The organism is Chitinophaga sp. 10T418 (assembly GCF_056394125.1).
This window is the reverse complement of record NZ_JBFTHG010000011.1, coordinates 173,015-230,685: the sequence shown is the minus strand read 5'-3', so window position 1 is coordinate 230,685 and position 57,671 is coordinate 173,015. Positions and strand designations below refer to the sequence as shown.

The window sequence follows — 57,671 nt, the reverse complement described above, 5'->3', positions numbered from 1 at the left end:
CCAAACGACAAAAAAACAACTGATCAATAACACAAATTAAAAAACTGAGAGCAAAATGCTAACCAAGAAAAATCGCGTATGGGCCGCAGCAGCCCTGTTGACCGTAGTTGCCGGACTGACATCCTGCTTGAAAAATGATAACAATGTTACGCCTCAGCGGCAAACGGCCAAAGTCCTCGTTATTAACGTATCTAACAACACCGTTCCTGCCAGTTTTTACGACAATGGCCAGAAAATAAGCAAAGACGGTGCTAGTATTGGCTTCAACTTCATAGCCCCATATAACGCTTTGGGCGGTTCGCATACCTTTGAACTGAAGAAACTGACTGGGGATAGTGTAATTGCCACCAGCAGTGCCACTTTGGATTCTAACCTTTACTATACACATGTTATATTTAACAACCCAGTAAAGTCTATCACAGTACTGAACGACCTGGCCTCTGCAAGTCAAACGAAAATCAACATCCGTTGCTTTAACCTGTCTCCGGCTCCAGCCGCTGATCCTGGCCAAAAAGTAGATTTTTATATCGGTAGTGAGAAAGTAGACAGTAACCGTGCGTATATGTCTATAGGTGAATTGGCGTCTTCTACTACATTTAAGCAGTTCAGCAACTTCAGTGTGAATAACACCGTTACCATTAAGAAAGCAGGTACTAATGAAACATTGGCAACCAATAACAAACTAACTATCAGTGCTTTTAGTACCGGTCTCGTATATACCCTCTACTTTGCAGGTACTCCAGGCAGCACTGGTACAGATAAACTGATGACGGATGCTATCCCCAGCTACTATTAATAAATAATAAATTATAATCCATACAAATGCAGAAGGGGCCGTGATTGCGGCCCCTTCTGCATTGCGATAGCAGCCGGGTATCATCTTTCCATGTATTATCTACTTTTTTTCTGTAGGTTTGTTCCGGTACAATGTTAAGATATGAATCAACTAGCAGAAAGGCTGTCACGGATTTCCGAGCCTCAAACAATTAAAATGGCTAAACTCGGCCGTGAGTTGAAAGCCCAGGGTATAGACATCGTAGACCTTAGTATCGGAGAACCGGATTTTGACACCCCGGCACATATCCGGGAAGCCGCCAAAAAGGCGATTGACGAAGGGTTTACACACTATACACCCGTGGCTGGCTATGCAGACGTAAGACAGGCTGTAGTACACAAACTTAAAAGAGATAACGGTCTTGACTATACGCCGGAACAGATTGTTGTATCCACCGGCGCCAAGCAGTGCCTGGCCAATGCAGTGCTCAGCATTGTAAACCCGGGCGATGAAGTCATCATACCAACTCCTTACTGGGTTACCTATTCAGAACAGGTGAGTCTTTGCCAGGGAGTAGTCGTATTTGTTCCCTGCAGCATTGAAAACAATTATAAAATTACGCCGGAACAGCTGGAAGCGGCTATCACGCCTAAAAGCAGGCTGTTCATGTTTTCCTCTCCCTGCAACCCTACCGGATCAGTATATTCAAAAGAAGAGCTGGCAGGACTGGCAGCGGTATTTGCCAAACATCCGGAGATCTTTATCATCTCTGATGAAATATATGAGTATATCAATTACGTTGGTAACCACGAAAGTATCGCGCAGTTTGGTGATCTGATCAACCGCACGATCATTATCAATGGATTGAGCAAAGGCTTTGCCATGACAGGCTGGCGTTTGGGCTATATGGCGGCACCGCTGGATATAGCCAAAGCATGTGATAAAATCCAGAGCCAGTTTACTTCCGCTACCTGCTCCATCACGCAGCGGGCGGCTATTACCGCCCTTACCGGCGAGCTGACTACTGCTGTGGAAATGGTAGCCGAATTCAAAAAACGCCGTGCTTATATACATGAAGCCCTGAAAACCATTCCCGGCTTAAAGGTGAATGATCCGGAAGGCGCCTTCTATATGTTTCCTGATGTAAGCGCATTTCTGAATAAATCATTTGAAGATTCATATATCAAGGATGCAGATGACCTCTGTATGTATCTTCTTCATAAAGCCAACGTGTCTACCGTTACTGGTGGTGCGTTCCAACAGCCTAACTGTATCCGCTTGTCTTATGCCACCAGCATGGATAAGCTGGAAAAAGGGGTGGAAAGAATGAGAACCTGGCTGGGGAAACTGGCATAAGAACCGGGAATTAAGAATTACGAATTACGGCGTATTGCATGATCTTCGGATATATCCACCACACCGTAATTCGTAATTCTTAATTCGTAATTATATATAATATTATTATATATTTGTGCGTATAAAGTATAAAGATGGATGTGAATCTGACTAATTTCCTGTATGTGGCCCTTGCAGTAGGCGCAGTAGTTATCGTATATCCGACCATAAAAGATCTTTTCAAAAAAAACAAGCCGGAAGATGCGGCTGCAGAAGAGAAACAGCCCACGACAAACGCAGCAGTACTGCCTTTGCAGTTGCAGGCGTATGAGCGGATGGCATTGTATGTAGACCGGATTACGCCGCAAAGCCTGATCGGGCGTATCTATCAGCCGGGCTTACTGGCGGTGGACATGCAGATAGCAATGGTGCAAAATATCAAAGCAGAATACGAACATAATGTAACGCAGCAGATCTATGTATCTGCCATGACCTGGGAAGCGGTAAAAACATTAAAGGAACAAACCATTTCCGTCATCAACCAGGTGGCGGTACAATTAGCACCGGATGCACCAGCCATGGAGCTGAACAAGCAGATACTGGAAGTCTTTTTACAAGCCGGTGAATCTCCTGCTGAGCTTACCTCCCAGATCATCAATGCAGAAGCAAAACGACTGATGCGATAATCATTTTGTCCGGATCACTTCATCCAGCAAATAACCTTTTCCGTTAAACAGTATATAAAGTGGTTTTCCCTGGTACCAGGGAATGCCGGCTGTTTTGGCATGTACCTGGATATGCAGATGGGGTTCGGTACTAAAGCCCGAATTACCTACACAGCCCAGTGGATCGCCCTGTTTTACATACTGACCTTCCTTCACGGTAACACTGCCCATTTTAAGATGGCCCATAAACACGTAATAGCCGGGCGTTTCCAGTAATACCTGGTTGGTATTCTTTGGGCCACGGTCCATCGCCGGCGGAATATTGTCGGGATTATTACTGTAAGCCCTTATAACGAGGCCATCACAGGGTGCATATACGGTATCGCCGAAGATGGTATAATCTTCCAGACGACGGGAAAATATTTTATTGGCGCGGCCACCTGTGCTGTTCAGTTTCACAATATCCATCGCGTATACAGCACCACGTAAACTAAAGTGAAATACATTGGTGGGCAATCCTTTACCTCCCTGTAACACATAGTATTTACCTGATTTAAATGGCAGCGATAATTTTACGGTATCCGGTTTACCGGTAGTGCCGGTAAAGTAAAGCACACTAAGTAAGATGAATACAGCAGACAGTACAACGTTGCTCCGCTTCTTCCAGCGGGGTGTAGGTTTGGCAGCATGATCATGCTTACGCAGCACGTAAGCTGCGCAACAGGCCAGTAATAAACCGCCGAAAACGTAACCGGTATAAATGGACAGGTATACCCAGGTACCATACAAATACAGAAACAATGCCATTGAAAGGCCCAGCAACAAATAAGTGTAAGTTGCTGACAATGGCCTGCTGCCAGCTTTCCATACCAGGTATAAACTATACAGCGCCAACGCGAGGGTAATGCCTAATAAACAGTAAATGATCATAATAGCCAGCCAACTTTCACACAAATTATCAATATTTTTCTCAGCGGCGAAGTACCATAATAATTATGTAACATTGCAACGCTAGTTTTAGATACTATGGAAAAGACCATTCAAACCGATTCGGGCATCGTTATAGCACCGCTGTATACCCAGCCGGTGGCTATGGAAGAACAACCCGGCAGCTTTCCTTATACCCGGGGCATACACGCTACCATGTACCGCGATAAGCTGTGGACCATGCGCCAATATGCCGGATTCAGTACTGCGGAGGAATCGAATAAACGTTATCATTACCTGTTAAGTCAGGGTGTAATGGGACTGAGTGTGGCATTTGATCTGCCTACTCAGATAGGCTATGATTCTGATCATCCCATGTCTGAGGGAGAAGTAGGTAAAGTGGGGGTAGCTATAGATTCGCTGGAGGATATGGAAATATTGTTTAAAGATATTTCTCTCGAACAGATATCTACCTCCATGACCATCAACGCCACCGGGTTTATACTGCTGGCCTTTTATATTGCGCTGGCCAAAAGGCAGGGAGCGGATCTGAAAAAAATTTCCGGCACCATACAAAATGATATCCTGAAGGAATATGCAGCCAGAGGCACTTTCATTTATCCGCCCAAACCCTCTATGCGGTTGATCACGGATATTTTTGCCTATTGCAGCAAAGAAGTCCCGAAATGGAATACCATCTCCATTTCCGGTTATCATATCCGGGAAGCAGGCGCTAACGCCGTGCAGGAACTGGCCTTTACGCTGGCTAACGGTAAAGCCTATCTGAAAGCAGCCCTGGAAGTAGGACTCGACATCAACGTTTTTGCAAAGAGGTTATCCTTCTTTTTCAATGCACATAATCATCTTTTTGAAGAAGTAGCTAAATTCCGTGCAGCCAGGCGCATGTGGGCGCATATCACCCAATCACTGGGTGCTACAGATCCCAAAGCACAGATGTTGCGTTTCCATACACAAACAGGCGGCAGCACACTGACTGCACAACAGCCGCAGAATAATATTGTGCGGGTAGCCATCCAGACACTGGCAGCTACCATGGGAGGAACCCAGTCGCTGCATACCAACGGCTACGATGAGGCGTTGTCGTTACCTACAGAAGCCGCTGCCCGTATTGCTCTCCGCACACAGCAGATAGTTGGCTACGAAAGTGGTGTAGCTGATACGGTAGATCCACTGGCCGGCTCTTTTTATGTAGAAGCGCTGACTAATGAAGTAGAAAGCAAGGCCTGGGAGCTGATTAATAAAATTGATGCCATGGGGGGCGCTGTCAGTGCCATTGAACAAGGCTTTGTGCAGGATGAAATTGCCCGCAGCGCATACAGATACCAACAGGAAATTGAGAATAATGAAAAAATTATCATCGGTGTCAATAAATTTACAGCCACCGACCAGGTAGCGCCGGAAGTTTTCCGCATCGATGACAGCATCCGTATAATGCAATCAGAACGTCTGCAGTCATTACGGGCACGCCGCGACAATGCAGCAGTACAAAGTGCCCTGACACGGATCAAAAACGCTGCCGGCACCAGTGAAAACCTGATGCCGCTGGTTGTGGAAGCAGTGGAACATTTGGCCACACTAGGCGAAATAGCAGATGTACTGAGAGAAGTATGGGGAGAGTATAAATAATTATATAAGCGTATTCAACAATCAAATGAGTTTAATCTATCACAACAACTGCCCGCTTTGTGGTTCATCACAAATACATGAAGCGCTTACTGCCAAAGACTATACTGTATCAAAAGAAACATTCAATATCTTCCATTGCGGAGGCTGTGGTGGCCGGTTTACACAAAACGTACCTGATAGCGCGCACATAGGCCGCTATTACCAGTCGCAGGAATATATTTCTCATTCTGAAACGAAACAGGGACTCATTAACCGTTTATACCACAGCGTCAGAAAGATTACGCTGCGCTCCAAGCAAAACTGGGTGCGCAATGCCGCTGGTATCAAACAGGGTACTTTGCTGGACATAGGTAGTGGCACCGGCGCCTTTCTGCATTATATGCAGGTAGGCGGGTGGACAGTAACCGGTTTGGAGCCAGATGAAAATGCCCGCCGGAACGCCAAAGAAATTTACAATATTACGGCGCTCCCTATTGAGGAGTTATATACTTTACCTGCGCAGCAATTTGATGCGATTACCATGTGGCACGTACTGGAACATGTACATGAACTGCACCGCTACCTGGATCATATCCGCACATTGCTGAAACCCGGTGGCTCCCTGCTCATTGCAGTTCCCAACTACACCTCTTCCGATGCTGGTTACTACAAAGAATACTGGGCGGCCTATGATGTCCCCAGACATCTGTATCATTTTTCACCAGGATCTATGGAGAAATTATTAACACAACACCAGATAAAGCTGGTAAAAAAACACCCGATGGTGTTTGATGGCTTCTATGTAAGCTTACTCAGCGAAAAATACAAAACTGGTAAAAGCCGCCTGTTCCAGGGATTTTTCCATGGTTTCCGTTCTTACAGAAAAGGATTAAAAATAGTAGACCAGTGCAGCTCCATTGTGTACGAATGCAAGATTTAGCTTTTAGCCATTAGCTTTTAGCTTTTAGTAAAAATGCAGCGAGGATCAACAGATGATCGTCTTCGCTGCATTTTTACTAAAAGCTAAAAGCTAATGGCTAAAAGCTTATATCAACTTCATCTCCTCTACCAACCTGGTACATCCGGCATATTTATCGATAATAAACAACACATAACGGATGTCTACCATGATATTACGGCAGATAGTAGGATCGTAGTTAATATCGCTCATAGTACCTTCCCAGGTACGGTCAAAATTGAGACCGATCAGATGTCCGTAAGCATCCAGTGCAGGGCTGCCTGAGTTACCGCCGGTAGTATGATTGGAAGCAATAAAGCAAACCKGCATTTTACCATTTACGCCATAACGGCCATAGTCTTTTTTCTTGTAGAGTTCAATCAGTCGGGCCGGCACATCAAATTCATAATCACCGGGAACATATTTCTCCATCACACCATCGAGGTAGGTATAAAAATCGTAGTGAATAGCGTCACGTGGATTATAGCCATCTACCTTACCATATGTTATGCGGAGGGTGCTGTTGGCATCCGGATAAAAGCTTTTTTTGCTGCCCATCACATCCATCTGCGCCTGCATATAGGTGCGTTGCAGGTTATTGATATTGGATTGAATATCGGCCAGAGGCTTGCTTACATTATCCACAAATCCTTTGCGCATGGCCATTACCAGGCGGGTTGCAGGATCTTTCCACATTTGCGCCACTACCGTATTGTAGGGTTGCTGCACAAATGTTTTCAGTTTTTCGAGAGATGTTAAACCGGATAAAGCATACAGCTTATCCGCCATTGCGCGGCCGTCTTTATTATTCTCCTGCCAGATCTGTGCAAATTCGCTGCCGGCATATTGTGACGGTACACCTTTGGCGTAGAGGTTCGTGAGACTGGCACAAATATCATGATCTACTTTTGCATTGTAGTTCTGGTAAAACGGCTGCATCGTTGCCAGGAATTGTTCGCGCATGGTTTCGTATTGCCCCTCCCCTTTTTCATGTACATCATTCAGGAAAGTGATCAGGCGATCCCCTACCGTAAACAGTTCCACATTTTTCACCAGTTCACTATAGTAGTCACGGGTTTGTGCGTAGGGTTGTATCTGCAGGTAATAAGCATTCAGGGAATCCAGTACGCCGCTGTATTTTTGTTTCCATAGCGGATTGGCCTCCATCAGCTGACGATAACCGGCTTCATACTGCAGTTTTTTACCGATGCCATTGGTTTGTTTCACGCCCTGCATTTCCCCCATCCATTTTTTCCAGTAGTTGGCTGTACCGGCATACTTGGCAGCATATTGAATTTTGATCTGTTGATCTTTGCGCATGTAGCTATCCATAATTTTGAGGGCAGCATCCCGCATCTCTACTTTGGCAGCATCTACCACTTCCACTGTTTGTTTTACTGCTTCAGAAGGCAGGTATTCCGTGGTACGACCCGGGAAGCCCATCACCATGGTAAAGTCGTTTTGCTTTACCCCTTTCAGGGAAATGGTCAATGCATATTTAGGCTTTAAAGGCACATTATCAGCCGAGTAAGGAGCTGGTCGGCCATCTTTGCCCGCATAGATACGAAACATCGAGAAATCGCCTGTATGACGCGGCCATACCCAATTATCTGTATCTGACCCAAACTTACCGATAGAAGAAGGCGGTGCTCCTACCAGTCTCACATCGCGGTAAGTTTCTGTTACAAACAGAAAATACTGATTGCCTTCATAAAATGGTTTTATCATCGCATCCTGCCAGCTTTCTTTGCGGGCAGCCTGTTTAATTTCGTTTAAACGCTTGTCTATCGCAGATTGCCGTTCTCTTTCACTCATGCCGGGTTTTACATCCTGCAGGGCGGCTTTGGTAACATCATCGATACGTACAATAAAGGTGGCAAAGAGGCCGGGATTAGGTAGTTCTTCCACGGCAGTTTTTGCCCAGAAACCATTTTCAAGGAAGTTATTCTGCAGGGAGGAATGCTTTTGAATAGCATCGTAGCCACAATGGTGATTGGTGAGCAGTAATCCCTGTTCAGAGATCACTTCTGCCGTACAAAAGCCACCAAAGCTGACAATGGCATCTTTGAGGCTACCTTTATTGATGCTATAAATATCCGAGGCATTGATTTTCATGCCCATTCCTTTCATCTCTTTCTCATTGAGACCGGATAGCAGCTGTGGCAGCCACATTCCTTCTGTAGCATAAGCTTGCCGCGCAAGTACGAGGAGTACTAATAACAGCACAGGTTTCGCGATTCGTTGCAACATATCTGATATTCTTTTTATAAAACAGGCAATTTACTATAATTCGGGGAGGGAGGAAAAGATAACCCGGTGTTTCCTATCATTCATCGACATAAAGCAGGTATTTACAGAGATCCCGTAGATTATCTGGACAGATTACCAGAATTTCATCCCTATATCTATCTGTCGAAAATGTTCCGGTTAAAATCCTCGGTAGTAATAGCACACATTACAGGGTGGCTGATATGCCTGAGTTTACCCCTGCTGTTTATCAGCGGGCAAACGGGCGACCATAAGGCACTCTCCATTTTATTTTCAACAGATTACCTGGTGTTCCTGGTAACCTATATTGCATTATTCTACTTCCATACCACTTTCCTGTTTCCCCGGCTGTACTTCCGGAAACAATATCTGTTATACTTTCTGGCTGTTTTCCTGCTGCTGATCATGGTCAATTATATGCGGCCCTTCGATCATCTGTTTACCCGGTTGCCACGTCCTCCTCATGAAATGCGCTGGCACCCGCCCATGCCACCCGATCATAGAGAAGCTGGCATGCAACCACCTGGTAAACCGCCGGTGAGAGTAGATATGGTCAGCGACTTTCTTTTCCTGCTCACCATTTCACTCAGTATTGCCACCGAAACTACCCGCCGCTGGCGGCAAACCGAGAAAAGAGCCCTATACGCAGAAACCCGCAAAACTCAGGCAGAACTATCCTTCCTAAAAGCCCAGATCAATCCACACTTCCTGTTTAACACCCTTAATAATATTTATTCTCTTGCCATGACCCGTAATGAAAATACGGCCATGAGCATTATGAAGTTATCCAACATGCTCCGCTATGTGACGGAAGATACCCGGCACGACTATGTATTGCTGGAAAGTGAAATTGATTGCTTACGTGATTATATAGATCTTCAGAAACTCCGGCTCACCACCAAAACAAAGGTCAACTTTTCTGTGACTGGTAGCCCGGGTATCAAATGTATTGCACCACTGGTACTACTCCCTTTCCTGGAAAATGCTTTCAAATACGGGGTGAGTAACCATGAGCCCTCTGAAATTAATATACAGCTGAATACCTCTGAAAATCACATTCACTTCTTCTGCAGCAATAAACTGTTCAGAATTACACCGGATACAAGCCGCACCGGTATTGGTATTTCCAACACCCGGCAAAGACTGGATCATTTATATCCTGACAAATATGAATTGCAGATCAGTGAAGACAATGGCGCTTATGCGATTACATTACAATTACAGGTGTAACTGATGGAGATAAAATTTATAGTGATAGATGATGAACCACCCGCCCTGCAGGTGATAAAGACCTACGCACAGGAATTTCCCTGGCTGAAGTTGCTGCATACTTTTGAAGATGCCATATCAGCGTCCGAATATCTGCGCCAGGTACCGGTAGATCTTATCTTTCTCGATATCCACATGCCGGATGTAAACGGGCTGGATCTGGCCAGGGGCCTTACCTGCAACCCTATGATCATTTTCACCACCGCTTACCGGCAATATGCTTACGAAGGTTTTGAGCTGGATGCCATCGATTATTTGCTGAAACCTATTCCGTTTCAACGCTTTGAAAAAGCCGTGCAAAAAGCGCAAACCTATCTTCTGCAACAGCTGCAGTCCCCGGCTATGGAAAGCCTGTTGGTGCATTCTTCCTACCACATGGTGAAAATACCGTTACATGAAATTGTATACATAGAGAGTATGGAGGACTATATCCGGATACATCTTACCCAACGGGCGCCGGTACTCACCCTGATGACCTTGAAAAAGATGATGGAAAAGCTGCCGGCAGGCAGGTTCCGGAGAATCCACCGCAGTTATATTGTGGCAGTAGATAAAGTACGTGCCGTTGTTAACAGGAAAGTGAAACTCTCTTCCGCAGCGGAACTACCGGTCAGTGACAGTTACAGTGACTTTATCCGTGACTGGAAACAACAGTAAATAGCTGGTTTAAGTATTCTCCTCATAATTACAAATCGAAATATGCTCACTTAACTTTAGTGTAAACGTATCTGTGGTATCATGAAATCCCAACAGCAGGTAATCTCCTATTATACTGTGGAGCAGCAGTGGTGCCGTATAATACAGGATCGCTACTTTATGCGCCTGCCGGTCCTGCGTATCAGACGCTATTATTTTAAACTGGTGGCGGTCGAAAGACAACTGGATATTCCCCAGAGTATCCCAGGTATCAGGCACCAGTTTGTTCAATGACTGAATATACAGGCCCACAGCAAACCCTGTTTTATAGTGCAGGGAATTTGCTTTGGGTTGCTGTGCCACTATTTCCGCAAAAGTCCGGTGTTGTGCGGCCTGGTTATATACCTGTGACTGCAGCAGGAATTCTTCATAGGAATCGTGGAATACCTGCTTTGCAAAAGGGGTAGTACCTGTAGCATCAATCAACTGGCGGATGACCAGTCTGATCATTATTTTGCCCATATCATCCTGCTATATAAATAGAGTGAACGAGATCATATCCTCCGCTGCTGTTGGCTGTTACAGTGGCCAGTTCGCTGGATAAAGAATCGCTAAAAACCATGTCCGCGCTGTTTTTAGCAATGCTGGTATTTTGCCCGTGTGCTGCATATAGAGTTGTTTTATACACCGCAGTATTGATATCATCCGGGAAGGCGATTTGTGTAGTGCATTTCAGTTTATTATCCACATATATCTGTGCATGAATGTGTGTGACCCTGCCTTCATACCAGCCGGGATAGACAGACGTAAACTTCACTTGCCCAGCAGCATCAGTGTACTGTAGTCCCCTGCAAAACACCAGTGCTGTATTATCCTGGTTGCCCAGGTAGCCCCTGTTGCTATAACCCGAGTAATAGCCATCCTTATCACAATGCCAGATATCTACTCTTGCATTTGCTAATGGTTTACAGTTATTGTTTGTGTTCAGCACATCGAGAACGATAGACAGTGGTATGCCATCCTTACCATCGGTGATATCCACGCGTTGTATAGATGATCCACGGCTGGTGTACAGGGGATAAGGGCCGTCTGTTTCTTCCGGAGACACGGTACAACCACCATCATTTTTTGCGGGATCTGTTGTGTTACTTTTTTTACAGGCTTCTATCAGCACAGGCACTGCAGTGGCACTGATGAACAGTTGTTTGAGGAATTTCTTACGGGTGTTTTCCATCGCATCAATTTTTGATCTGTCCTAAAGATTTCGATTATGCGGTGGAAAGACAAAAATTATAGATGAACAGGCGGGATGTACCGGAGAATAAATAAGAGGGAGTGTAAAAACAGTATTTCCGGCCTGAAATCTTTTGATAACAGTATTAATTCCGGGAGAGAGATCCCGTAATAATGCTGCTCCAGCATCAAAAAATTTCAGGAGCCGGAAATACTTTAACAGATTAGCTCATGCAACGATTAGTGATACAGATAGTTCAGTGCAATGATATCATTTGCGTTGAATGTACGGTTGCCGCCATTAGAGCAGGCCAGCATCCAGGAGTTAGCATCTGGTCCGGTAGGTGTACCTGGAATCCATATGGCTCCTACTCCTCCATCACCTTCGTTTACAGCACTACCACCGCAGCTGTAGGAACGATCCATGTAATCGGTATGACGCATACCAATACAGTGACCAATTTCATGCTGAATCACAGAACCCACGTACAGTACGTTAGGATTGGATCCATAGGCATACTGATTGGTGTTCATTTTAATGGTGCCATAAGGATTACCACCGCTGGTAGGGAAGCCGGAAGAGCCCAGTGTGATGTAGCCACCACTTGGTCCCTGGTTGAATCCCTTGATAGTAATGTTGGGGGTACCTGTTGTAATACGTTGGAAAGTAAAACGTAAACCCAGTCTGTTATACCGGGCAATAGCCGTATCCGTTCCCGCAATAAATGCAGTACCCAGATTAGATACTTTGATGGTAATCACGCGAGGCAAAGCGGTTACCAGATAATTGGTGCGGTACTGTTCTGTTTTTGCGATCCTGAGAACAGGGCTCACTACTTTTTCTTTCAGTTGTGCTGCGGTCAGCAGGATGTCGCCTTCTACCAGGTAACCATCTTCTGTTTTCACCACGTTGTCGGTACTGAAGCCGTTGTCTTTAATCTGGGCTAACACCTCTGCTGATACAGGGTCTGGCTTCACTTCTTCTTTTTGTGCACCGTTTTTTGAACAGGACGCAAACAGGAAAGTTGCTGCCACACAGCAGAGAACAGGAATTGTTTGTTTTTTCATAGATTCAAATTTTGGTTTTGGTTTAAAAAAAAGATATCCCGATCGCTTGTTCCTGCAAACAAGCAACTGTTAACAATACCAAATGTGTGCAGTGATCTGTGGCGGAATAAAGCACGAAAAGAGATTTACAAGTGCATAAAATACACTTGTAACACTATCGGCTTATTGCCTCAAATGCAACTGCTCCAGCTTTGTTTATCTTTCCAAAAAACCACGGTTTAGGTGTGCTCTCGTTTTTGGATGCATACAATAGCTAAATGCCTGTATTACACGGCATTTTATTTCTAATGGCTTGGCGATGATTCAGTAATACCGGCTCTTTCCGGCTACAAAGACTTGCTCAACTGTTTAACTTACTAGTAAAATGGTTTTCCAGCTCGTTGTTTAKATTTGTTCAGATTTTGTTGAAATTTACGCTCAGGATTTCCCCTTTCAATATTACAACTTTCGTTTTACTTAAAAAAAATATTTTGTTTTTATCCTTATAAAATTGTGTCGAAAAAGTAAATACAGTAGCTTTAAGCAGCAACACAAAACCAAAATCCTTGAACTGTTGTCATCATCCTGCATGAAGTCAAATACCCTGAAAATATGGACCCTGCTAACTTTGGTGCTATGCTACTGTTATAGCACTGCTGCACAGCAAAAAATTTCAACCGATAGCATTCGTCAACGGTATGCGGCGGATACATTTTCGGATGCACACCCCATCTCTCCTTTCCTTGTAAAATTTAAAAAGGTACCCGCGTCATCCGTGCTGCGGCAATGTGGACTGATACAGCCTATTACCCGCTACCACTATATAATACAACAGCTACCCAAAGACAGTAGTATTGTATACGCTTATCAAGCCAATGCTAATTACAAAGCGAGTGTTGCTTTACTGCAACAACTGGAAAAGGCCAATAACACGGACAGTATAACGCTCCAGGTATCTTTCAAGCGGGACGAACAACTGGCGCATGCCAGTATACGTATGTATTCCGACAGATTTTCTGTAGCCGTAGTACGGGTTCAAAAACAACACTGGCAGGAATTTATCAGTCAGCCTGCTATCCTATTTGCTGATATGGTAAGGCATCCTAAACCGGAAATCATCATTAATACCAGCAATCTTACTATCAATAGCATCCGTATTGCACAACAACAGTTTCCACTTGTACGTGGAAAACGTGTAGCCGTTTCCGTTAAAGAAGATCGTTTTGATACCACAGACATTGATTTACAGGGCCGGTATCTCCCCTCTACCTATACTTCTGCATCAAGTAGTTCGCATGCACTGATTATGGCTACACTGATTGGCGGTGCAGCTAACAGCGGTATGAACGGACAAGGTGTAGCATCGGAAGTAAAACTGAGTTCGGCTGATTACAACAGCAGTTTATTTCCGGACGATAATAATTATTACACACAATCCGGTATCACGATTCAAAATCATTCCTACGGCACCGGCATAGAAAATTATTACGGAGCAGAAGCTGTTGCCTATGATCAGCATATCCGGGAAGCCGATACAATTGTACATGTATATTCATCCGGCAATATAGGGAACAACACTTCCTCTTCCGGACGCTACCAGGGCATTGCTAATTACGCCAATCTATCCGGTAATTTTAAACAGGCTAAAAATATCATTTCAGTAGGTGGCACAGATGGTGTTTCACAGGTAATTGCCCTGAGTTCCAGGGGGCCAGCCTATGATGGCCGTATCAAACCGGAAATTGCGGCCTATGGAGAAGACGGTACTTCCGGTGCGGCTGCACTTACCTCCGGGGTAGCCGCCCTGCTGCAGGATGCATGGCGCCAACAACATAGCAGCCCGGTATCTTCTGCGCTGATTAAAGCCGTCATCCTCAATAGCGCCACTCGTCCGGCTGGCATACTTCCCTCCTATGAGCATGGCTATGGCTACCTGCAGGCATTGGGCGCCCTGAAAACATTACAGGAAAACCGTATCCTCTCAGGGGAAGCAGGCAATGGTAAAGTAACCAACTTCGATATCAACATACCGGCAGGCATGCAGCAGGTAAAAGTTACGCTGTGCTGGAATGATCCCGCGGCGCCTGTAAATGCCGTTAAAGCGCTTGTAAACGACCTGGACCTGACAGCTACCACGGCAGATAACAACACCTGGCTCCCATGGGTGCTCAACGCCTACCCGGCGGCAGATTCACTGAAGGCCCCTGCTAAACGAGGCAGGGACAGCATCAATAATACAGAACAGATCAGCATTGACCGCCCCATTGCGGGCAAACTGCATCTCAGTGTAAAAGGCACACAGTTATCCACTGCGACACAATCATTTTACCTTGCCTATGAATTTACACCGATGCAACGTTTTCAATGGCAAAATCCTGCACCGGAAAACATCCTGCCTGCGGCACAAAATACACCCCTGCAATGGCAAACTACGTATAGTGGTAACGGCGATATTTCGTATAGCACTGACAGCGGCCGCACCTGGCTGCCAATAGCACAAAACGTTCCGGTAGCGCAGGGTGTATATAACTGGTTGACGCCTGATATTTTCCAACAGGTGTTGCTGAAACTAACGTTAACGGATACCTCCTTTATAAGTGCGCCTTGTTATGTCTCGCCGCAACTGACCATTCATACCGGTTTTAACTGTACGGATACCGTAATGCTTTACTGGAATGCGCAACCCGATGCAGCCGGTTATCAACTATATACTATGGGCAGCACCACTTTAATCCCGTATAGCCACCCCCGTGATACTTTTACTTTCATTCCAAAATCAATGGCGTCTTCCCTGTATTTTGCCGTCAGTCCCATTGCTAAGGCCGGCTGGACGGGCATGCGCAGCTATACCGCTGATTACTCACAGCAGGGCGTGGGCTGTTATGTACAAAACCTGCTGGCAGATAAAACAACTGATAATAAAGTATTGCTTTCTCTTACACTCGGCAGTACCTGGCACCTTACAAACCTGTACTGGGAACGGTATTCCCCCAAAGGCTGGATCGGCCTGGATTCGCTGACAATTGGGGAGACCATGAATTTTAATTTCTTAGACAACCAACCGACAGAAGGATTCGTTCATTATCGCGTACGACTGCAAACTACAGATGGTCGTGTTATCTATTCCGATATTGCTACCGTAAGTATATTCCTCAATAACAGCATCCTCTTATTCCCCAACCCTGTAAGTACCCAGCTATACATCTTAGATGTACAAATGCGCAGCCGGAAAATGGTGATTACAGATATGAGCGGGCGGATAATGATGCAGCGTGACCTGGAAAATAACCAGGAAGTCATTCCTGTGCAGCAGCTGCCCAACGGCGTTTTTAACTGCAGTATTTATGTAGATGGAAAACGCATCTATGCGAAACAGTTTGTAAAGCAGAAGTAGTTCCCTTCCCGGCTACAGGGTAAAATTCATCAATAACCGGTTAAGATCATAGCGGAAATAATCCTGCTGAACCATTAACTTTAAGTGTCAATAAGACAATTAAATATTTCTTATTAAAGTCTGACACTTTCCACCGTATTTATAATACGATGTATGAAAATCCGATAGCCAAAAGAACCGACAGCCCTGTTATTAATTTATTTACGCTGGTCATTCAGTATGCCTKACCGGTTTACTCACCTGTGCTGATAGTCCCCGTGCATCCCTTTCCACTAATGCAGATAGCTACGGCGCCTTGCCATGGCTGGTTCCCACGTGTGCCTGATTTCTCTGAACCATACATTTTCAACCAACACAAATCAATTATTTATGAAAAAAGCTTTATCTCTTTTCGTCTTTCTGCTAATGACCGTACTCGTATCGGCGCAAAAAACGGTATACATACCACCCGAGTTCAGTACGGATCCCTATTTATCTACCTGGTCATACAGTCGCAGTTATCAATCGGCCAACTTTGTGGTATTCTGGGGGTCGGTAGTAGGCACCAATCCGGCCACTTACAGCGATCCTAACCTGGCATTTAATCCACAGGCTATATGTGATACGCTGGAAAAAATCTATACAAAATATATAACAGAAATCGGTTTCTGCTCAGATGCTGCCACCAAAAACCTGGGCAAATACAAACTCATTATCGTGATGAATGATACCTGGGGAACGGGAGGGCCCAGCGGATGGGCCTTTGGCGGCACCTATGGTAATACCATCGGGGCCATGTGGGTACATCCCAATGCTACCAGGGACGGCGGCGTTACCAGCCATGAACTCACGCATAGCCTACAGGGCATGATTGCCATCCAGGAAAATGCCAACTGTGGCTTTAACAATTATGATCCTGCGGGCTTCTTCTGGGAAACACATGCTAACTTCATGCGTACACAAATGTATCCCCGTTTTGCCAATGATGACCTTCCCCGGTGGATGGCTACCAGCATGTTCCATTTTAGCTCCACCCGACACCATTACGATGCTTTTAAAATGCTGTGGTATATGCAACAGGTGGATGGCATTACAATGGTAAACAGGTTGTGGAAAGAGTCGATCCGCACCAGTTCTACCGCAGGAGAACATCCGCTGATGACCTACAGACGTCTTAAAAGCTGGACCCAGGCACAGCTCAATACTTTTATGTACGACTATGTTAAAAGGGAAGTAGCCTGCGACTATACCGTAAACGGATTTGGGGCTATTTACAAAGCAGAACGCGATCGCTTAAAAGTACAGGAACCACATTATATCTGGCGGCTATATACTATGCTGCAACAGGTGAATGCCAGTACCGGAAGATATAAAATAGATAATGCCAGCGCACCACAGGATTATGGCTACAATATTATTCCGTTATATACCACCTGCAGTGCCAGGAATGTAACCGTAAAATTTAAAGGTCATACAGAAGTTAACAGCACTGCCGGCTGGCGTTACGGCTTTGTGACCACACTGTCGAATGGTAATATATCCCGCTATGGTACTACCGCTACTGCGAATGAAAGTGAAATCAGCTTCACTATGAACAGCAATGAAACTCAGTTGTACCTGGTAGTGATGGGTGCTCCCACCACCCACACCAGTTATGTATGGGAACCGGGCTGGCCTAAGATAAAACGCTATCCCTATGAACTACGTATAGCCAATGCCGTACCTGAAGGTTATCAGAGTACTTTCCGCTCCGCGTACAAAACTAACGGTCATACCCATACGAATGGCGGCGGCTGGGTAGCCAACAGTGCTACTGTTGCTTCTACTGCCTATGTAGGCCCCAAAGCTATTGTACTGGGCAATTCCGTTATCACCGGCACGTCACAGATTACGGGCAATGCCTGGGTGGAAAATGCCACGGTGGGCAATACGGTGACCATTAGCGGTAATGCCAGCGTATATGGCGGCAGTTACACCGGCAGCGCAGTGGTAACAGATAACGCCGTGCTCACCGATTGTACGGTTTCCGGCAGTGCCAATATAAAGGGCGATGCGCTTGAATGGGGCGTTACCTTTGGCAATGCCGTGGTAGTAGGTGGCGATGCCGAAATAGGCAGCTGTGCCACCAATGGCACCTATCTGCAGATACCACACCCGAACAATGGCCGGGCAGACTGTGATGGCAAAAGTGCAGGCGATGCCTCTAACACAGATGTAAACACCGCCTGGACCCAGTTCACCGATGCACAGATGGCCTGGAGTACCACTCCTACCTGCAGTGGCACCATTACGTCTGCCGCCATAACAGATAGCAGCCTGCTGCTGAAAACTACCGGCAACGCAGCTGTGGTATCCGCCATACGGGTGTATCCTAACCCGGCTGTTAACCAGTTTACCGTTACCCTGCAGGGATTCCGGAACACGAGCAATGTGCAGCTGATCATTTATAACAGCCAGGGATTGCCGGTACATATGAAAGAGATGCAGAAAGCGAGAACGACCACTTTAAAGGTGAAAGACTGGAGTACGGCTCCTGGCATCTATTACCTTAGGGCCAGCGATGGAAATAAAGCGGCTACGGAAAAGCTGATTGTAACGAACTGACACAGTTACGTACCAATTAACAACAAAACAGCCGTTCTGATCAGATCAGAACGGCTGTTTGCTGTATTTACAATGATATGTGATTACAGGTGAATGGCTTCGCCGTAAGCTACTTCTATGGCGTCTTTTACAGATTCGCTCATAGTTGGATGCGGGTGGATAGAATCCAGCACTTCCTGGTAAGTAGTTTCCAGTTTACGCGCTACTACTGTTTCTGCAATGATCTCCGTAACGTTGGCACCGATCATGTGGGTACCTAACCATTCGCCGTATTTAGCGTCAAAGATCACTTTTACGAAACCTTCAGTAGCACCGGCTGCAGAAGCTTTACCGGAAGCAGAGAATGGGAATTTACCCACTTTAACTTCGTAACCGGCTTCTTTCGCTGCCTTTTCAGTATAACCAACAGAAGCAATTTCAGGTGCGCAATAAGTACAACCTGGAATGTTCATATAGTCAATAGTAGCTGGTTTATGCGCATATTTCTTTTCGTTGTATGCGATGGCTTCCACGCAAACGATCGCTTCTTTGGAAGCGACGTGTGCCAGTGCCTGACCAGGAACCATGTCGCCAATAGCGTAAACGCCCGGAACATTGGTTTGGTAGTATTTATCTACCAGTACGCGGCCTTTATCGGTTTTAATACCCATTCCTTCCAGACCGATATTTTCGATATTAGCTGCAATACCCACCGCGCTCAGTACCACGTCTGCTTCCAGGGTGATTTCGCCGGTTTGTGTTTTCACCTTAGCCTTCACACCGTCACCAGCGGCTTCCACTGCTTCTACCGAAGCGTTGGTCATGATTTCGATGCCTTTCTTTTTGTATATTTTTTCCAGTTCTTTGGAGATATCTTCGTCTTCTACCGGAACAATGCGTGGGAGGAACTCAACGATGGTTACTTTAGTACCCAGGGTTGCGTAGAAATAAGCAAATTCAACACCGATCGCACCAGAACCCACTACAATCATGGATTTAGGTTGCTTAGGCAATACCATTGCTTCGCGGTAACCAATTACATTCTTACCATCAATTTTCAGGTTAGGCAGTTCACGCGCACGGGCACCTGTAGCCAGAATGATGTGTTTTGCTTCGTGTACAGCAGCTTTACCGTCTTTATCAGTAACTTCTACCTGGCCTTTGGATTTTACCTTTCCATTGCCCATTAATACATCAATCTTATTTTTCTTCATCAGGAACTGAACGCCCCTGCTCATTTTATCAGCAACACCGCGACTACGCTTGATCACCGCCTCAAAGTCTACCTGTGCATCACTTACAGTAATACCGTAGTCTTTTGAATGCTGCGTATATTCAAAAACCTGTGCAGTTTTTAATAAAGCTTTGGTTGGAATACAGCCCCAGTTTAAACAGATACCACCCAGGCTCTCTCTTTCCACGATTGCAGTTTTAAATCCCAGCTGAGAAGCACGGATAGCAGCCACATATCCGCCGGGCCCACTACCAATTACGATTACGTCGTATGCCATATTGTTTAATTTTAAATTGAACTCGCCAAAGGTAAATAAATAAGCAGAAAGCGCAAACAGCTTTTAGCCATTAGCTTTTAGCTATTAGCAAAATGCAGCGAAGATCAGGTGTTGTCCCATCTCCGCTGCATTTTGCTAATAGCTAAAAGCTAATGGCTAAAAGCTACCGAAGGTCCACCACTTCCACGCCAGGATAGTTCTTGGCATCAAAAGTAAAGGTAGCATCGCTCAGGTTGGTATTTGGTGTAAAATTGGTGATTTCGTACGTGTAGTGATTACCGTTTTTCTCGAAAACTTTCATTTTCGCGATACTCTGGTTTTTCTTATCTACAGAAACAATCACTTTAAAAACGTTCTTGGATTTATCAGTAGGTGTCAGCTCAATGTTCTGCAACACTTTACCTTTTTCAGTCGTTTCAGGTTCCAGTTTGTACAAATAATCTTTGTCGTAGAAATTGGTAAACAGTTTGGCAGGTGTCATAGCGCCACTGCTTTGATCCACGTTATTCACAGTTACCTCGTTTACATCCTTGGCATATGTCCAGGATGTTTTGTTATCACTGATTATTTCCTGTCCGGGCAGCGTTACTTTATATTTAGCGCCTTTCAGGTAGACTGTTCCTTTTTTGGAATCTGTTACACTGTTGTTGGCACCTTCTACTTTCAATATAAAATTAGCTACTACTGTTTTTAATGATTTGAATTTATTACTAACACCATCCAGAACGGTTTTAGCCTTGGGGTCGGATCCGCCCTTAGATTGTGCCATGCCGCTGAAAATGATACCACTCAACAACATTCCTGTTAATACAAATTTCTTCATCGTAGTTTTTTTTAGTTTGTGCTAACCTGCAGAGACAAATGCCATGCCGGTATAGCTGTGTTGGTCTTTTACAGGGTGCGAAATTCAGTATATTTCCTGAAAAAGGGTAATAATTTCGAAAGACCTTAACATATTATAACAAATTATTAAGGATTTCCTGTAATTCGCTTTCCGATCTCACCAATACCTCCCTTGCCTTGCTCCCCATGTTGGGGCCTACTATATTGGCTGCTTCCAGCTGATCCATAAGTCTTCCTGCCCGGTTATACCCCAGTTTCATACGGCGTTGCAGCAAAGAAGTTGACCCTTGCTGGGTGGTAACGATCACCTGGGCAGCCTCTTCAAACAGCGGATCCCGGTCAGCAATACTGAGTTCTTTACCATCCGGATCCTTGTCATCTACATACTCAGGCAACAGGAATGCGTCCGGATAGCCTTTCTGATTTCCGATGAATTCGGCCACATTTTCCACTTCCGGCGTATCTACAAAGGCGCATTGCAGACGTACCAGCTCCCCGTTAAAGGAAACCAGCATATCCCCCTGACCGATGAGCTGTTCCGCACCACCAATATCCAGGATGGTACGGGAATCTATTTTGGAAGATACCTTAAAGGCCACGCGGGCCGGGAAGTTAGCTTTGATGGTACCCGTGATAATGTTTACAGAAGGGCGTTGCGTGGCAATGATGAGGTGAATACCCACTGCACGGGCCAGCTGCGCCAAACGGGCAATCGGCATTTCCACTTCCTTACCAGCAGTCATGATCAGATCCGCGAACTCATCTACCACCAATACAATGAAAGGCAGGTAACGGTGTCCTTTCAACGGATTCAGGCGGCGTTGGGTAAACTTACCATTGTACTCGCGGATATTACGGGTGCCTGCTTCCTTGAGCAGGTCATAGCGCAGATCCATTTCAATACACAAGGCATTGAGGGTGTGGATTACTTTCTTGGTATCGGTAATAATCGCATCATCTTCTCCGGGTAATTTAGCCAGGAAGTGCTTCTCAATGAGCTTGTAGAGCGATAGTTCCACTTTTTTGGGGTCTACCAGTACAAACTTCAGCTGGGAAGGATGCTTTTTATACAACAGCGACACCAGCAACGTATTGATACCCACAGATTTACCCTGACCAGTAGCTCCCGCCATGAGCAGGTGGGGCATTTTAGCCAGATCTGCAATGAAGTTTTCATTGTCGATCTTTTTACCAATAGCAATCGGCAAATCCATGGTGCTGGTCTGGAATTTTTCCGAGGCCAGTATATTCTTAAGTGATACGATGGTTTTCTTTACGTTAGGGACCTCAATACCAATGGTACCTCTACCCGGGATTGGGGCAATGATACGGATACCAAGCGCCGACAGACTCAGGGCGATGTCATCTTCCAGGTTTTTAATACGGGAGATACGAACGCCGGCAGCCGGCACAATTTCGTACAGTGTCACTGTTGGTCCTACGGTAGCACTTATTTTCTGTATGGAGATGTCATAATTCTTCAGGGTATCAATGATCTGGTTTTTATTCTTTTCCAGTTCAGCCGTGTCTTGTACAATTACTTTATCGGCGTTATGGTTTTCCAGCAGGTCCAGTGTTGGAAACTTATAGTCTCTCAGGTCCAGTGAAGGATCGTACGGATCTACCGGCTCCACGGGTCTGGATGGCTGGATTTCCTCGACTTCTTCTTCTTCATCCCGGAAAGTAGGCTTAATTTCAAATGCCACTTCCTGCGGCTCGTTTTTCTTTCTAGTTGGTGGAGGTGTTTGTTCGGGTATTTCTTCTATATACAATAATGGTCCGGGGTCTTCTTCCTCTTCTTCCTCAGACAATTCCGCGTCAGATTCTTCCGGCAATCCGGGCGTAACAACGGGCGTTGCTGGTGGCATGTAGGCAGCATGAGAAGGTATCACGGTGATGTCTTCTCTTTCTACCAGGTGCATGGGTGGCAGATCTTCTTCGTCTTCTTCGGCTACTTCTTCATGTGGAGGAATCACCATTACACCACCCTCTCCTTTCAATCCGTTTTTACGTGGATCTTCTTTAACCGGGGCGGGTGCAGCCGCCGCAGCCGCGTTGGCTACCGGTGGCACAGGAACAGTGGCCGGAACTGGTTTCGGAAGTTTGATTTTCTTTTCCGGCCATTTGAAATCAAAATTAAATTTCCAGATGAGCCAGGAGAAACCCACTACCAGTAATAAGAGTGCGGTACCCGTTTTACCAACAAAACCAGACGTCCATTTATTCAGGGCATCACCCAAAGCACCTCCCCAGGGGAAATCTCCTCCACCGGCTACAAATGCCATGGACATGCTGATAAAGAGCAGACCGAACAAAATATATTTTACGTTACGCCATACGCGGAAAACGCGGCGCCCTACGATGAAGTTAATACCGACAATAAAAAAGAAGTAACAGAACAGGTAAGCAGCAATGCCCACACCATAAAAAAAGAAGTTGTGTGACACATAAGCGCCCAGGCGGCCCAGTAGATTATCTACTTTTACATCGCCGAAGAAAAGCTCCCGGGTAGAATAATGGAATATTTTATCCTGGTCATCTTCCCAGGTAAAAAGATAGGAGGTGAAAGCAATAAAACAATAAACAGACAGCAAAAGAAAGAACACGCCCATTACTTTATGGGTACGTTCATCTTTCACCAGCTCTTTTACTTTCACCTCAGGCTCCTTGTCTTTCGTCAACACTTCAGGGTTTGGTGTGGGGCCTTTCGGTTTCTTGCTTTCCGGTTTTTCGGTTTTCAGTTTATTCCTGGACATAATTAGCTTTTAGCTGTTAGCTGCCAGCTTTTAGTTTTCAGCATGGAGTGCCAAAAACCAACAGATGACAGCTATATAACTTCAGATTTGGGACTTCCTGGTGAACTATGGCAACTGTAAAATCCAGTGTGCTATAAATTCGGGTACCAGGGGATCAATGGTTTGTTCCAGCTCTCCGTATTCGTTTGCTGTACATGTTTTACAACGTTGGAACAAATGGTTCAATCCATCAAACTTACGGATTGTCACCAGCAAATTTCCATTTTCGGTTAATGCACGTTCAATAGCATTCAGATTTGTGGTAGCATCCACCTGTATATCTTGTGTTCCGTTAATCGCCATAAACGGACATTTGATCTGTTTAAGGTACGTTAATGGATTGTATTTCAAAATTGAAATTGCTTCCGGGCTCAGACTGGCATTGTTCACCATATCTTCTGCCGTCATTTCTTTTTTCACGGATTCATCAGAGCTACGGTATAATTCTCTGATGATTTTTTCCGCTTTGGGTCTGATGACAGCCATACTGCTATCGCTCGCCAGCAGGTCCCAATAAGGCTTCATACGTTGCCGGTCTGCCAGGATAAAGCTGTCGGATTTACCTGCCATACTTTGTTTGATCGCCATTTGCTGATCTATCAGTTGGCGGCCGGTTAATCCCACGCCTGCCATGGATATTACAAAAGCCACTCCTGGATTGTTTGCCGCTACGATCTGTGCTACGATTCCACCCTCACTGTGTCCCAGCAAACCAACGGTTAGCGGATCCACATCTCTTCTCTTTTTCAGGTAGGCCATACTGGTACTCACATCATGTGCAAAATCATTGACAGTAGCTGCATAGTAATCACCGGTAGACTTGCCTACGCCCCGGTCATCGAACCGCAGCGAAGCAATGCCGTTCCGGGCAAAATAATCTGCCAGCACCAGGAACAGCTTATGACCTGCTATTTCCTCATCCCTGTTCTGGGGGCCGGATCCGCTGATCATCACCACTACCGGGTATCTGCCGTTGGCGGCAGGACGGGTAAAGGTACCTGCAAGGGAAACGCTGTCTTTTATATTATTAAACCTGACTTCTTCTGTGTAATAAGGGTAAGGAGGTTTTGGTTCCTGTGGCCTTTTATACAGTTCTGCCTTGGTGATTTCCTTACGACCCAGATCTACCGGATTCTCATCACCGCCAAAGGTGGAAATTCCTTTGAACTGTTGCGTGGCAGGATCCCATACCCCGGTATATGCAAATCTGACTTCATCTATGCGCAGGAGCAGGGTGTCTTTCCGGTAAACGACCGTTTCCAGTTCAAACGTTTCGGCATCCGCCAGATCGGGTAATTCGATACGCCCCTTATATCCGCCGGCTCCATCTTTTTCCAGCTGCACCACCATGCGATATTTATCGCCATAGTAACGTTTCAGGGTACCGTACCATTTGCCGGCAATACCGGAATTATCCTGTGCCATCGCCATTGAACCCACCAGCACGCCCAGCAGCAACACCCAAAAACCTTTATACATATACGAGTTCCTCTTTATGCTTTTAATTTTAAAACACCCAGCAGAAGGCTCACCCAGCCTGCTATGAAGAATACACCACCAATAGGTGTAACAATACCAATTCCTCTTAAACCCACGTTGCCCGTCATTTTGAGCATGGTCATGGCGTAAAGGGAACCGGAAAATAAAATGATACCGATAATAAAACACCTGCCTGCCCACTCCAGGTGAGCACCGGGGATCTGGGCAAAAAGAATACCAGTAGCAATTAAAGCAAATACGTGATAGAACTGATAAGTAACGCCTGTCTGAAAAGTAGATACGGTATCTGCCGGCACCAGTTCTTTCAGCTTATGCGCACCAAATGCACCTAAGATGACTGCTAATGCACCAAATATCGCCGCCCAAACCAAAAAACTTTTATGCATGCTATAAATTTTGCGTAAAGGTATCCAATGAAATATTATCCGATGAAATTATATGCCTGGATTGCTGGTAAAAAGGCAGGCGTTCCGCCATTTTCTTTTCCACAAATCCGATCAGGTCATCGTCTTCCAGGTCTGCGATCAGCGGACGCTTGAATTTTTTACGTTGCAGTCTTTCCACCATAGCTTCCAGCGAAGGATTGATCCAGATGGTCGTACCATGTTCATTCATGAAATCCATATTCTCCTGAAAACAGGGTGTACCGCCGCCACAGGAGATCAGGAAGTTTTCCTGTTCAGATAATTCACGGAGCAGTTTACTTTCCCTGTCCCGGAAATAATCTTCTCCTTTGGATGAAAAAATATCTGCAATCGCCATTTCTTCTGCTTCTACAATCACTTCATCGAGATCATAGTAGGGAAGGTTCAGATGATCTGCCAGTTGTTTACCCCAATAGGATTTTCCGGCACCCATAAAACCGAGTAAATATATTTTCATAAATAACGCAACAGTGCTTAAAAAATTCTTTCCTCACGCAGGATGAGTCCATGCCAGGCATAGGTCATTTTCCATAATATATTGCAAATATAACCGCGTATTTGTATCCTGTTTGTTAAAATCGGCGGTTATGAAACCTGCCTGCTGATAAACAAAGGGATGTAACCGCATATTCTCTTTAAAATCAACGCTTCCCAGTCCATACCACTTGAACATGGCTTCTTTGGCGCTCCAGCAGATTGTTTTATGTGACAGTTCATGTGCCGGATCTATAAACGATCTTTCGGCCGGTGACAGGAACTTATGCGATACCAGTTCTATTTTTTCTCTCACCTCTTCAATATCTATGCCTACCGCTGCTTTGGTGCTTACAATAGCCGCCGCATAATCCCCGCAATGCGAGATAGAAAAATGGTAGCTACCACATGCCAGCAAGGGTTTCCGGCTATTGTTCACGGTAATCTTATGGATCGGAAAGTCCGGAAAAAGTGTCACTAGCAGGTATCTGCCCGCAAAGTGCTGCAGGCGCTTATGCGGATGATGAATCGACGGGCTGATGTTTACCTTCTCCCGGAAAAAAGCTTCGTCCTCTGTTATCTTCCATACACCCAGTCTCGTTTCCGGTTCTATTTGTATCGTTCGTATTAATGGCATATCTTGCCAAATTAAAGCAAAAAAGCATAAAAAACAGCATTTGTAGGAGCTGAAAGCATAAAGCTGAAAGCAAAACTACTCATGAAACCAGCGGAAAGCTTTTTGCTTTCAGCTTTTTGCTTTATTCAAAATACAGCTCACTAAAACTAAACGAACCTAAGCATGATTCTGTCAGACAAACGGATACTGGAGGAAATTGAAAAAGGCACTATCGTCATTGCTCCCTATGACCGGAAATTCCTGGGTACTAATTCTTACGACGTGCACCTGGGTAAATACCTGGCCACCTACAAAGACCGTGTACTGGATGCTCGCAAACACAATGAAATTGAACATTTTGAAATACCGGAAGAAGGATTTGTTTTACAACCCGGTACCCTGTACCTGGGCGTAACGGAAGAATATACCGAAACACATGCACATGTTCCTTTCCTGGAAGGCAAGTCCAGCACGGGCCGTTTAGGAATAGATATTCATGCTACTGCCGGTAAAGGGGATGTTGGTTTCTGCAATACCTGGACACTGGAAATTTCCTGTGCCCAACCTGTACGCATATACGCAGGCATGCCTATTGGCCAGCTGATCTACTTTGTGGTAGAAGGCGAAGTAGAAATTCTTTACAATAAAAAAGGTAATGCCAAATATAATGGTCGCACGATTAAGCCCGTGGAGAGCATGATGTGGCGAAATGAATTTTAAGTAGCTTTTAGCCATTAGCTTTTAGCTTTTAGCAAATGCAGCGAAGTTGATGTTATGTACATCATTTGCAACATTTACTAAAATGCTAAAAGCTATTTTTTTAATGACTGTTTCATTTGCTTCTATAGGTTTCCGCCTTATGCCTTCAGCTCAACAAAGTGGGCTTCCGCGAGCGTGGGGACTTCCAGTTTACTGATCAGGCGCTCCATTGCTGCCTGTGGCACGATCTCTTCCCGCTGCCGGTTCTGTTGCAACAGTTTCTCCGCCGGTACTTCCACATACACAATCGTTACCGCTGCATCATAGGTCGTAAAAAGACTGATCAGCTGTTCTCTCATCTGACGGGTAATATTGGTGGCGTTCCATACAAAGGGTTGCCGGTTACGCAAATACACACGGGCCTGTTCCTTGGCTGCCTGAATCACCACCCCATTGCCGCTTTTATCTGTCGGACTTATTTTCATTTCCTTACGGATATTATCCAGAGAGATAACCGGCCACTGCTGATAATGTCGCTGCACATAGGTATCCTTGCCAGCTCCCGGCAGGCCGCTCATCATGACCACGGGCGTTTGCGGCTGTTCAAAAGGCACATAATCCGCTGTGCGATCCATCTTCTGCAAGTAGTACATCCGCGCCTGCGGCGTGGCAAAAGCACGGGGCTGTCCCCAGCAATGATGCTCCCGGCATAGCTCTTCAAAGCAATCCACCCGGTATAACAGATCGGCCTGATCGGCACAGATCCGACCCAACGCATCGGCGCGGGCCAGCATGGCCAGGAGTTGTGTATTCACCTCCAGACTGGCGATGATCACAGCTCTCTGCGGATCCGGTTTTTCGAATACCCACAAAGGAAGGCCGTGATATCTGACAAGTTTGGCGATCTGCTCCCGTATGGCAAAAGGTGCAGGCACCTCCCGGTAAAGGATTTGCCGGGCACGCCCCTCTCCTTTGCGGGCATGGCCCGCAGAAGTGATACGCCCGTCCGGCTCCGTTACCGTAGTGCTATACTTTTCCACATCATGCAGCAGCGCTGCCGCCCACAACAGTTCCTGGTCAGCGGATGACAATGCCGCATATTCAGGCAGCTGCACCAGGGCCTCCAGTACCATCTGCGTATGTATGGCTACATTGCCCTCTGCATGGTAGCGTACATCCTGCGGTACTTCCTTCATCACACGTACCCATTCAAAGATTTGTTCCAGCCACTCCCACGATTTATTTTCACTGAGCTGCCACATAGTTACCTCCTTCATTATTTAGCCTTGCACGGCGCCAGTGACGGGTCCAGTGCTGGTCTGTTTTTACATGTCCTTTGCGGACATACTTAAACACATTGTCTGCAAAATCACTGACCGCATAACCTGCGGCATTACGGGAAACAATTCCCTCGATGGTGGCCGGGAAACCGGTATGCACATCATGTGGTTCAAAAGTCCCTCTGCCGCAGACGAGCGATAAAGTATCCTGTTCAAATTCACTGCGTGTAGCCGGAGGCGTTATACACTTAATTTCCGGTACTACCGGCAGGTCCAGCATGGCGGCATAAAAATGTGTTTCCTCCCAACTGAGCCAGCGGTTACCTTCCCGGATACCAAATACATAGAAATGATGATCCAGGTTTCTATATTCAATAGAATGTACCGCGTACAGATTTTCCAGGAAGATTTCCAGGTCGCCGAGGTCATTCTTTATACTTTGCCAGTAACGGCGGATGCTTGCTGTCCACGCGGATGTTGTGGGCGCTGCATGTGAGCGCGCAAATACACCATGGCGGGAAAGACAATTATTTTCACCGTCCAGTTTTTCCGTATGAATCAACACAGGAATCCGTTGCAGCTGTTGCCAGTATTCATATTGAATACGGTCATCGCTGCTGGTCCCGGGCGAAAACGGATAATGCCAGGTACGGCCATATTTCTGAGAAATTGCCATGTTATCGGAGTTTAAATTAAACAATAAAATCACAGGCCGGTTCCAGGAAGGAACGGCGAAAGGAATGATGTTAATATGCCTGTGACATTACATGGCGCAAAGTGTTTGCTGTTTTTAATTAATGAGTTGCAAAATAAAGAAAATAATTTAATAGTATATTACGAGGGCTTTTGAAACAACAACAACCATCTATAGCCATGAGAAAATTTTTCCTCTATGCCACCGCCTTAGCAGCTATGGCTGCCTGTAACAACAGCGGCAGCGGTAGTAAAACCAGTGGTACCGACAGTACACTGAACAATGCATTTAGTCATTATGAAACACAATTCATTGAGGCACTATGGAAAGCAGATCCGGACTGGGCTACCAGTGTAGGTTATCACAACTACGATTCCATACTGATTGTGCCGGATAGTGCGGCCGCACAGGCAAAACTGGCCTTCGCAAAACAACAGATGGATTCGCTGAAAGCATTTGACCTCACCGCATTGAATGATGCCAACAAAATTGATTACCAGCTGATACAAAACTACTTACAGTCGGTACAATGGGCTATTAATGAACAAAAGGGCCATGAGTGGGATCCCTCTTCCTTTAATGTGAGCAACACTTTTGCATTTATATTAAATGAAAATTATGCGCCACTGGAATCCAGGCTACGCAGCTTTGCCAGCAGGTTACAACAGGTGCCGGCTTATTATGAAGCTGCTAAAAAACAAATCAAAGATCCTGTTCCGGAACTGCGGTTACTGGCAATAGATCAGAACAATGGTGGCTTATCTGTTTTTGAAAAAGACTTTGCCGATTCCCTGAAGAAAACAGCTATTCCGGCAGCAGAACAGGCTGTGATGATGACCAATGCAAAGCTGGCGGCAAAAGCAATCCGGGAATATGCCGATTGGTTAAAAGCGCTGCAACCTGCCCATCCGCGCAGTTTCCGCTTAGGCAAAACCTTATATGATCAGAAGTTTGCCTTCGATATACAATCTTCCTATTCAGCCGCACAGATCTACGATTCTGCTATTGCCCGCAAGAACTTTGTTCACGGCGAGATGGCAAAAATCAGCCGGCAGCTGTGGCCTAAATACTTTAGGAATGCCCCTATGCCGGTGGATTCGCTGGAACTGGTGGGTCGTATGATAGATACCCTTTCGGTGCAACATGTTAAACCGGAAGAATTCCAATCTGCCATTGAAAAACAATTACCTGCACTCATTGCTTTTATCAAAGAAAAAGACCTGCTGTATATTGATCCTACCAAACCTTTGGTAGTACGCAAAGAACCGGCCTACATGGCTGGTGTCGCAGGCGCTTCTATCAGTGCACCCGGCCCCTACGACAAGGGCGGCAACACCTATTATAATGTTGGTGGTTTGGAAGGATGGCCAAAGGATAAAGCAGAAAGTTATCTGCGTGAATACAATCAGTATATACTGCAGATACTGGATATCCACGAAGCCATCCCCGGACATTATACACAACTGGTATACGCCAATCAATCACCGAGCATGATTAAATCGCTGCTCAGCAATGGCGCCATGATTGAAGGATGGGCTGTATATACTGAGCAAATGATGCTGGAAAACGGCTATGGCAATGATGCTCCTGAGATGTGGCTGATGTGGTACAAATGGAATCTACGCGCCGTATGCAATACTATCCTGGATTATAGTGTACATGTAAAAGACATGAGTAAGGAAGATGCCATCCATTTATTGACCAGAGAAGCATTTCAGCAGGCAGCTGAAGCAGAAGGAAAATGGAAGAGGGTGAGTGTGAGCAGCGTGCAGCTAACCAGTTATTTTACAGGCTATAAAGAAATTATAAATCTGCGCGAAGCTTATAAAAAGCAGCAGGGCAAAGACTATCGTCTGAAAGCATTCAATGAAAAATTCCTGAGCTATGGCAGTGCGCCGGTGAAATATATATCGCAATTGATGCTGAAATAGCTTTTAGCCGTTAGCTATTAGCTATTAGATTTAAGCGAAAAATGCAGCGAAGACAAACATATATTATGTTCTTCGCTGCATTTTGCTAATAGCTAAAAGCTAACGGCTAAAAGCTCAAGTATCGCAGGTTACATCATCCCACAGCTGATTTCTGTAGTTGATGAGCCAGTTCAATGCGTAATGTCTTTCGTATACGATTCCCGGAGGCAATGGTTCTTTTTCTCCTTTCAGGCGGGCATCTACACAGCTCCAGTGTGCGCGGTAGTACAGATCGTTGGCATCCAGTATTTCGGTAGCCGTACGTAATTCAGTCGCAGCAGCTAAAAATACTGCGGGATCGGAAGTTAATCCTTTGAATGGGAAAGCGTCTTCTGGTACCATGTCCAGGTTGCAGAGTGCATCCATTTCTCCCAGTGAAGGCACTTTTTTCAATGCCCACAACAGTACCCAGATATCTTCACACTTCCAGGTTTCACTTGTTTTGAGGGCGTCTGTTGGATTTTCAAGGAACGCTTTTTCTGCGTCCGTGGTATTATCCCAGAGCTGATGTTGCTGCAGATAGTTGATTACAGCGGGACCTTCGAGATAGCCGAAAGCTACGGTATTAACGGCGGCGAGTATGGCTACGCGTTGTGCTACTTCGGCTGTTGAACGGAGTGTTACCTGGTTTTCATCAGTGATAACCGGCAGGCTGGCGGACGTCTTTACATTCATGTCCTGCAGCAACTGTATGTTGCGTTGTTTTCTGCCGGTAGCTGCGTTAGAGGGTGTTTCCTGGCTATCGAAATAAACAGACTGGATATTAACCGTCAGATTAGTGGCAGTTGAATGTCCGTTTACATCGAGTAACAGTGCACCGGTTTTATCCCAGAAGCCCTGTACATCTGTTTTGAAGATGAAGTTATTTTCACAGAAGAAGATACCATCCAGTTCTTGCGCCAGTTCCATGATGGCAGCTCTGAGGTCGCCGTTAAAGGAGGGTTCTGCCAGGATGATTACTTCGGTGTTGAGAGTCGCTACTTTGGCCAGTAACAGTTCCTGCAGTGCAGGGTTATCTGCCGGCAGTTGTTGCACAAAAGCGTGCATACCGAGCAGGTTGATGGTCACCGGGTCATCGTTCCGTACCAGCTGATAGCCTGGTATGGCCCGTTGGCGGTAGCTGATGGTAAGGGTATTGCCTTTACGCAGCAATTTTTTTCCAGATGTGATGGTTAACTGCTCCCAGTGATGATCCGGTCCTGTTACCTTTACTGCCTTTTCTCCGAAGTGCGCCCGCATGCGGGTCAGCACTTTCTCCATGTCTATCTCGTGCGTATAGAGGGTACAATTTTCCATGCTGTTTTTTTCGAGGGGCCAAAGGTAGCCTAAAGCAGCCAAAAATGGTATCGGATTTGCCTTATTTCCATAAATCAGGAAAACTGTTTGCGGAAACGCCCCATTTCATGAAGCATAAACAAAGTTGATTATGAAAAGAAGAACCTTGCCAGTCCTGGCTATCTGTGCGTTATTGCTGGCGGCCAGTTGTTTGCCACCCAGACCTCCAAGACCACCAAGGCCCCATCGACATCATGGCAGTATTATTTCCCCTTTTTCGCATCCGCACGATGCTGCAGCAGATAAAGGATTTTATTCAGCTTAACTGGATCATTGATGTAGGGAGACAGGTCAAACAGTTCCACCTTTCTAAAAGCTACCGGATGGCTTTCGCTTTGCAGGGAGATAGATCCTTCTGTTAACAACCGACCTTCCTGCAACAGAGCGGGGTTAGCGTGTGACACTGCGCCACCGCCTACCTGCGGCTTATTGTATACAAAAACGGTATCCTGATCCACAATATGTTTAATCACAGAATCCCGCAATACCAGGGCTTCTGCATGTACCCATACATCACCATGATAGGTTTTGGAAGTAGAGCTGATACAATGATCTGTAATCAGTTTACCATTCATTACCACGTTGGTACCGGGTGTACAGAGGTTGGAAGTAGAGCGGTCATCTTTTCCATTACCACCGAGTAACTGGTCTTCCAGTGAAATCGGGAAGTTCTGATCTTTGGTCATGCTGGCGGCAGTTTGTCCGTGGAGCATGATACCACTGTTGCGGTACGCCCAACCTGGCCCGCCTTTCACCTGTTCGCCGGTGAATTTATATTCCACTACAATCAGGTAAGCAGAGAAATTCTTTTTATAGAAGATGTGACCATATTGTTCTTTGAACTCGTCATAATGATCATAGCTTACTTTCATCATGCCGCTGTCTACCCGAAAGGTATTACCAAAGTTATCGTTGAGGTCATGTCCGGTTATTTTTACGTCCCATCCGGTGAGATCTTTGCCGTTAAAGAGTTTCAGCCATTTGTTGGGGGCCACTTCTTTTTGGGCGGAGCTGTGGAGAGCGGCCATTACTAATAACGCGGTCAATACTTTTTTCATATGTTCTTTTATTTGACCGGTTAAGATAAAGGATAGTACAGAGAAATGCAAGCTGAATAACAGTTGGCATCTGATTCTCCGGGTACCGGGTTATTTTTGTGACCGAAAGTGTGTAAGAAATTACGCACCGTATCGGATGTGCCACAGGAATGTATGGATAAAGCATATACTTATCTAACTAAATATCAATTATTTAATTGCTTTTACATAAAAGTGCAGGGTTTTCGCTGGTAGTTCCCCAAACTGTATATATGAATTCCTTAACACAACAACAAAACGGTCGTAACACAGAACAACCTAAAGCAGGACCATTATATGAAAGTTCCAACATCATCAATGTAACGCCAGAAGGAAGAATAGTATCCATTTTTACGGGTGCGTGGCTGGTGGGCAATGCCATCAGCAAAGTAGATAAAAGCCCCGTGTCGAGCCTTTTAAAGCTCCTGGGAGCGGGTTATCTGCTTTACAGGGGAATAAGCGGGAATGACCTGATCAATGGTTTTATCGGTAAAAGGAAACCCGACAGACATACTGCTTCTATCAATATCAGAACTTCCGTTAGTATTGATAACCCACGCGAAGAAGTATATTATTTCTGGCGTCAGTTGAATAACCTGCCTGTTTTCATGAAACATCTGCAATCTGTAGAAGAAAATGATCCGTTTCATTCCCATTGGGTGGTGAAAGGTCCCGGTGGCATTGGTACATTAGAGTGGGATGCGGAAATTGTAAAAGAGGTCCCGGGAGAAATTATCGGCTGGCGTTCCTTACCAGGCTCCTCTCTCGCCACAGCGGGAAGAGTTACTTTCCGCGAAACACATAACGGAGGCACCGAAATAGATGTGATGATTACTTACCGGCCACCAGCCGGGTATGTAGGTTCAGGGCTCGCCTGGCTGCTGAATCCCGCATTTGAAAATATGATTGTTAAAGATATCCGGCGTTTCAAAAACTATATGGAAACCGGGGAAATTGTTAGCTAGCTGTTAGCCGTTAGCTTTTAGCTATTAGATTTAAGCGAAAAATGCAGAGAAGATGAAAAGGAAAATCCTGATACATCTTCTCTGCATTTTTCGCTTAAATCTAATAGCTAAAAGCTAACGGCTAACAGCTACCTATGATAATGCTTCTCTTTTAAATCTGTTATAAGTACCCTGGCTTTTGTTAATCAGTTTTAGTACGCGCTCGCGAACATCATCCTGTAAACCGCTGATCTCATGTTCGAAAACTCCTTTCAGTTCCGATAAATCTTCTCCTCCCTGTCCTACCAAACCATTGATTTTATGGCGCCAGTCATCGGCTTTGCTTTTGATTTTTTTGCGGGTTCTATCGCCACTATCCGGTGCTGTCAGTAATCCGATTACCAATCCGGTAGTTAACCCGGCTATAGCGCCTGCTAAAAATTTCGTTGTAGACATAATTACTGGATTTTTATGGTTTAACAAATGATTCGGGTGCATGGTTTAATTCACACTTACAACCAAAATTTTCAAATATCAGGCCAGTAAAACCCTGAAAACACAATTGCATCTTAAAGAAATGTTATTGTCAGAAAGAGAGAAAGAAAACCACCTGCTATTAAAAGAAGTCAAAAGATAAGTTTCATTAACGTAAAACATCGAGGAGACGCTATCCAGGACAACATCAGAATTGATATTGCCCCGGCAGGTGGATAAGATAAGCGTATTAGATAATGGAATTTATAAAAGTCAAACGGAGCAGTAAAATAATTACATTCTGGTATTTTTCAAACTTTATTGAAAGAAATGAAATAATAAATTTTATTAAAAAGTAAATCCTCCCCGGAAATGAAATACCAGAGAGGATTTACCTGTTTTGCAATAATATTATATAATTATTAAATATTAGTAGTCTGATACCATTTTAGCCGAAATATGTGAATAACATCAATCACCCTAAATTCCCATTTTGGGGTACCTGCTGCCTTTATTTTGCGTCCAGCATCCCTGAAACAAGGCGATTGAAATCGGCCTGGAACTGCTCGTAATGTTCTCCTGTACCGGGGCCGGAGAAACCAGTATGTACTTCCTGTACGTTTCCTTTCTTATTTATGAAAATCGTGGTAGGGAAACCTTTGATACCGGTAAGCTGTGGCAAGGTTTTTTCGCCCTTTTCCGGATCAGCAGGCGTTACACCGGTAATCAGCACAGGATACTGCACATCAAAGCGTTTCAGGAAGCCTTGAAGACTTTTCTTTGATTTCTCAAAATCAGTGGTGCGTTCATAAGCCAGTCCTATTACTTCTACACCACGGTTTTTATTTTTCTCGTGCCAGGTGGTCAGGAAGCCGGTTTCGTCCATACAGTTAGGACACCAGGAACCCATGAGTGTAATGATCACTACTTTATTTTTGAAGCGGTCGTCTTTGATACTTATTTTCCGCCCGTCCAGGTCAGGGAAAGAGAAGTCCAGTTGTTGCTGACCGGGTTTCATAGTAGCAATGGTTCTTTCATCGGGTAATGCAGCGGTATCATTTTTCACAGCTGACCAGTTTTCGAGACCATCACCGATGCCGGCATAAAAGCGGCCATTGGTAAGACTGTCTTTCCCCACTACTGCGGTGAACAGGTACGCGTGGGAGCCATCAAAGGTAGACAGCCGGAGGGTATCGCCATCCACTACCCCATCCAGAAAGCGGTAATCACCGGTGGTGGTGAGGAAAGTACCGTGCACGATGTTACCGGATTGCTTAAACTCACCGATAGCTGTAGAAGGTGTCTTGTCTTTATCTTTTGTGGACACGAACTGTGTTACCCAACGGCCGGTCACGTCTCCGGCGGCGGGTGTATTTACCTTAAAGCGTTCTGCCTTACCGGCAACTGCCGTGAAAGGAATACTTACATCTTTATCTGCCAGATGTCTGATCCACTGGCCTTCAAGTGCACTATCCGTTGTTAATCTGGCTTTGAATTCAGAGTCGAAGAACGGCATCTTAATAAAAACAGAATCTCCGTTTACTTTTACATCATCTACCAGCAGCTTATCTGTGGCGTTGATAACGTGCAGTGTTGTTTTACCGTTGGTTTCTTTTACATCAAAATTGAAAATGATTTCTGCGCCGTCATTGCGGTGCAGTTTTGCCTGCCACACACCATTGGCGAGGAATTTTGTGGCGTTGCCATTGTTGCAGGCGGCCATGCCGATACCTGCCAGGCAATAGATCCATAATTTCTTCATAAGTCTACATTTGTGAATAGTTCCTTTCGCCAAAGAGCAGGCTGCCAATACGTACCATAGTACTCCCTTCCTGCAGGGCTATGGAATAGTCGGCGCTCATGCCAATGGACAGTTCTTTAAAGTACGCTTCGTTGTTAAAGTAAGTGGTTTTAACGGATCCGAATAATTGGTGGAGCTGGTGGAACTCTTTATGGATCTGTGTTTCATCAGAAGTATTGGTGGCCATGCCCATCATACCGGCAATACGAACGGAAGCAAAAGAGGATGGATTGGAAGTATATGTTTGAAGCAGTTGCTGTAACTCCTGCTCGTCCATCCCAAATTTTGTTTCTTCTGCTGCAATATGGACCTGTAGCAGGCAATGAATGATCCGCTCATGTTTAGCGGCTTGTTTACTGATTTCCTGCAGCAGTTTTACGCTATCTACTGCATGAATGGTATGTACAAAAGGCGCTATAAATTTCACTTTATTGGACTGCAGGTGACCAATAAAATGCCATGCTATATCTGCCGGTAAAACAGCCTGTTTTTCGGTTAATTCCTGAACGTAATTTTCTCCGAAGATCCTTTGTCCTGCTGCATATAAAGCTTCAATATCAGCTACTGGTTTTGTTTTGGAAACTGCTACCAGTTTCGCGTTGAAAGGCTTCAGCCGGGAAAGAACCTGTTGGTATGCTTCTAAGTTAATTGCCATTGGGTAAAGATAATTACGAATTACGGAATTACGAATTACGGGATAATGTAGAAGATGTCAGCGTTTGCTATCTCCTGCATTATCCCGTAATTCGTAATTCCGTAATTCGTAATTCTATCCAAGTATGGCTCTGCTGATCACGATACGTTGCACCTCGGAGGTACCTTCATATATCTGGGTGATCTTTGCATCGCGCATGAGGCGTTCTACGTGGTATTCCTTCACATAGCCGTATCCGCCGTGTACCTGAACGGCTTCTGTGGATACCCACATGGCAGTTTCGGACGCAAATACTTTGGCCATAGAGCTGCTGAGGGTATAATCTCTTTGCTGATCTTTGTCGTATGCGGCTTTGAAGCATAATAGGCGGGAGGCCTCTATGCGGGTGGCCATGTCGGCCAGTTTAAACTGAATGGCCTGGTGCTGGGATATTTCTTTACCGAAGGCTTTTCTTTCCTTGGAGTATTTCAGCGCCAGTTCATAGGCACCGCTGGCGATCCCCAAGGCCTGGGAGGCGATACCAATACGGCCACCGGCGAGGGTTTTCATGGCAAATTTAAATCCGAAGCCATCCTCTCCTATCCTGTTCTCTTTAGGGACCACTACATCCTGGAACATAACGCTATGTGTATCGCTGCCACGGATGCCGAGTTTATTTTCTTTAGCACCGATGGTAACACCGGGCATGCTCTTTTCCACGATCAGGGCATTGATGCCTTTGCTGCCTTTTTCCGGATGCGTTTGGGCCATTACCAGGTATACACTGGCTGAGTTCCCGTTGGTTATCCAGTTTTTGGTACCATTGAGCAGGTAATGATCCCCCTTGTCTTCTGCAGTGGTTCGCTGAGAAGTGGCGTCTGAACCGGCTTCCGGCTCACTGAGCATAAAAGCGCCTATAATCTGACCGGATGCCAGCGGCACCAGGTATTTTTGTTTTTGTTCTTCTGTACCAAAGGTTTCGAGGCCCCAGCATACCAGTGAATTGTTTACACTCATGACCACAGAGGCGGAAGCATCTATCTTGGAGATTTCTTCCATTGCCAGTACATAGGAGATAGCGTCCAGGCCTGCTCCTCCGTACTTAGGGCTTACCATCATGCCCAGAAAACCGAGTTCCCCGAGTTTTTTGATCTGCTCCGCAGGAAATTTCTGGTGTTCATCCCTTTCTATTACACCTGGTAGCAGCTCGTTGATAGCAAAATCACGTGCCGCCTTTTGTATCATCAGATGCTCTTCCGTCAATTGAAAATCCATGGTTATAATTTTAAAATAATCCACTCAAATTATTTATAAATCAGCAGCTAAAAAAATGGGGCCGTTAAAATTCAACGTTGTCAACCAGAATTGGGGAAATATTAAACAAATCGCTACAATAAGGCTACTGTATTGGATTTGGTTCAGGTATTATATGCTAATTTTTCACCATTATACGTTTCATTGCTTTGGGCATTCACATAAAATCCTGTAGCTTGCCTATAATGATGTGTTTATGAAGAATATTAAAATAATAGAAGTTAAATCAGAAATAGGAGCAGGAACCCGTGGCGCCAGTTTAGGTGTAGATGCGATTAAGATTGCGGCGCTGGACTTCATGAGCAACTTTTTTGTACACTTCCCCACCGAAGCAATTGAAACGGAAAATAAGCTGTTATTTGAACCTATTGAGTCACCTTATGCCAAAAGGATCAAAGGCACCTTCAATATGTATGAGCGTATCAGCAAAAGCGTGTGTGAAACGGTGAAAGCCAACTGGTTCCCGGTATTGCTTTCCGGCGACCACAGCACTGCCGGCGCTACTATTGCCGGTTTAAAAATGGCACATCCCAAAGCAAAGCTGGGGGTGATCTGGATTGATGCCCATGCTGATCTGCATACTCCTTATACTACGCCATCCGGTAATATGCACGGTATGCCCCTGGCAACTGCTATTGCGGAAGACAATATGGATTGTAAGGTGCATGACCTGGATGAGAACACTGCCAAAATGTGGAACTCCCTGAAAAACATAGGTAAAATAGCACCAAAAGTATTACCGGAAGATATTGTATTCATCTCCCTTCGGGATTTTGAGAAAGAGGAAGAATACCTGATCAAACAATATGGCATGAAGGTGATTACCACCAGTGAGGTACGCCGTAAGGGCCCTGAGAATATTTCCCGGTCTGTGTTCCGTTATCTGAGTGACTGCGAATATATTTATGTTTCCTTTGACGTGGACAGCCTGGATGCCTCTATTTCCAAGGGTACCGGTACTCCTGTCAGCAATGGATTAAGGGAACGTGAGGCGGAAGATCTGATTGCCAAGTTCATGCAACATCGTAAGATCTGTTGTTTTGAAATCACGGAAGTGAACCCCACACTGGATCGTGAGAACCTGATGGCAGAAATTGCATTCAATATTTTACAGCGGAGTGTGAATGTGCTGATGATGAACTGAGGTAGCTGTTAGCTTTTAGCAGTTAGCAGTTAGCAGTTAGATTATAGCGGGGGGATGAAAGCGGGGGATGAAAGCGTAGAAGTTTTTATTTTATTTTATTTTGAAATAGGCGATCAGCCAGGTAGTTACTTCGCTGTAGCTGCGGATACCTTTATCCTGTTTATTGGCTTTGAGGTATCTGTCGTAGAGGATGGCCGAATACTCATCTACCTTACCGGTATAGGGTTCATAAAAGTCGATGATGGCTTTTTGATCAGCTTTCACGCCGGGTACTACCCTTTTCCAGATGCTTTTAGCGAGGGTGGTATCGCGTTGTCCCAGCTGTCTTAGGCTATACATGAACATATCAAAATTGGCTGCATAACGGAAATGGCTATCCGGAATACTGATGGCAGCCAGGTAACCTACAAAATTTGCTTCTTCTTCCGGTGCATATCCAAGCTGATGGGCTATTTCATGGCAGGTAATAAATGGTTGTAAAACTGCGGGCGTAGTGGTATTTACCTGTGCTTCATTGGTAAAGGGATTCAGGTAACCGGTAACACCGATATAGTTCAGCCAGTGGCCATATATTGCTTTTTTTACGCTGGGCGCCTTGTAGCGCAGGGCAGGCCAGGTTTTGGCGGCGGCGTCATAGGCCGTCACGGCTCTCTGAAAGATCGGGAGACCGGCGGTATCTGCCTTCATCACCCCGATAGTATCGCCGGTATTGGCTTTTTCCCTGTTGACCAGTTGCAGTAAAGTATCGGAAAGCTGGTAAAGTTGTTGTGTGTTGTAAGTGCCTGTTACAAGGCCGGTATCTATGGTCAGAGAGTTTCTTTCATAGTTGTATCCCCATAACACCAGGAAGGCCAGGTATGCTGATAAGAGAAAATGTATGCCCCTTAAGAGTTGTAAGCCAACAGCTTCCCAATGGAGGCGAATGACTTTATAACATAGTTTTAACAAATAAAATATTCCTCCAATAATCCAGGCAGTATATATTACATCGCCAATACTAAATGGAACTATACCTGTTACTTGTCTGAATACCAAACTACTCCACTCATACCACCTATGGAAGTAGAAATCGCTGAAGCGGTTACTCCAGGCGAATAATCCTTTTAACAACAGTATAGCCGTAAGTGTTAGTACAATACGGACAATGATCTTTTTAAACCGGGCTTTTGTCTCCATATAATGTGGCAGAACATGATAGATGAAATTCTACAAAAACAGTTAAGTGCGGCGCTTTCCGAACAATTGAAAGTAAAAATACATATAAATGATGCAAAAAGCGTGCATGGGGGCGATATTAATGAATCTTTTCGTATAGCCACCAACGAGGGATATTTTTTTGTGAAGCTGAATGATGCGAAGCGTTATCCGGATATGTTTGCACAGGAATATGCCGGTTTACTGGAATTGCAGTCGGCCGGGGCGCTGAATACGCCCAAACCGCTGGCTTACGGAAGTGTAAATGGCCGTGCTTATCTGTTGCAGGAATTTCTGACTAAAGGGCAGGCGATTACTGATTTCTGGGATGATTTCGCTGTTTCCCTGGCTAAGCAGCATCTTGTTACGAAGCCTCACTATGGTTATCCGGGGCCTAATTACCTGGGAACTTTAAGGCAATACAATACACCTTACAGCAGCTGGCCTGTATTTTATGCGTTCAACCGTTTGTTGCCGCTTATCAGGATGGCTTATGATCAGCAAATTGTGGACAAACAGATGGTACAGCAGGTGGAATCGTTATGCCGGCAGTTGCCGCAATTATTCCCGGCAGAAGTGCCGGCGTTGTTGCATGGTGATTTATGGTCGGGTAATTTTATGGTAGGTGCTAATGGAAAGGCCTGCGTTTTTGATCCGGCGGTATATTACGGTCACCGGGAAATGGATCTGGCGATGACGCGGCTTTTCGGCGGATTTGACACCCGATTTTACTACGCATACCAGGCTGCCTACCCATTGTTACCCGGTTGGCAACAGCGGATAGGCATCTGCCAGTTATATCCTTTGATGGTGCATATGATATTATTTGGAGGGAATTACTACAACAGCATCCGGGAAGTGTTGCAGTCGTACTGATTATTCACCGGGTGTGTCTATGAAATCACGCATCTTGTGATATTCTTCTTCCACGAGTGGATAAAATTTGTTCACATCTTCCTGTATTTCCTTAAAAAGGCGGGCAATATCCTCGCTGTAGAATTCCTGATTGATGCGTAGATAGTTTTCCAGTTCCTGCATTTTGGCACTGATCCAGGTAAGGCCTACCATGGCAAAGTTAGGTTTGAGTTTGTGTACCTGGAATTTCATTTGTTCCCATTCATGGTGTTCCACCATGATACTGAGTTTGGTGACTTCGTCCCGGATAGTTCTGATAAAAATTTCAAACAGGTCTGCGGCATAGGAAATATTACTCTCATAGAGGTCTGTGAGGTACTTTACATCCAAATCGTTGTTGAACTCGAATCCACTTAGGTTCTGCACTTCTTCCATTATTAGTTCTGTTTCGTCTTCGTTTAGATATTTATTAAAAATCTGTAATAGCTGATCTGGCGTATAAGGTTTTGTGAGTATGTCTGTTATTCCTGCTGCCCGGGCCATGGTGGCGGTACCTTCCATAGCCACTGCGGTGGTGGCTATCACCGGGGTAGCCACATTGGGTTGTTCTTCATCTGCCCTGATTTTTTGAGCCAGTTCCAGTCCGTTCATGCCGGGAATACGGATATCCATGAGGATAAGGTCGTATTGCCGGGATTCGAGAAAATAAGTTGCATCAGGTCCATTGGTGGCAAGCTGGTAGTTAATCTTATATTTTTCCAGCAGGCTCATAATGTAGCGGAGATTCATCGGGTTATCTTCAACAACCAGTACTCTGGCCTCTTCAAATGAGCGCTGCAGGAGCTTTCTGCTTAGTTTGCCGGTATTGGCCGTGAGCGGCCGGCGGCTATCCATGAAGGGGATATTGAAACTAAAGCAGGTGTTGTATCCTGGCAATTCTTCCACGGCGATGCTACCACCCTGAAATTCCACTAATTGTTTAGCGATGGCCAGGCCGAGACCTGTGCCGCCATACTTTTCGCGGATATCGCCTTCTGCCTGTTTATAATTCCGGAAGATGAGCTCCAGTTTATCTTTCCTGATACCTATGCCTGTATCGCATACCCGGAAACGTATCCAGAGCTTGTTATCCTGCCAACTTTCCTGTGTGGCTTTGATAGCAATTTCACCTTCGTTGGTGAACTTCTCTGCATTTCCTAACAAATTGATTAGTATTTGGTTCAATAGCACATCGTCGCCAATCAACCAGGTATTGAGGTTGGCCTCCAGCTCGGCGGTTATTTTCACAGGGCGTCGTCCTAGTTTCAGTTCAAAGGTATGCCGCAAAGACTGGATCAGTTCGCGAAGATTAAATTCGCGTTGATTTGTTTGTATTTCTCCCGCTTCAATCCGGGAAATATCGAGAATGTCACTGACTATACCCAGCAGTATGCCGGAGGAGTGTTTCAGGATGTTGACGTATTCTGTTTGCTGGGCATCGAGCTGGGTTTCTTCCAGCAGGTGTGCCATGCCTATAATTGCGTTGAGCGGAGTTCTGATTTCGTGGCTCATGCTGGCGAGGAAGTCTTTCTGTGCATGGCGGGCTTCTTCTGCCTGTTTACGGGCTTCTTCCAGCTCTGCCTGCAGTTTCTTCTGATGGGTGATATCCATATGGATGCCTGCACCGCCAGTGATGGCGCCGTTACGATCGTAGATATTGGCGGAACTGGCCAATATCCACCGGGAGGAGCCGTCTTTCAGCTTTATTTCCATATCGTATACGAGGGGTACATTTTCTTCCAGGCGTTTTCTGCGGAGGGCGCGGGCGAAGGCGCGGTTCCCTTCCGGCACAAAAACGTCTGTAATGTTTCTGCCGATGAGTTCTTCCTCCTGGTATCCGGAGAGGCGGCAGAAGCTTTCGTAAACGCGGGTAATATTGCCTTTTACGTCTGTTTCGCACATGGCGGCGTTGAGGTTATTCAGGATTACCCGGAATTTCTCCTCATTTCGTCTTATTTCCTCCTGTACGTTGTGGCGGCGGGTGATGTCGATCGCCTGCCAGATGCTGCCACTGAATCCGTTGCCGTTAAATACCGGCAGGTAAGTAATCTCCCAGATTTGTCCGTTGAGGAAGGGTACTTCCCAGCCAAACCAGGGTTTTTTCTCCCGGCGCAGGGATTTCATTTTTTTCTCCAGGGGTAGCGGTTCCGTTACCATTGGTTTAAAAAAGCGGATTAGCTCGGTATAGGAAAGGTGGACCGGGCTGGCGGCCATGTATTGTGCAAAAATATCATTTACCCAAATGCAGCGGTGTTTTTCATCGGTCACCAGTATGCCTGCGTTGGTGCTGTTGAGCCAGGCAGTTATGGGCAAGGAAAAGATGCCCGGAGCGCCATTTGATGGCATGCCGGTACTATCAGTAGCAGTTACTTTCTTACTGTTTCTTCCTAAGGCCTTCATTGTTATCTATGGAATGGGGAATATGGCTTTTCAATTTAATCGTTGAATTGTGAAAAACAGGCATAAGATAAACGCGAATTATGTACCTTTGCGCCTCACGCCTGGATGTCACACATCAATATGGCTGATATTTTATGATATAAATATATATATAAATAAGATATCGTTGGTGAACAAATTTATGAAATTTTTGCAATTGCAAATATTTAATTACCTTTGCATCCCTCTAAAAGTGAGGATATTGATATGAAACCACTCCGCGAATTTGATATTGCCTTTGTAGGACTAAATCCAGGGGTGCATTCATTTCAGTATGCAATCGGAGATAGTTTCTTTGAGAATTTTGAAGAGCCGAAGGATTTCAGCAACTGTGTGGTAAGCGTGAATCTTACCCTGGACAAGAAGAGTAATTTCTTCCTGTTGAAATTTGAGATCGGCGGCAAGGCAACGGTTACATGTGACCGCTGCGGGGAACCCTTCGAAATGCAGTTATGGGATGATTTCAACCAGATAGTTAAGCTGGTAGAAAATCCGGAAGAGCTGGCTAGTAGCGAAGAAGATCCGGATGTATCGTATTTATTAAAGACCGAGAGTCATTTAAACGTGGCGGACTTTATTTACGAATTCATTCATCTGAGCATTCCAATGCAACGTATACATCCTGACAATGCCGATGGCAAAAGCGGGTGTAATCCGAAAGTTATTGAAATGCTGGAACAAATGAACCAGCAGGCAAAAGAAAACGATAACCCAATCTGGAAAGGATTGGATAAATTTAAGGACAATTAAAAATTAAATAAAATGCCAAATCCTAAACGCAGACATTCTCAGCAAAGATCAGCAAAGAGAAGAACGCATTATAAGGCGGTAGCGGATACTTTAAGCACAGACAGCGCAACCGGTGAAGTGCACCTGAGACACCGTGCTCATTGGGTGGAAAACAAACTGTACTACAAAGGAAAAGTAGTGTTGGAAAAACAGAGTGCAGCTAAATAATTATTTTACTATTTTTACCCGAGCTAACAAGAACAAACTTGAGTTACATGAGAATCGGGCTTGATATGATGGGTGGCGACTTCGCGCCCACAGAAGCAGTAAAAGGAGTAAAATTATATTTAGACACTGTTGCATCTGATGTGCATCTGGTATTGATAGGGGACGAGCAACAGTTAGCTCCTTTATTAGCAGAGGTACAGCTGGACCAATCAAAATATTCAGTTGTTCATTCATCCCAGGTAATCGGGATGGATGAACACCCTACTAAGGCACTGAAAGAGAAGCCACAATCATCCATCTCTATCGGTTTTCATTTATTGAAAAATGAAAAAATAGATGCTTTCATCAGCGCAGGTAATACCGGCGCCATGATGGTGGGCACCTATTATTCCATTAAAGCCATAGAAGGAGTGCAACGTCCTACTATATCTACTCTGGTACCCCGTGAAAACGGATCGTACGGCCTCTTGCTTGACGTAGGTATCAACGCCGACTGCAAACCTGAAAACCTCGCGCAATTTGCCATTCTGGGTTCCCTATATTCCAAGCATATCCTCCAGGTGAACAATCCCAAGGTAGGCTTACTGAATATCGGTGAAGAAGAAGGTAAAGGCAATCTGCTTGCGCAAGCCACCTATCCGCTGTTAAAAGAAAGCAAACAAATCAATTTCGTTGGTAACATTGAAGGTAGAGATATTCTCTCCGAAAAAGCTGATGTAATCGTTTGTGAAGGCTTTACCGGCAACATCGTTCTTAAGATGGCTGAATCATTCCATGAAATAGCGTTAAGACGTAATATTCAGGATGATTACATGAAGAAATTTGATTCAGAATCATACGGCGGTACTCCCGTTTTAGGCGTTTCCAAACCAGTTATTATTGGTCATGGTATTTCCCAGGAAACAGCATTTAAAAACATGATACAGCTGGCACAACAAATGATCGATAGCAAACTGCTGGAGAAGATTAAAGAAAGTTTTGTAGCAAAAGATGCACAGTAGTAACCGCTGAAAATTATTTAAAAAAACCGTTCCGGATACCGGAACGGTTTTTTTATGTTTTGTCTCTCCTGCTCAGCATTTAAACGGAGCAGGAGGAGATGCTGTTACTTTATATCCAAGGGCAGCTTTACATAGAAAGTTGTGCCTTCATTCAGCTTGGTTTCAAACCATATTTCCCCACGCGCCTGCTCTGCAATGTTCTTACACATGGCCAAGCCCAGGCCGGTGCCGGAAGATTTGGTGGTGAAATTAGGCACAAATATGCGGGACTGTACTTCGGTAGAAATACCTTCTCCATTATCCGCCACACTGATAATCACATAGTGATCAGCAGTAGCCCGCAATGCCACTACAATCTGCCCTTTCCTGTCATCTGGAATTGCCTGGATGGCATTGAGCAACAGATTGGTAAACAGCCTGTTCATCTGTGTTTTATCTGCAAATACATAGAAGTCCTGCGTTGGCTGGATATACGTTACCTCGCAGTCTTCATGCCCCTGGTACAATGATGTTAGAGAATGCAATACTTCATTGATCAATACTTCCTCATTATTAGGCTCTCCGATGCGGGCAAACGCTGAAAAGTCAGACGCGATATTGGACAGGTGTTCTATCTGTTCTACCAGCGTACCCGCCACATTACGCGACAGCTCCTTTACATTAGGCGAATCACCGGCGATCGCACGTTGAAGGTATTGTATGCTCAGCTTCATCGGCGTTAGCGGATTTTTGATTTCGTGGGCTACCTGCCGGGCCATTTCACGCCATGCCCCCTCCCGCTCACTCTTGGCTAAGCGCACCGCACTCACTTCCAGCTTACGCACCATCTTATTGTATTCTTTTACCAATGCACCAATTTCATCATCTTTATCCCATTCTATTTCATCGTTACGCTGTCCCAGGTTTACATGGCGCAGTTTTTCCGTTACCAGTGAAAACGAACGGGTAATAGAATTGGTAATCAACAACGCTACCATCCCTGCAATGAGGAAAATAAAGGCGTTAAAATTAATCAGTGCCACCAGGAAATTCGAGATCTGCTCGTTCAATTCTGTTTGTGTGGCGAAGTAAGGAACATTCAGATAGGCGATGACTTCATGTGTATCATGATTACGCAGCGGCATATACCCGGAAAGGAACGGCATGATGCCAATATACTCTGTATGTATAAACTGTATCTGTTCGAGCCGGAACAAGCGGTAATACGCCTGCGGATCCATTTTGGCAGAGATTAATCCTTTGTCTGTCATCATGGGCTGCGTGGTTAGTTGCAGGTTGCCATCGCGATCGTATACGTTAATATCCAGTGCGCGTTCATCTGCAATATCCGCGAGAGAAGAAGATAGCTTCTTTAACAGCTCTGAATCGTAAATATCTCCTACCTGGTCCAGGTCCCGCTGGTTTTCGAAAGCTTTCTCCACATCTTTGGCCACTTCTCTCATCGTTTTGCTCAGTCGTTCCCTGTTCTGCGCTTCGGAGCGATAGATAAAGAATTTGATCGTGGTAATGGCCAGGATCAGGAAAGAGAAGATGACGACAAAGATGATGGTACCATGTACCTTTTTGCGGATACTCACGTTAATGAGCGTACGTAAATTGCTGATGCGCATCCTTGCTTTGATAAGCAGGTCGAAAGCCTTATACACTGCTACGATGAGCAGGAATAAGCAGAACATGTAAGCGAAGAGTGTGATAAACTCCACAAACATCCTGTTCTCTTTTACCACCACAACTACCTTATCCGGAGAGGCGCGATAGAGTAGTTCTGAATATCCTTTAATGGATTTCACAGACACATCAGATAACGGTACATCATGCGGATACAGACGGATGGGAAACGGGAAGTCGTTGTTATTACTCACCAGTATTCCTTTATCATATACGGCAAAAGAATAGGTGCCGGCATATTCACGGCCGGGATCACTAACATCTCCTTCCACGAGCAGTTCGGGATAGAGTCTTTCTGTACTGATAGGCTTAGGTTCCAGTGTATACACGAGCCATCCGCTGACATCATTATTGGCTTTATGAAATTCTTTCTTGGCGATATAACCGTAATCATTAAAACTACGTTCGTAATAATAGAGGTCATTTCCCGGCACCAGTGACGGCGTGGCGGCTGTTTCAGCAAACATCTGCCGGTTCAGCGTAGACAAACTGACTGTATCTGATGCAAACAGGGAGCTGCCGTTTTCATCGTAGGCGTAAATATTTACACGGAAGCGGCTGAGGTACCCCTGAAAATAGGTCTGCAGGAGCAGGCTGTCGAACTTTCCTTTGCGTTGTTCTCTCATGCTGCTGTCCTGGAAAAAATATTGAATCACTTCATCATGTTCAATCTTCTTCCCGATATCATTCAGCAACATTTCCAGGTAAGGATCCTTTTGCCTGGAAAGGTCTTCAGCCAGCTTTTGGCGGGCCAGTAATTCCTTGTGGTTATTGTAATGCACCAATGCTCCGGAGGTGGTAATGGTGAGCAGGAATAGCCAGAAAAGGAATGGTACGGTGGCCATGCTGCTTTCGAAGCGGTCGGCCAGGAAGTCGAGCAGCACAATATATACCAGCAGCCAGATGACCATAGAAATGGAGAACGGCAGTTCCGGATTGTGTACCCGGAAGAGCAACCAGATGATTCCTACAGCGCCCAGCCAGATGTATTTGGTACGGTATTGAAAGTTGGTGAGTTCATTCAGCAGGTAGTTAATGATCTGGGAGAAGAATAAAAAGCTGAACGAGATAAAGCCCAGAACCACAAAGCCGATGACGCTGTACTCCGTAATGCTGAAGGAATTGGTGACATCGAAGGAGATCTTGGAGTCTATCACGAGGCTCTGGATGAGGTCTGCCAGGAATTGCTCTACGATGTAGAGGATCAGACTGGCGATGATGATCACCACACTCTGTGCCCATCTTTTTTTGAGTACCGGCGGATTAATGGTTTTTACGTGTTCCCGGAAAAACAGGATCATCCAGAAAGTGAGTAATACGTTAATCAGCAGGTCGCCCAGGGAGTAAAAGATTTCATCTTTTGCGTAGATCCTGGGATCAAAAATGTTAAGTTCTTTCAGATCAAACGGAAACGGATATACGTAACTGAGTACCCGGAGTCCGAAAACGATGAGGAACAGGAATAGGAAGCCGTATAGCGGGTTGGTGGTTTTGGCCAGCAATGTAGCAAAGAGATTGAGAAAGATCAGCACACAGATGCAACCCATGACGCGGAGTAACACGCTCAGGTTATTGGGTGGATGCACGTGCATGCCGCTGTTATAATCGAGATAAAACAGCGTTTCTCCGTTGCCGTTATTCACTGCGAAGACCGTATGTTCCGGCTGCATTAAGAGCGGTTGTTCCCTTAAGATACTGTACTCCTCTCCCAGTTCTTCTTTGTGATAGAAGTGATTAACGAGATAGTTGTTTTTGATCGCATATTCCAGTCGTATGGGAATCACGCCCAGCAGGTATTGTCTATGGCCGGGAGCAGACTTCACTTTGCGGGTGATCACTTCATAATACCCGTTTTTGAGTTTCATGAAGCGGGAGCCATTTTCCAGGGATGTTTGCAGTTCTTCCGGCTTTACCTGGCTGGTATTCCAGAAAGTAAGCCAGATGCCGGAGCTATTGGAATCATATGCAAAGAGGTAGTATTCCAGGTCAGTCAGCCGGTCGAGTGTTTGCTGGCTATAACTGCGTTGAAACAGGGAGGCCGAAAGGGCCGTATCCTTCGCCAGTTTCAGGAAATCCTTTTCCCGTTGCTGGATACTCTTTTCCATGCTTCGTTTCACGCCTTGCGGCGAGGAGTAGTAAGACCAGTAGTTGCTGAACAGAAAGGCGAAGGTAAATAACCAGGCCGCGATGATCAGTAGATAGCCATGCCGCAGGAAAAAAAGCCGTATTTCTTTAGTATCGATCAATGCGATGTGGTTATGAAAAATTTATAATTGCTCTGTGGCTTTCACCTGGTTCCAGAGTGTATCCATTTCCGTTAAGTTCATATCATTGAGTGTGCGGCCTTGTTGGAGTGCCAGTACTTCCATGGCCTGAAAGCGGCGCTGAAATTTTTTATTGGTGCGTTCCAGTGCATTTTCCGCATCTATGTCCAGGAACCGGGAGTAGTTCACCAGGGAGAACATGACATCTCCGAATTCATCTTCCATGGCGTCTTTATTACCGCTGTTGACGGCATCTTCCAGTTCATTGACTTCTTCCTTTACCTTATCCCATACCTGGCTGGTATTGTCCCATTCAAAACCGGTTTGTTTGGCTTTTTCCTGGAGGCGCATGGCTTTTACCAGGGCGGGGAGTGACAGGGGAACGCCGCTGAGTACGGAGGTTTTGCCTTCTTTCAGCTTAAGTTTCTCCCAGTTTTGCTTTACCTGTTCTTCTGTATCCGCTTTCACATCTCCATAAATATGCGGGTGACGGTGGATCAGCTTATCACACACGCCGTTAATAACATCATTGATATCGAATTTTTGTTGTTCTGCCCCTATTTTGGCATAAAACACAATATGCAGGAGAATATCGCCCAGTTCTTCCTTAATGGACTTCCAGTCTCCGTCAGTAATAGCATCTGCCAGCTCATATGTTTCCTCAATGGTGAGCTGCCGAAGCGTTTGGATGGTTTGCTTGCGGTCCCAGGGGCATTTTTCCCTTAAATCGTCCATGATCTGCAGGAGGCGATCAAATGTAGCTGTCTTTTCCATATTTTGTAAAAATAGGGATCATTTTTTAGGTTTTGGCCATTAGCTTTTAGCTTTTGGCAAATGCAGCGGATGGTCTTTGCTGCATTTGCCAAAAGCTAAAAGCTAATGGCTAAAACCTAAAACCCAACAGCTCCCGGTTAAATGGGGAATTCTTTTTCTTGGTAAAAAGCCCATTTTAGTTACATTTGCGAGCTATAAAATTGTAGTGATTTCATGGTTTTGAGATAGGGGAATTTTGTTGTGGCAGTGGGTCCATTGCGATAATATTATCCGGAAAATCTTGAAATCAAAAGATCCCAAAAATGTATTGATTTATGAATCCGAAACACATTGCGCTTATTTCATCGGAGTTAGGTATTTCCGGCAAGCAGGCAGAAAATACCATGGCTCTGTTATCTGAAGGATCTACGGTACCTTTTATCAGTCGTTACCGTAAAGAGGTAACGGGTAGTTTAGATGAGGTGCAGATAGGCCGTATTGAAGACTTGCAGAAGCGTTACAAGGAGGTGGATGATCGCCGCGAATTTATTATCAAAACGATTACGGAGCAGGAGAAAATGACACCTGAGTTGCTTGCTAAAATAGAGCAAACCTGGGTACTGGCGGAATTGGAAGACATCTATCTTCCTTACAAGCCTAAGCGTAAAACCCGTGCTACCGTGGCTATTGAGAAAGGTCTGGAACCGCTGGCGAAGCTGTTGTTTGAACAACAGGATACAGATACTTCCAGTGCGGAAACATTTATCAATGAGCAGGTAGCTACATCAGAAGAAGCGTTGAAAGGTGCGCGTGATATCATTGCAGAGTGGATCAATGAAAACGCGGAGTGCCGTGATAAGTTGCGTAAATTATTTACCAATACCGGCAAGCTTACTTCTAAAGTAGTAGAAGGAAAAGAAGCAGAAGGCGATAAATATAAAGACTATTTCGAGTTCTCTGAAGACCTGCGTGAGGTGCCTTCTCACCGTGTGCTGGCGATATTACGTGCAGAGCATGAAGGGATTTTATTCAGTTCTATAGCACCTGTAGAAGAAGATGCTACAGCGCTGATCAATAAACAATTTGTAACAGGCAAAGGCAAAGCGGCTGAGCAGGTAACCAAGGCAGCAGCAGATGCTTACAAGCGTTTACTGCGTCCTTCCCTGGAGAACGAGTTCAGGGCGGTAGCGAAAGAAAAGGCAGATGCGGAAGCCATTGAGGTATTTGCAGAAAACCTGCGTCAGTTGTTGCTGGCAGCACCACTGGGACCTAAAGGCGTGATTGCTATTGACCCGGGATACAGAACCGGTTGTAAAATAGTAGCATTGGATAACCAGGGTAATATGCTGGCCAATGATGTTATTTATCCGCTGGAAAAAAATTACAAGAGAGATGATGCAGAAGCTTTACTGAAGAAGTGGGCGGATAAATATGAAACAGAAGCTATTGCCGTAGGTAATGGTACAGCAGGTCGTGAAACCGAGGAGTTTGTGAAGAAGCTGGACTTTGGCAGGAAGATCAATGTGTTTATGGTGAATGAAAGCGGGGCCTCCGTTTATTCCGCATCAGAAGTGGCGCGTGAAGAATTCCCTGATCATGATGTTACTGTTCGTGGTGCGATCTCTATCGGACGTCGTTTGATAGATCCGCTGGCGGAGCTGGTGAAAATAGATCCGAAGGCAATTGGCGTAGGACAATACCAGCATGATGTGAGCCAGTCTTCCCTGAAGCAGAGCCTGGACCGTGTAGTGGTAAGCTGTGTAAACAACGTAGGTGTAAACCTGAATACTGCCTCGAAACATTTGCTGGCCTATATTTCGGGTCTGGGGCCATCCCTGGCGGAAAACATTGTAAAATACCGCAAAGAAAACGGCGCTTTCAGCAACCGTATGCAGTTGAAGAAAGTGCATCGTTTGGGTGATAAAGCATTTGAACAGTGCGCGGGCTTCCTTCGTATTGAAAATGGTGATAACCCACTGGATAATTCTGCGGTACATCCGGAGCGTTATGATCTGATTAAGGAAATGGCCGAGAAGCAACATTGCACAGTGCCTGATCTGATTGGCAAAGAAGAGCTGCGTAAGCTGATCAATGCCAAAGATTATGTGAGTCCGGAAGTGGGGATTCTTACACTGGAAGATATCCTGAAAGAGCTGGCCAAACCGAGTCGTGATCCCCGTGATGAGATTTCTATATTTGAATATGCGGAAGGCATCCACAAAATGGAGGATGTAAAACCAGGTATGGTATTACCAGGTGTGGTAACGAACATTACAGCATTTGGCGCCTTTGTGGATATAGGTGTTAAACAGGATGGGCTGGTGCATATTTCTCATCTCTCCAATAAATTTATCAGCAACCCGAATGAGGCAGTAAAGCTGAATCAAAAGGTACAGGTAACGGTGTTGGAAATAGATGTAGCCCGTAAGCGTATTTCATTATCTATGAAAGATAATGAGAAAGGCGGTGGCGGTGGCCAGCAGCAACAGCAGGGTCCACGCAAAGCCGAGCCTCGCAAGGAAGTGCGTAAGGATAAACCAGCAGCGAAAGAAGCGCCACTGAATGATTTTCAGGCTAAGCTGGCAGCGCTGAAGAATAAGTTTGATAACTAATTACTGATAGCTTACTATAAACAAAGAAGCCTATACATTACATGTATAGGCTTCTTTGTTTATAGTAAGATCTAAAAGAGGTCATCGTTMAAATTTCTGCATCCATTGCAGAAATTTCTCCGGGTAGTCGGTATCTCCTTTTTCGCTGAAGAGCATGAGGCTCCTGTTGACAGTAAAGCCGACATAGATAATATCCCGATCCAGGTCTATAGCGATAACAGCTTCATCATACCCGGATTTACCGGGCATATAGCCCTCATTAAAGAGGATTTTGTTTTCCACTTCTATGGGTGGTGAGACTTTAAACCGTTCGAAGAAGGACTTTTTAGCTTTGCCGACCAGGGCTTCGAACCGGCTTTTCAATGGTTCTTTTTCGAAAAGACCACTTTCCAAGGCGTATTTACCATCGAAGCTGAGAAAGCCATTCCAGGATGCCACCAGGTCTGTTTGAATGGTATCTCCGCCGGCGATCATGGTATCAGTTGGGGGGAAATTAGTCTGATCTGCCAATACAACCGCCCTTACCTCTTGTGCCGGGCCATTACAGGCAATAGCAAGGAATGTGAATGATAATAGTGATGCAACAGGAATCCGTTTCGCACTCATGGTTAAATTTTTATTTTTTGATAGTAACGGGGCTCACAAAAGCTGGCGGGCACCACTTTCCCGCAGCTACAGCATGATGAATTTATCAGTGGAAGGTTAACAAGTCAGATAATAAAAAAGTTTAATGGTTTTCAATAAAAATCTATGCTATTTTCCTTTGAATATGGGTGTTCTTTTTTCCATAAATGCCTGCATGCCTTCCTTCTGATCTTCAGATGCAAAGAGAAGATAAAAATTTTTACGCTCAAAATGTAATCCTTCTTCCAGTGAGGTATCAAAAGCTTTTAAAACTGCTTCTTTTGCCATTTTAAGGGCCATAGGACTCATTGCGGCAGTTTCCCTGGCTAACTTCACCGCTTCCTGCAAAAAGAGTTCTACGGGCACTATACGGTTTATCAAGCCAGCCTGCAGGGCTTCCTGTGCGGTAATAAAACGGCCGGTCAGCACCATTTCCATGGCGAGGGCTTTTCCTACTGCGCGGGTAAGCCGTTGGGTACCACCGGCACCGGGCATAACGCCCAGCTTTATTTCCGGTTGCCCGAAGCGGGCCGTTTCGCTGGCCACAATCATATCGCACAGCATCATGAGTTCACAGCCGCCGCCGAGGGCAAATCCACTCACCGCGGCGATGATAGGTTTCTTTGTTTTTTTGATCGCATCCCAGGTGCTGAACTGGTCGATATTATACATATCTATAGCCGTTTTATCGGCCATCTGTTTAATATCCGCTCCTGCTGCGAAAGCTTTTTCGTTGCCACTGAGTACAATCACCCTCACTTCTTCATCCGCATCCAGCATTTTCAAGGCATCTCTCAACTCCCCCATGAGTTGCAGGTTGAGTGCATTCAGTTCTTTGGGGCGATTTAATTGTATGTGGGCTACATAAGGCGCCACTTGTTGGTGTATGATGATGTATTCCGGCTGCATAATTAAAGTTAAAGAAATATCATAAACATCAGTAACACGTATCCGATGAAGACCAGTGCAATAGCGAAAAAATAGGCTATGAACAGGAAAACGGCTTTAAGCAGGGACTTGCCGATGGACTGTTTATAGTTATTGCGAAGCGCCAGCACGAGGTAGCCGAAAAAGGACCACCAGGCTATGTTGACAAAGGTATCGCTATCGAAAATGTGGGTCAGGATAACGCCCAGGAGCCCAACGATAAAGGCAAATGAATGGAGGTGGATGGCAAAGATGGCATGATCTGCATACAACCATTTCTTTTTGTCGTAGATCCATCTCATGAACAGGGCGAAGAGAGGCAGCAGCACAAACATCATTTTAGGAATGTTGTGGGCGAACATCTCTACCATGGCCTTTTTAGTATCGTTACCATACCTTTCCTTAATACTGATGAGTCGTCTGTAGGCCAACCGTTTTGCACCATGATAGCGGAGCGAATCGGGCAGGGTCAGTTGCAGGGAATCAAATTGATCTACTGAATGGATATTATCCAGGTTATCGGACATTTCGATCACATCCTTCCCTACTGAAGAGGAATCCTCTTCCAGGGCCTTTCTGAGCGCATCTGTGCCGGTAAATGTTTTAAGGCTGTCTTTGCGGCTTCCCGCCTGCGCTTCAACGAGGGAACTCCCTTTCTTCTTATGCTCGCCTTCATCCCCATGATACAGGGCAAATACCCCGAAAAAGAACACAAAAGAGACAAATACGTACAGCTTAATCGGATTAACATAGCGCACCCTTTTGCCAGCCATATACTCCCTGGAAAGGAATCCGGGCCGGAACAAGAGGTATTTAAGGGTAGTAAAGAACTGGGAATCGTAGTGAAAAACGTCTGCCACAAAGTGTTTAACGAGGTGGCTGAAGGTTTCGTGTTGCACCGTATTTTCTTGTCCGCAGTGGGTACAAAAGCGCTCAGGTACTTCCGTACCACAGTTGAGACAGTGTTGATCCTTACGTAAGGGTTGTGTTTTCAAGCGGTTTAGATGGGTTGTTGTTGCAAAAAGAATACAAGATAAAAAAGAAATTACGAATTATTCTCCGGAACCGTTCAGTTAAAAAATTTTAATATGATTTTTGCGTTTTACCTTTGTCACAATTAAAAATCAGCGATTTTTACGTTCATGAAGAAAACGATTCTACTGGCACTTGGGATGCTGGCATTTGCAGGCAGGGGGTTTAGTCAATATTACTTCCAGGACATTTACAACACGCAACAGACCGTGGCTACCATGGCGCTGTTGAAAGACAACAAGGTAAAGACCCAGAAGGTGCAAACCCTGGATGCTAACCTGGAAGCAGACCCTGACTTCCGTTGCGAGCGTAATTTAAGTCCTACTTACCACCAGATGAGGGCACAGACACAGTCCAGTTCTACCGGTTATTCTGCGATGACTTCCTCCTTTTCCAGCAAAGGACAGCTTACAAAGACGGTAGACAGCTCTTCTGCCAGTGTGACCACCACGTTATACCGTTATGCCAGTGATGGGCAACTGCAATATATCAGCAGCACCTCTATCGCGCTGCAGAGCAAGATCCGTTTTGATGAAACGAGGAGTTACAGTTATGATGCGGCAGGCCATCTGCAGCAGATGATACAGAAGAAAGGAAACGGCAGTGATTCTACCGTTATTGCATTTAAAACAGACAGCAGTGGGCATGTTACAGAGGAACTGGATAAGCGTCAGGGTAAACGTACGTATTATAATTACGACAAAGCAGGTCATCTGACAGATGTATACCGTTATCAGCCGGCGAAGAAACGTATGCTGCCCGATTATATTTTTGAATATAATGCACAGGGAAAACTGATAAAGATGACTACCGTCAACGCACAAACGTCGTCGTATACGATCTGGGCATATGAGTATCAGGCGGATGGATTACCACTAAAGGAAACCTGCTATGGCAAAGGGCGGGAGATGTTAGGTATGGTGAAATACAGCTATGATCTGAATCCTTAGATACAGTTAAAAAAAAAGAGATTCGTAAAATATTTTAATTCAGGGAGAAAAAAATTTTGCAACTTCAAAAAGATTCCTATCTTTGCAATCCCAACGAAAAAAGCCCACAGGCTGAAACGTTGTAAAGTTCTT

At 45.2% G+C, this 57,671-nt stretch carries 47 protein-coding genes (1 of these 47 cut by a window edge); 20 read left to right on the top strand and 27 right to left on the bottom strand.

All coding sequences use genetic code 11. The features are described 5' to 3' along the window. From AC1DCV_RS27580 to AC1DCV_RS27565, 4 genes are all read left to right on the top strand, one after another. Positions 1–30: the 3' portion of a serine hydrolase gene (locus AC1DCV_RS27580; protein WP_477026204.1), read on the top strand. The gene continues 1,188 nt to the left of window position 1, outside the view; only the last 30 of its 1,218 coding nucleotides appear in the window; its start codon lies off the left edge, out of view; the stop codon is at positions 28–30. A gap of 25 nt (positions 31–55) precedes the next feature. Beyond that, positions 56–796 (top strand): DUF4397 domain-containing protein, encoded by a 741-nt coding sequence (locus tag AC1DCV_RS27575; protein ID WP_477026203.1) that lies wholly within the window; start codon positions 56–58, stop codon positions 794–796. Between the two features lie 195 nt (positions 797–991). Beyond that, a complete protein-coding gene (locus AC1DCV_RS27570; protein WP_477026202.1) occupies positions 992–2,131 on the top strand; it encodes a pyridoxal phosphate-dependent aminotransferase in 1,140 nt (379 codons plus the stop codon). Between the two features lie 134 nt (positions 2,132–2,265). After that, positions 2,266–2,796, top strand: a complete 531-nt coding sequence (locus AC1DCV_RS27565; protein WP_477026201.1) for a DUF7935 family protein — start codon at positions 2,266–2,268, stop codon at positions 2,794–2,796. Here AC1DCV_RS27565 and AC1DCV_RS27560 read toward each other — a convergent pair whose 3' ends face one another. Continuing rightward, positions 2,797–3,705 carry a M23 family metallopeptidase gene (locus AC1DCV_RS27560; RefSeq protein WP_477026200.1) on the bottom strand — a complete coding sequence of 303 codons (909 nt, stop codon included), beginning with the start codon at positions 3,703–3,705 and terminating at the stop codon, positions 2,797–2,799. Positions 3,706–3,801: 96 nt separating this feature from the next. On the opposite strand from AC1DCV_RS27560, the gene AC1DCV_RS27555 reads away from it, so the two are divergent. Both AC1DCV_RS27555 and AC1DCV_RS27550 read left to right on the top strand, forming a co-directional pair. Beyond that, positions 3,802–5,349 (top strand): acyl-CoA mutase large subunit family protein, encoded by a 1,548-nt coding sequence (locus AC1DCV_RS27555; RefSeq protein WP_477026199.1) that lies wholly within the window; start codon positions 3,802–3,804, stop codon positions 5,347–5,349. 25 nt (positions 5,350–5,374) lie between these two features. Further along, positions 5,375–6,268, top strand: coding sequence for a class I SAM-dependent methyltransferase (locus AC1DCV_RS27550; protein WP_477026198.1), 894 nt, complete (start codon positions 5,375–5,377; stop codon positions 6,266–6,268). Between the two features lie 105 nt (positions 6,269–6,373). Here AC1DCV_RS27550 and AC1DCV_RS27545 read toward each other — a convergent pair whose 3' ends face one another. Continuing rightward, positions 6,374–8,536: a S46 family peptidase gene (locus AC1DCV_RS27545; protein ID WP_477026197.1), complete on the bottom strand. Its 2,163-nt coding sequence runs from the start codon at positions 8,534–8,536 to the stop codon at positions 6,374–6,376. 66 nt (positions 8,537–8,602) lie between these two features. Between AC1DCV_RS27545 and AC1DCV_RS27540 the strand changes: the two genes are divergently transcribed. Together AC1DCV_RS27540 and AC1DCV_RS27535 are read left to right on the top strand one after the other, a co-directional pair. Continuing rightward, positions 8,603–9,784: a sensor histidine kinase gene (locus tag AC1DCV_RS27540; protein WP_477026196.1), complete on the top strand. Its 1,182-nt coding sequence runs from the start codon at positions 8,603–8,605 to the stop codon at positions 9,782–9,784. A gap of 3 nt (positions 9,785–9,787) precedes the next feature. Beyond that, entirely contained in the window at positions 9,788–10,480 is a 693-nt protein-coding gene (locus AC1DCV_RS27535; RefSeq protein ID WP_477026195.1) for a LytR/AlgR family response regulator transcription factor, read from the top strand. Between the two features lie 9 nt (positions 10,481–10,489). Here AC1DCV_RS27535 and AC1DCV_RS27530 read toward each other — a convergent pair whose 3' ends face one another. From AC1DCV_RS27530 to AC1DCV_RS27520, 3 genes are all read right to left on the bottom strand, one after another. Continuing rightward, complete coding sequence (locus tag AC1DCV_RS27530; RefSeq protein ID WP_477026194.1) at positions 10,490–10,981, bottom strand: hypothetical protein; 492 nt, start codon at positions 10,979–10,981, stop codon at positions 10,490–10,492. A gap of 1 nt (position 10,982) precedes the next feature. Next, positions 10,983–11,693 carry a dioxygenase family protein gene (locus tag AC1DCV_RS27525; RefSeq protein ID WP_477026193.1) on the bottom strand — a complete coding sequence of 237 codons (711 nt, stop codon included), beginning with the start codon at positions 11,691–11,693 and terminating at the stop codon, positions 10,983–10,985. Positions 11,694–11,932: 239 nt separating this feature from the next. Continuing rightward, positions 11,933–12,760: a M57 family metalloprotease gene (locus tag AC1DCV_RS27520; RefSeq protein WP_477026192.1), complete on the bottom strand. Its 828-nt coding sequence runs from the start codon at positions 12,758–12,760 to the stop codon at positions 11,933–11,935. Positions 12,761–13,328: 568 nt separating this feature from the next. On the opposite strand from AC1DCV_RS27520, the gene AC1DCV_RS27515 reads away from it, so the two are divergent. Together AC1DCV_RS27515 and AC1DCV_RS27510 are read left to right on the top strand one after the other, a co-directional pair. After that, positions 13,329–16,133, top strand: coding sequence for a S8 family peptidase (locus AC1DCV_RS27515; RefSeq protein WP_477026191.1), 2,805 nt, complete (start codon positions 13,329–13,331; stop codon positions 16,131–16,133). A 369-nt stretch (positions 16,134–16,502) separates the two neighbouring features. Further along, a complete protein-coding gene (locus tag AC1DCV_RS27510; protein ID WP_477026190.1) occupies positions 16,503–18,716 on the top strand; it encodes a DUF6055 domain-containing protein in 2,214 nt (737 codons plus the stop codon). Between the two features lie 83 nt (positions 18,717–18,799). Here the strand turns inward: AC1DCV_RS27510 and lpdA are convergent, their stop codons facing one another. The 7 genes from lpdA to AC1DCV_RS27475 all read right to left on the bottom strand — a co-directional run bounded on the left by lpdA (position 18,800) and on the right by AC1DCV_RS27475 (position 26,880). Continuing rightward, complete coding sequence (lpdA, locus tag AC1DCV_RS27505; RefSeq protein ID WP_477026189.1) at positions 18,800–20,206, bottom strand: dihydrolipoyl dehydrogenase; 1,407 nt, start codon at positions 20,204–20,206, stop codon at positions 18,800–18,802. A gap of 163 nt (positions 20,207–20,369) precedes the next feature. Continuing rightward, positions 20,370–21,029, bottom strand: a complete 660-nt coding sequence (lolA1, locus tag AC1DCV_RS27500; protein WP_441571823.1) for an outer membrane lipoprotein periplasmic chaperone LolA1 — start codon at positions 21,027–21,029, stop codon at positions 20,370–20,372. Between the two features lie 133 nt (positions 21,030–21,162). Beyond that, positions 21,163–23,805 carry a DNA translocase FtsK gene (locus AC1DCV_RS27495; RefSeq protein ID WP_477026188.1) on the bottom strand — a complete coding sequence of 881 codons (2,643 nt, stop codon included), beginning with the start codon at positions 23,803–23,805 and terminating at the stop codon, positions 21,163–21,165. Positions 23,806–23,910: 105 nt separating this feature from the next. Then, positions 23,911–25,323: an alpha/beta hydrolase family protein gene (locus AC1DCV_RS27490; protein ID WP_477026187.1), complete on the bottom strand. Its 1,413-nt coding sequence runs from the start codon at positions 25,321–25,323 to the stop codon at positions 23,911–23,913. Between the two features lie 14 nt (positions 25,324–25,337). Continuing rightward, entirely contained in the window at positions 25,338–25,730 is a 393-nt protein-coding gene (locus AC1DCV_RS27485) for a DUF423 domain-containing protein (protein WP_477026186.1), read from the bottom strand. A 1-nt stretch (position 25,731) separates the two neighbouring features. After that, positions 25,732–26,226: a shikimate kinase gene (locus AC1DCV_RS27480; protein ID WP_477026185.1), complete on the bottom strand. Its 495-nt coding sequence runs from the start codon at positions 26,224–26,226 to the stop codon at positions 25,732–25,734. Between the two features lie 33 nt (positions 26,227–26,259). Further along, a complete protein-coding gene (locus AC1DCV_RS27475; protein WP_477026184.1) occupies positions 26,260–26,880 on the bottom strand; it encodes a 4'-phosphopantetheinyl transferase family protein in 621 nt (206 codons plus the stop codon). Between the two features lie 162 nt (positions 26,881–27,042). Here AC1DCV_RS27475 and dcd point away from each other — a divergent pair, with 162 nt between their 5' ends. Continuing rightward, positions 27,043–27,579: a dCTP deaminase gene (gene dcd, locus AC1DCV_RS27470; RefSeq protein WP_133812153.1), complete on the top strand. Its 537-nt coding sequence runs from the start codon at positions 27,043–27,045 to the stop codon at positions 27,577–27,579. 137 nt (positions 27,580–27,716) lie between these two features. Here dcd and AC1DCV_RS27465 read toward each other — a convergent pair whose 3' ends face one another. Further along, the gene (locus tag AC1DCV_RS27465) at positions 27,717–28,835 is read right to left on the bottom strand and encodes an AAA family ATPase (protein WP_477026183.1); all 1,119 of its coding nucleotides are present in this window, start codon (positions 28,833–28,835) and stop codon (positions 27,717–27,719) included. Next, positions 28,804–29,514 (bottom strand): RNA ligase family protein, encoded by a 711-nt coding sequence (locus tag AC1DCV_RS27460; protein WP_477026182.1) that lies wholly within the window; start codon positions 29,512–29,514, stop codon positions 28,804–28,806. The genes AC1DCV_RS27465 and AC1DCV_RS27460 overlap by 32 nt, the downstream gene beginning before the upstream one ends. A gap of 197 nt (positions 29,515–29,711) precedes the next feature. On the opposite strand from AC1DCV_RS27460, the gene AC1DCV_RS27455 reads away from it, so the two are divergent. Then, positions 29,712–31,463 (top strand): DUF885 domain-containing protein, encoded by a 1,752-nt coding sequence (locus AC1DCV_RS27455; RefSeq protein ID WP_477026181.1) that lies wholly within the window; start codon positions 29,712–29,714, stop codon positions 31,461–31,463. Between the two features lie 114 nt (positions 31,464–31,577). On the opposite strand, the gene AC1DCV_RS27450 is transcribed toward AC1DCV_RS27455, so the two are convergent. Together AC1DCV_RS27450 and AC1DCV_RS27445 are read right to left on the bottom strand one after the other, a co-directional pair. Continuing rightward, positions 31,578–32,798 carry a DUF4272 domain-containing protein gene (locus AC1DCV_RS27450; protein ID WP_477026180.1) on the bottom strand — a complete coding sequence of 407 codons (1,221 nt, stop codon included), beginning with the start codon at positions 32,796–32,798 and terminating at the stop codon, positions 31,578–31,580. 242 nt (positions 32,799–33,040) lie between these two features. Further along, positions 33,041–33,895 carry a 3-keto-disaccharide hydrolase gene (locus tag AC1DCV_RS27445; RefSeq protein WP_477026179.1) on the bottom strand — a complete coding sequence of 285 codons (855 nt, stop codon included), beginning with the start codon at positions 33,893–33,895 and terminating at the stop codon, positions 33,041–33,043. Positions 33,896–34,146: 251 nt separating this feature from the next. On the opposite strand from AC1DCV_RS27445, the gene AC1DCV_RS27440 reads away from it, so the two are divergent. After that, complete coding sequence (locus tag AC1DCV_RS27440) at positions 34,147–34,878, top strand: SRPBCC family protein (protein ID WP_477026178.1); 732 nt, start codon at positions 34,147–34,149, stop codon at positions 34,876–34,878. A 132-nt stretch (positions 34,879–35,010) separates the two neighbouring features. On the opposite strand, the gene AC1DCV_RS27435 is transcribed toward AC1DCV_RS27440, so the two are convergent. The 4 genes from AC1DCV_RS27435 to AC1DCV_RS27420 all read right to left on the bottom strand — a co-directional run bounded on the left by AC1DCV_RS27435 (position 35,011) and on the right by AC1DCV_RS27420 (position 39,041). Then, entirely contained in the window at positions 35,011–35,313 is a 303-nt protein-coding gene (locus tag AC1DCV_RS27435; RefSeq protein WP_441571835.1) for a YtxH domain-containing protein, read from the bottom strand. A gap of 529 nt (positions 35,314–35,842) precedes the next feature. After that, the gene (locus tag AC1DCV_RS27430) at positions 35,843–37,093 is read right to left on the bottom strand and encodes a TlpA disulfide reductase family protein (protein WP_477026177.1); all 1,251 of its coding nucleotides are present in this window, start codon (positions 37,091–37,093) and stop codon (positions 35,843–35,845) included. A gap of 4 nt (positions 37,094–37,097) precedes the next feature. Beyond that, entirely contained in the window at positions 37,098–37,787 is a 690-nt protein-coding gene (locus tag AC1DCV_RS27425) for a YggS family pyridoxal phosphate-dependent enzyme (RefSeq protein WP_477026176.1), read from the bottom strand. 114 nt (positions 37,788–37,901) lie between these two features. Then, positions 37,902–39,041 (bottom strand): acyl-CoA dehydrogenase, encoded by a 1,140-nt coding sequence (locus tag AC1DCV_RS27420; protein WP_477026175.1) that lies wholly within the window; start codon positions 39,039–39,041, stop codon positions 37,902–37,904. Between the two features lie 235 nt (positions 39,042–39,276). On the opposite strand from AC1DCV_RS27420, the gene AC1DCV_RS27415 reads away from it, so the two are divergent. Beyond that, complete coding sequence (locus AC1DCV_RS27415; RefSeq protein ID WP_477026174.1) at positions 39,277–40,224, top strand: arginase; 948 nt, start codon at positions 39,277–39,279, stop codon at positions 40,222–40,224. 90 nt (positions 40,225–40,314) lie between these two features. Here AC1DCV_RS27415 and AC1DCV_RS27410 read toward each other — a convergent pair whose 3' ends face one another. Next, a complete protein-coding gene (locus tag AC1DCV_RS27410; protein ID WP_477026173.1) occupies positions 40,315–41,400 on the bottom strand; it encodes a DUF3810 domain-containing protein in 1,086 nt (361 codons plus the stop codon). A 15-nt stretch (positions 41,401–41,415) separates the two neighbouring features. Between AC1DCV_RS27410 and AC1DCV_RS27405 the strand changes: the two genes are divergently transcribed. Continuing rightward, a complete protein-coding gene (locus tag AC1DCV_RS27405) occupies positions 41,416–42,294 on the top strand; it encodes a fructosamine kinase family protein (RefSeq protein WP_477026172.1) in 879 nt (292 codons plus the stop codon). On the opposite strand, the gene AC1DCV_RS27400 is transcribed toward AC1DCV_RS27405, so the two are convergent. Then, positions 42,295–44,712, bottom strand: a complete 2,418-nt coding sequence (locus AC1DCV_RS27400) for a PAS domain-containing hybrid sensor histidine kinase/response regulator (RefSeq protein WP_477026171.1) — start codon at positions 44,710–44,712, stop codon at positions 42,295–42,297. A 246-nt stretch (positions 44,713–44,958) separates the two neighbouring features. Between AC1DCV_RS27400 and AC1DCV_RS27395 the strand changes: the two genes are divergently transcribed. From AC1DCV_RS27395 to plsX, 3 genes are read left to right on the top strand one after another with little or no spacing between them, the layout of a single operon-like run. Then, on the top strand, positions 44,959–45,501 hold the full coding sequence (locus AC1DCV_RS27395; protein WP_441571842.1) for a YceD family protein: 543 nt from the start codon (positions 44,959–44,961) through the stop codon (positions 45,499–45,501). 12 nt (positions 45,502–45,513) lie between these two features. Next, the gene (gene rpmF / locus AC1DCV_RS27390; protein ID WP_073079237.1) at positions 45,514–45,708 is read left to right on the top strand and encodes a 50S ribosomal protein L32; all 195 of its coding nucleotides are present in this window, start codon (positions 45,514–45,516) and stop codon (positions 45,706–45,708) included. 47 nt (positions 45,709–45,755) lie between these two features. After that, positions 45,756–46,709: a phosphate acyltransferase PlsX gene (plsX, locus tag AC1DCV_RS27385; RefSeq protein ID WP_441571843.1), complete on the top strand. Its 954-nt coding sequence runs from the start codon at positions 45,756–45,758 to the stop codon at positions 46,707–46,709. Between the two features lie 104 nt (positions 46,710–46,813). Here plsX and AC1DCV_RS27380 read toward each other — a convergent pair whose 3' ends face one another. Together AC1DCV_RS27380 and mazG are read right to left on the bottom strand one after the other, a co-directional pair. Beyond that, positions 46,814–50,623, bottom strand: a complete 3,810-nt coding sequence (locus AC1DCV_RS27380; RefSeq protein WP_477026170.1) for a sensor histidine kinase — start codon at positions 50,621–50,623, stop codon at positions 46,814–46,816. 21 nt (positions 50,624–50,644) lie between these two features. Further along, positions 50,645–51,415: a nucleoside triphosphate pyrophosphohydrolase gene (gene mazG / locus AC1DCV_RS27375; RefSeq protein ID WP_477026169.1), complete on the bottom strand. Its 771-nt coding sequence runs from the start codon at positions 51,413–51,415 to the stop codon at positions 50,645–50,647. Positions 51,416–51,729: 314 nt separating this feature from the next. Here mazG and AC1DCV_RS27370 point away from each other — a divergent pair, with 314 nt between their 5' ends. Beyond that, complete coding sequence (locus AC1DCV_RS27370; RefSeq protein WP_477026168.1) at positions 51,730–54,006, top strand: Tex family protein; 2,277 nt, start codon at positions 51,730–51,732, stop codon at positions 54,004–54,006. Between the two features lie 81 nt (positions 54,007–54,087). Here the strand turns inward: AC1DCV_RS27370 and AC1DCV_RS27365 are convergent, their stop codons facing one another. The 3 genes from AC1DCV_RS27365 to AC1DCV_RS27355 all read right to left on the bottom strand — a co-directional run bounded on the left by AC1DCV_RS27365 (position 54,088) and on the right by AC1DCV_RS27355 (position 56,552). After that, positions 54,088–54,612, bottom strand: coding sequence for a hypothetical protein (locus AC1DCV_RS27365; protein ID WP_477026167.1), 525 nt, complete (start codon positions 54,610–54,612; stop codon positions 54,088–54,090). A 147-nt stretch (positions 54,613–54,759) separates the two neighbouring features. Next, a complete protein-coding gene (locus tag AC1DCV_RS27360) occupies positions 54,760–55,539 on the bottom strand; it encodes an enoyl-CoA hydratase-related protein (RefSeq protein ID WP_477026166.1) in 780 nt (259 codons plus the stop codon). A gap of 8 nt (positions 55,540–55,547) precedes the next feature. Beyond that, entirely contained in the window at positions 55,548–56,552 is a 1,005-nt protein-coding gene (locus AC1DCV_RS27355; protein WP_477026165.1) for a DUF3667 domain-containing protein, read from the bottom strand. A gap of 147 nt (positions 56,553–56,699) precedes the next feature. Here AC1DCV_RS27355 and AC1DCV_RS27350 point away from each other — a divergent pair, with 147 nt between their 5' ends. Beyond that, a complete protein-coding gene (locus AC1DCV_RS27350; RefSeq protein WP_477026164.1) occupies positions 56,700–57,539 on the top strand; it encodes a hypothetical protein in 840 nt (279 codons plus the stop codon). Positions 57,540–57,671: the final 132 nt, after the last annotated feature.

Bases quoted from the DNA above. Each gene is read 5' to 3' on its own strand.
- AC1DCV_RS27445 (WP_477026179.1), bottom strand. From the start codon at position 33,895: ATGAAAAAAGTATTGACCGCGTTATTAGTAATGGCCGCTCTCCACAGC.
- AC1DCV_RS27435 (WP_441571835.1), bottom strand. From the start codon at position 35,313: ATGTCTACAACGAAATTTTTAGCAGGCGCTATAGCCGGGTTAACTACC.
- AC1DCV_RS27450 (WP_477026180.1), bottom strand. From the start codon at position 32,798: ATGGAAAATTGTACCCTCTATACGCACGAGATAGACATGGAGAAAGTG.
- AC1DCV_RS27415 (WP_477026174.1), top strand. From the start codon at position 39,277: ATGAAGAATATTAAAATAATAGAAGTTAAATCAGAAATAGGAGCAGGA.
- AC1DCV_RS27485 (WP_477026186.1), bottom strand. From the start codon at position 25,730: ATGCATAAAAGTTTTTTGGTTTGGGCGGCGATATTTGGTGCATTAGCA.
- AC1DCV_RS27480 (WP_477026185.1), bottom strand. From the start codon at position 26,226: ATGAAAATATATTTACTCGGTTTTATGGGTGCCGGAAAATCCTATTGG.
- AC1DCV_RS27525 (WP_477026193.1), bottom strand. From the start codon at position 11,693: ATGGAAAACACCCGTAAGAAATTCCTCAAACAACTGTTCATCAGTGCC.
- AC1DCV_RS27510 (WP_477026190.1), top strand. From the start codon at position 16,503: ATGAAAAAAGCTTTATCTCTTTTCGTCTTTCTGCTAATGACCGTACTC.
- AC1DCV_RS27570 (WP_477026202.1), top strand. From the start codon at position 992: ATGGCTAAACTCGGCCGTGAGTTGAAAGCCCAGGGTATAGACATCGTA.
- rpmF (WP_073079237.1), top strand. From the start codon at position 45,514: ATGCCAAATCCTAAACGCAGACATTCTCAGCAAAGATCAGCAAAGAGA.
- AC1DCV_RS27395 (WP_441571842.1), top strand. From the start codon at position 44,959: ATGAAACCACTCCGCGAATTTGATATTGCCTTTGTAGGACTAAATCCA.
- AC1DCV_RS27350 (WP_477026164.1), top strand. From the start codon at position 56,700: ATGAAGAAAACGATTCTACTGGCACTTGGGATGCTGGCATTTGCAGGC.
- AC1DCV_RS27465 (WP_477026183.1), bottom strand. From the start codon at position 28,835: ATGAAGGAGGTAACTATGTGGCAGCTCAGTGAAAATAAATCGTGGGAG.
- AC1DCV_RS27405 (WP_477026172.1), top strand. From the start codon at position 41,416: ATGATAGATGAAATTCTACAAAAACAGTTAAGTGCGGCGCTTTCCGAA.
- AC1DCV_RS27400 (WP_477026171.1), bottom strand. From the start codon at position 44,712: ATGAAGGCCTTAGGAAGAAACAGTAAGAAAGTAACTGCTACTGATAGT.
- AC1DCV_RS27425 (WP_477026176.1), bottom strand. From the start codon at position 37,787: ATGGCAATTAACTTAGAAGCATACCAACAGGTTCTTTCCCGGCTGAAG.
- AC1DCV_RS27420 (WP_477026175.1), bottom strand. From the start codon at position 39,041: ATGGATTTTCAATTGACGGAAGAGCATCTGATGATACAAAAGGCGGCA.
- lpdA (WP_477026189.1), bottom strand. From the start codon at position 20,206: ATGGCATACGACGTAATCGTAATTGGTAGTGGGCCCGGCGGATATGTG.
- AC1DCV_RS27550 (WP_477026198.1), top strand. From the start codon at position 5,375: ATGAGTTTAATCTATCACAACAACTGCCCGCTTTGTGGTTCATCACAA.
- dcd (WP_133812153.1), top strand. From the start codon at position 27,043: ATGATTCTGTCAGACAAACGGATACTGGAGGAAATTGAAAAAGGCACT.
- AC1DCV_RS27495 (WP_477026188.1), bottom strand. From the start codon at position 23,805: ATGTCCAGGAATAAACTGAAAACCGAAAAACCGGAAAGCAAGAAACCG.
- AC1DCV_RS27535 (WP_477026195.1), top strand. From the start codon at position 9,788: ATGGAGATAAAATTTATAGTGATAGATGATGAACCACCCGCCCTGCAG.
- AC1DCV_RS27565 (WP_477026201.1), top strand. From the start codon at position 2,266: ATGGATGTGAATCTGACTAATTTCCTGTATGTGGCCCTTGCAGTAGGC.
- AC1DCV_RS27370 (WP_477026168.1), top strand. From the start codon at position 51,730: ATGAATCCGAAACACATTGCGCTTATTTCATCGGAGTTAGGTATTTCC.
- AC1DCV_RS27475 (WP_477026184.1), bottom strand. From the start codon at position 26,880: ATGCCATTAATACGAACGATACAAATAGAACCGGAAACGAGACTGGGT.
- AC1DCV_RS27530 (WP_477026194.1), bottom strand. From the start codon at position 10,981: ATGGGCAAAATAATGATCAGACTGGTCATCCGCCAGTTGATTGATGCT.
- lolA1 (WP_441571823.1), bottom strand. From the start codon at position 21,029: ATGAAGAAATTTGTATTAACAGGAATGTTGTTGAGTGGTATCATTTTC.
- AC1DCV_RS27555 (WP_477026199.1), top strand. From the start codon at position 3,802: ATGGAAAAGACCATTCAAACCGATTCGGGCATCGTTATAGCACCGCTG.
- AC1DCV_RS27515 (WP_477026191.1), top strand. From the start codon at position 13,329: ATGAAGTCAAATACCCTGAAAATATGGACCCTGCTAACTTTGGTGCTA.
- AC1DCV_RS27575 (WP_477026203.1), top strand. From the start codon at position 56: ATGCTAACCAAGAAAAATCGCGTATGGGCCGCAGCAGCCCTGTTGACC.
- AC1DCV_RS27520 (WP_477026192.1), bottom strand. From the start codon at position 12,760: ATGAAAAAACAAACAATTCCTGTTCTCTGCTGTGTGGCAGCAACTTTC.
- AC1DCV_RS27410 (WP_477026173.1), bottom strand. From the start codon at position 41,400: ATGGAGACAAAAGCCCGGTTTAAAAAGATCATTGTCCGTATTGTACTA.
- mazG (WP_477026169.1), bottom strand. From the start codon at position 51,415: ATGGAAAAGACAGCTACATTTGATCGCCTCCTGCAGATCATGGACGAT.
- AC1DCV_RS27440 (WP_477026178.1), top strand. From the start codon at position 34,147: ATGAATTCCTTAACACAACAACAAAACGGTCGTAACACAGAACAACCT.
- AC1DCV_RS27430 (WP_477026177.1), bottom strand. From the start codon at position 37,093: ATGAAGAAATTATGGATCTATTGCCTGGCAGGTATCGGCATGGCCGCC.
- AC1DCV_RS27460 (WP_477026182.1), bottom strand. From the start codon at position 29,514: ATGGCAATTTCTCAGAAATATGGCCGTACCTGGCATTATCCGTTTTCG.
- AC1DCV_RS27360 (WP_477026166.1), bottom strand. From the start codon at position 55,539: ATGCAGCCGGAATACATCATCATACACCAACAAGTGGCGCCTTATGTA.
- plsX (WP_441571843.1), top strand. From the start codon at position 45,756: ATGAGAATCGGGCTTGATATGATGGGTGGCGACTTCGCGCCCACAGAA.
- AC1DCV_RS27560 (WP_477026200.1), bottom strand. From the start codon at position 3,705: ATGATCATTTACTGTTTATTAGGCATTACCCTCGCGTTGGCGCTGTAT.
- AC1DCV_RS27490 (WP_477026187.1), bottom strand. From the start codon at position 25,323: ATGTATAAAGGTTTTTGGGTGTTGCTGCTGGGCGTGCTGGTGGGTTCA.
- AC1DCV_RS27455 (WP_477026181.1), top strand. From the start codon at position 29,712: ATGAGAAAATTTTTCCTCTATGCCACCGCCTTAGCAGCTATGGCTGCC.